This is a genomic window from Streptomyces sp. NPDC090994 (assembly GCF_044768905.1).
Classification (GTDB): domain Bacteria; phylum Actinomycetota; class Actinomycetes; order Streptomycetales; family Streptomycetaceae; genus Streptomyces.
The window spans coordinates 127,493-184,486 of the sequence record NZ_JBIVWS010000001.1 but is presented as its reverse complement, the minus strand read 5'-3'; the positions used below and the strand labels follow the sequence as shown (position 1 = coordinate 184,486).

At 68.9% G+C, this 56,994-nt stretch carries 50 protein-coding genes, 2 tRNA genes and 1 pseudogene (2 of these 53 only partly in view); 34 read left to right on the top strand and 19 right to left on the bottom strand.

Annotation, left to right across the window (positions count from 1 at the left end; translation table 11 throughout):
- Positions 1-242 carry the 5' portion of a mycoredoxin gene (locus ACIQR3_RS00880; RefSeq protein WP_004983675.1) on the bottom strand. It extends 1 nt beyond the left edge of the window, so only the first 242 of its 243 coding nucleotides appear in the window; its start codon is at positions 240-242; the stop codon is cut by the window's left edge — 2 of its three bases fall inside, at positions 1-2.
- Between the two features lie 265 nt (positions 243-507).
- Between ACIQR3_RS00880 and ACIQR3_RS00875 the strand changes: the two genes are divergently transcribed.
- The 4 genes from ACIQR3_RS00875 (at position 508) to ACIQR3_RS00860 (ending at position 4,070) form a co-directional block, all read left to right on the top strand.
- Positions 508-2,721 carry an ATP-dependent DNA helicase UvrD2 gene (locus ACIQR3_RS00875; RefSeq protein WP_403532486.1) on the top strand — a complete coding sequence of 738 codons (2,214 nt, stop codon included), beginning with the start codon at positions 508-510 and terminating at the stop codon, positions 2,719-2,721.
- Between the two features lie 164 nt (positions 2,722-2,885).
- Positions 2,886-3,212, top strand: a complete 327-nt coding sequence (locus ACIQR3_RS00870) for a hypothetical protein (protein ID WP_215173870.1) — start codon at positions 2,886-2,888, stop codon at positions 3,210-3,212.
- A gap of 169 nt (positions 3,213-3,381) precedes the next feature.
- Positions 3,382-3,750 carry a WhiB family transcriptional regulator gene (locus ACIQR3_RS00865; protein ID WP_215173872.1) on the top strand — a complete coding sequence of 123 codons (369 nt, stop codon included), beginning with the start codon at positions 3,382-3,384 and terminating at the stop codon, positions 3,748-3,750.
- Positions 3,747-4,070, top strand: coding sequence for a hypothetical protein (locus ACIQR3_RS00860; RefSeq protein WP_403532483.1), 324 nt, complete (start codon positions 3,747-3,749; stop codon positions 4,068-4,070). The genes ACIQR3_RS00865 and ACIQR3_RS00860 overlap by 4 nt, the downstream gene beginning before the upstream one ends.
- Positions 4,071-4,326: 256 nt before the next feature.
- Here ACIQR3_RS00860 and ACIQR3_RS00855 read toward each other — a convergent pair whose 3' ends face one another.
- Complete coding sequence (locus ACIQR3_RS00855) at positions 4,327-5,685, bottom strand: ABC1 kinase family protein (RefSeq protein ID WP_403532482.1); 1,359 nt, start codon at positions 5,683-5,685, stop codon at positions 4,327-4,329.
- The gene (locus ACIQR3_RS00850; RefSeq protein WP_403533918.1) at positions 5,678-6,904 is read right to left on the bottom strand and encodes a ThiF family adenylyltransferase; all 1,227 of its coding nucleotides are present in this window, start codon (positions 6,902-6,904) and stop codon (positions 5,678-5,680) included. Before ACIQR3_RS00850 ends, ACIQR3_RS00855 begins: the two co-directional genes overlap by 8 nt.
- Before the next feature lie 234 nt (positions 6,905-7,138).
- Here ACIQR3_RS00850 and ACIQR3_RS00845 point away from each other — a divergent pair, with 234 nt between their 5' ends.
- The 4 genes from ACIQR3_RS00845 to ACIQR3_RS00830 all read left to right on the top strand — a co-directional run bounded on the left by ACIQR3_RS00845 (position 7,139) and on the right by ACIQR3_RS00830 (position 10,975).
- Positions 7,139-7,738, top strand: a complete 600-nt coding sequence (locus tag ACIQR3_RS00845; RefSeq protein ID WP_403532480.1) for a M48 family metallopeptidase — start codon at positions 7,139-7,141, stop codon at positions 7,736-7,738.
- Between the two features lie 107 nt (positions 7,739-7,845).
- Positions 7,846-9,507 (top strand): TerD family protein, encoded by a 1,662-nt coding sequence (locus ACIQR3_RS00840; RefSeq protein WP_403532478.1) that lies wholly within the window; start codon positions 7,846-7,848, stop codon positions 9,505-9,507.
- Positions 9,508-9,520: 13 nt separating this feature from the next.
- A complete protein-coding gene (locus tag ACIQR3_RS00835; RefSeq protein WP_215168197.1) occupies positions 9,521-10,201 on the top strand; it encodes an AIM24 family protein in 681 nt (226 codons plus the stop codon).
- 18 nt (positions 10,202-10,219) lie between these two features.
- Positions 10,220-10,975: an AIM24 family protein gene (locus tag ACIQR3_RS00830; protein ID WP_403532476.1), complete on the top strand. Its 756-nt coding sequence runs from the start codon at positions 10,220-10,222 to the stop codon at positions 10,973-10,975.
- 114 nt (positions 10,976-11,089) lie between these two features.
- Here the strand turns inward: ACIQR3_RS00830 and ACIQR3_RS00825 are convergent, their stop codons facing one another.
- Entirely contained in the window at positions 11,090-11,617 is a 528-nt protein-coding gene (locus ACIQR3_RS00825) for an NUDIX hydrolase (RefSeq protein WP_403532474.1), read from the bottom strand.
- Positions 11,614-13,053 (bottom strand): zinc-dependent metalloprotease, encoded by a 1,440-nt coding sequence (locus tag ACIQR3_RS00820; RefSeq protein ID WP_403532472.1) that lies wholly within the window; start codon positions 13,051-13,053, stop codon positions 11,614-11,616. The genes ACIQR3_RS00825 and ACIQR3_RS00820 overlap by 4 nt, the downstream gene beginning before the upstream one ends.
- Before the next feature lie 193 nt (positions 13,054-13,246).
- Here ACIQR3_RS00820 and ACIQR3_RS00815 point away from each other — a divergent pair, with 193 nt between their 5' ends.
- The 4 genes from ACIQR3_RS00815 to ACIQR3_RS00800 all read left to right on the top strand — a co-directional run bounded on the left by ACIQR3_RS00815 (position 13,247) and on the right by ACIQR3_RS00800 (position 16,399).
- A complete protein-coding gene (locus tag ACIQR3_RS00815; RefSeq protein WP_215168201.1) occupies positions 13,247-14,368 on the top strand; it encodes an SDR family oxidoreductase in 1,122 nt (373 codons plus the stop codon).
- 100 nt (positions 14,369-14,468) lie between these two features.
- Entirely contained in the window at positions 14,469-14,930 is a 462-nt protein-coding gene (locus ACIQR3_RS00810) for a molybdenum cofactor biosynthesis protein MoaE (protein ID WP_403532470.1), read from the top strand.
- A gap of 159 nt (positions 14,931-15,089) precedes the next feature.
- Positions 15,090-15,254, top strand: coding sequence for a hypothetical protein (locus ACIQR3_RS00805; RefSeq protein WP_403532468.1), 165 nt, complete (start codon positions 15,090-15,092; stop codon positions 15,252-15,254).
- A gap of 50 nt (positions 15,255-15,304) precedes the next feature.
- Positions 15,305-16,399: a PDZ domain-containing protein gene (locus tag ACIQR3_RS00800; RefSeq protein ID WP_403532466.1), complete on the top strand. Its 1,095-nt coding sequence runs from the start codon at positions 15,305-15,307 to the stop codon at positions 16,397-16,399.
- Positions 16,400-16,402: 3 nt separating this feature from the next.
- Here the strand turns inward: ACIQR3_RS00800 and ACIQR3_RS00795 are convergent, their stop codons facing one another.
- A complete protein-coding gene (locus tag ACIQR3_RS00795; protein ID WP_403532464.1) occupies positions 16,403-16,945 on the bottom strand; it encodes a PPA1309 family protein in 543 nt (180 codons plus the stop codon).
- 167 nt (positions 16,946-17,112) lie between these two features.
- Between ACIQR3_RS00795 and ACIQR3_RS00790 the strand changes: the two genes are divergently transcribed.
- The 4 genes from ACIQR3_RS00790 to ACIQR3_RS00775 all read left to right on the top strand — a co-directional run bounded on the left by ACIQR3_RS00790 (position 17,113) and on the right by ACIQR3_RS00775 (position 22,565).
- Positions 17,113-20,079, top strand: a complete 2,967-nt coding sequence (locus ACIQR3_RS00790; protein ID WP_403533915.1) for a UPF0182 family protein — start codon at positions 17,113-17,115, stop codon at positions 20,077-20,079.
- 53 nt (positions 20,080-20,132) lie between these two features.
- Positions 20,133-20,206, top strand: a tRNA-Met gene (locus ACIQR3_RS00785).
- A gap of 245 nt (positions 20,207-20,451) precedes the next feature.
- Positions 20,452-22,260 (top strand): tetratricopeptide repeat protein, encoded by a 1,809-nt coding sequence (locus ACIQR3_RS00780; protein WP_403532462.1) that lies wholly within the window; start codon positions 20,452-20,454, stop codon positions 22,258-22,260.
- A 231-nt stretch (positions 22,261-22,491) separates the two neighbouring features.
- Positions 22,492-22,565: transfer RNA gene (locus ACIQR3_RS00775), tRNA-Met, on the top strand.
- A gap of 120 nt (positions 22,566-22,685) precedes the next feature.
- On the opposite strand, the gene ACIQR3_RS00770 is transcribed toward ACIQR3_RS00775, so the two are convergent.
- Positions 22,686-23,102 (bottom strand): Fur family transcriptional regulator, encoded by a 417-nt coding sequence (locus ACIQR3_RS00770; RefSeq protein WP_403532461.1) that lies wholly within the window; start codon positions 23,100-23,102, stop codon positions 22,686-22,688.
- Between the two features lie 143 nt (positions 23,103-23,245).
- Between ACIQR3_RS00770 and ACIQR3_RS00765 the strand changes: the two genes are divergently transcribed.
- Positions 23,246-24,697 carry a catalase gene (locus tag ACIQR3_RS00765; RefSeq protein ID WP_403532459.1) on the top strand — a complete coding sequence of 484 codons (1,452 nt, stop codon included), beginning with the start codon at positions 23,246-23,248 and terminating at the stop codon, positions 24,695-24,697.
- Between the two features lie 68 nt (positions 24,698-24,765).
- On the opposite strand, the gene ACIQR3_RS00760 is transcribed toward ACIQR3_RS00765, so the two are convergent.
- Together ACIQR3_RS00760 and hisN are read right to left on the bottom strand one after the other, a co-directional pair.
- Positions 24,766-25,152 carry a cyclic nucleotide-binding/CBS domain-containing protein gene (locus ACIQR3_RS00760; RefSeq protein WP_403532457.1) on the bottom strand — a complete coding sequence of 129 codons (387 nt, stop codon included), beginning with the start codon at positions 25,150-25,152 and terminating at the stop codon, positions 24,766-24,768.
- 159 nt (positions 25,153-25,311) lie between these two features.
- A complete protein-coding gene (hisN, locus tag ACIQR3_RS00755) occupies positions 25,312-26,112 on the bottom strand; it encodes a histidinol-phosphatase (protein WP_215168210.1) in 801 nt (266 codons plus the stop codon).
- Between the two features lie 159 nt (positions 26,113-26,271).
- On the opposite strand from hisN, the gene ACIQR3_RS00750 reads away from it, so the two are divergent.
- The gene (locus tag ACIQR3_RS00750) at positions 26,272-26,886 is read left to right on the top strand and encodes a TetR/AcrR family transcriptional regulator (protein WP_403532454.1); all 615 of its coding nucleotides are present in this window, start codon (positions 26,272-26,274) and stop codon (positions 26,884-26,886) included.
- 21 nt (positions 26,887-26,907) lie between these two features.
- Here ACIQR3_RS00750 and ACIQR3_RS00745 read toward each other — a convergent pair whose 3' ends face one another.
- From ACIQR3_RS00745 to ACIQR3_RS00730, 4 genes are all read right to left on the bottom strand, one after another.
- Positions 26,908-27,231, bottom strand: coding sequence for a multidrug efflux SMR transporter (locus ACIQR3_RS00745; RefSeq protein WP_215168212.1), 324 nt, complete (start codon positions 27,229-27,231; stop codon positions 26,908-26,910).
- Positions 27,232-27,359: 128 nt separating this feature from the next.
- Positions 27,360-28,370 carry a ribosome small subunit-dependent GTPase A gene (rsgA, locus tag ACIQR3_RS00740; RefSeq protein ID WP_403532452.1) on the bottom strand — a complete coding sequence of 337 codons (1,011 nt, stop codon included), beginning with the start codon at positions 28,368-28,370 and terminating at the stop codon, positions 27,360-27,362.
- A 17-nt stretch (positions 28,371-28,387) separates the two neighbouring features.
- The gene (gene aroA, locus ACIQR3_RS00735) at positions 28,388-29,704 is read right to left on the bottom strand and encodes a 3-phosphoshikimate 1-carboxyvinyltransferase (protein WP_215168214.1); all 1,317 of its coding nucleotides are present in this window, start codon (positions 29,702-29,704) and stop codon (positions 28,388-28,390) included.
- 134 nt (positions 29,705-29,838) lie between these two features.
- Positions 29,839-30,552: a M50 family metallopeptidase gene (locus tag ACIQR3_RS00730; protein ID WP_403532450.1), complete on the bottom strand. Its 714-nt coding sequence runs from the start codon at positions 30,550-30,552 to the stop codon at positions 29,839-29,841.
- Positions 30,553-31,524: 972 nt separating this feature from the next.
- Here ACIQR3_RS00730 and ACIQR3_RS00725 point away from each other — a divergent pair.
- Positions 31,525-32,706, top strand: coding sequence for a tyrosine-type recombinase/integrase (locus ACIQR3_RS00725; protein ID WP_384693777.1), 1,182 nt, complete (start codon positions 31,525-31,527; stop codon positions 32,704-32,706).
- Positions 32,707-32,995: 289 nt separating this feature from the next.
- Here ACIQR3_RS00725 and ACIQR3_RS00720 read toward each other — a convergent pair whose 3' ends face one another.
- The gene (locus ACIQR3_RS00720) at positions 32,996-33,268 is read right to left on the bottom strand and encodes a hypothetical protein (protein WP_217129542.1); all 273 of its coding nucleotides are present in this window, start codon (positions 33,266-33,268) and stop codon (positions 32,996-32,998) included.
- A 384-nt stretch (positions 33,269-33,652) separates the two neighbouring features.
- On the opposite strand from ACIQR3_RS00720, the gene ACIQR3_RS00715 reads away from it, so the two are divergent.
- Both ACIQR3_RS00715 and ACIQR3_RS00710 read left to right on the top strand, forming a co-directional pair.
- Positions 33,653-35,092 (top strand): DNA phosphorothioation-associated putative methyltransferase, encoded by a 1,440-nt coding sequence (locus ACIQR3_RS00715; protein ID WP_403532448.1) that lies wholly within the window; start codon positions 33,653-33,655, stop codon positions 35,090-35,092.
- 59 nt (positions 35,093-35,151) lie between these two features.
- Complete coding sequence (locus ACIQR3_RS00710) at positions 35,152-36,003, top strand: hypothetical protein (RefSeq protein WP_403532446.1); 852 nt, start codon at positions 35,152-35,154, stop codon at positions 36,001-36,003.
- Between the two features lie 116 nt (positions 36,004-36,119).
- On the opposite strand, the gene ACIQR3_RS00705 is transcribed toward ACIQR3_RS00710, so the two are convergent.
- The 5 genes from ACIQR3_RS00705 to ACIQR3_RS00685 form a co-directional block, all read right to left on the bottom strand.
- Positions 36,120-36,920: a phosphoadenosine phosphosulfate reductase gene (locus ACIQR3_RS00705; RefSeq protein WP_161298584.1), complete on the bottom strand. Its 801-nt coding sequence runs from the start codon at positions 36,918-36,920 to the stop codon at positions 36,120-36,122.
- A 197-nt stretch (positions 36,921-37,117) separates the two neighbouring features.
- Entirely contained in the window at positions 37,118-37,765 is a 648-nt protein-coding gene (locus ACIQR3_RS00700) for a hypothetical protein (protein ID WP_161298571.1), read from the bottom strand.
- A gap of 74 nt (positions 37,766-37,839) precedes the next feature.
- Positions 37,840-38,736 carry a phospholipase D family protein gene (locus ACIQR3_RS00695; RefSeq protein WP_161298570.1) on the bottom strand — a complete coding sequence of 299 codons (897 nt, stop codon included), beginning with the start codon at positions 38,734-38,736 and terminating at the stop codon, positions 37,840-37,842.
- Positions 38,733-40,616, bottom strand: a complete 1,884-nt coding sequence (locus tag ACIQR3_RS00690; protein ID WP_403532444.1) for an ATP-binding protein — start codon at positions 40,614-40,616, stop codon at positions 38,733-38,735. The genes ACIQR3_RS00695 and ACIQR3_RS00690 overlap by 4 nt, the downstream gene beginning before the upstream one ends.
- Positions 40,613-42,241, bottom strand: a complete 1,629-nt coding sequence (locus ACIQR3_RS00685; RefSeq protein WP_403532442.1) for a DEAD/DEAH box helicase — start codon at positions 42,239-42,241, stop codon at positions 40,613-40,615. Before ACIQR3_RS00685 ends, ACIQR3_RS00690 begins: the two co-directional genes overlap by 4 nt.
- Before the next feature lie 438 nt (positions 42,242-42,679).
- Here ACIQR3_RS00685 and ACIQR3_RS00680 point away from each other — a divergent pair, with 438 nt between their 5' ends.
- The 13 genes and pseudogenes from ACIQR3_RS00680 to ACIQR3_RS00620 form a co-directional block, all read left to right on the top strand.
- A complete protein-coding gene (locus ACIQR3_RS00680) occupies positions 42,680-43,888 on the top strand; it encodes a cysteine desulfurase family protein (protein WP_346346888.1) in 1,209 nt (402 codons plus the stop codon).
- Between the two features lie 45 nt (positions 43,889-43,933).
- A complete protein-coding gene (locus ACIQR3_RS00675) occupies positions 43,934-45,052 on the top strand; it encodes a DUF4007 family protein (protein ID WP_161298567.1) in 1,119 nt (372 codons plus the stop codon).
- Positions 45,049-48,648: an ATP-binding protein gene (locus ACIQR3_RS00670; RefSeq protein ID WP_403532439.1), complete on the top strand. Its 3,600-nt coding sequence runs from the start codon at positions 45,049-45,051 to the stop codon at positions 48,646-48,648. Before ACIQR3_RS00675 ends, ACIQR3_RS00670 begins: the two co-directional genes overlap by 4 nt.
- A complete protein-coding gene (locus ACIQR3_RS00665; protein ID WP_403532437.1) occupies positions 48,645-49,478 on the top strand; it encodes a phosphoadenosine phosphosulfate reductase family protein in 834 nt (277 codons plus the stop codon). The genes ACIQR3_RS00670 and ACIQR3_RS00665 overlap by 4 nt, the downstream gene beginning before the upstream one ends.
- A 433-nt stretch (positions 49,479-49,911) precedes the next feature.
- On the top strand, positions 49,912-50,715 hold the full coding sequence (locus ACIQR3_RS00660) for a hypothetical protein (RefSeq protein ID WP_403532435.1): 804 nt from the start codon (positions 49,912-49,914) through the stop codon (positions 50,713-50,715).
- 3 nt (positions 50,716-50,718) lie between these two features.
- Positions 50,719-52,716 (top strand): DNA sulfur modification protein DndB, encoded by a 1,998-nt coding sequence (locus ACIQR3_RS00655; RefSeq protein ID WP_403532433.1) that lies wholly within the window; start codon positions 50,719-50,721, stop codon positions 52,714-52,716.
- A 202-nt stretch (positions 52,717-52,918) separates the two neighbouring features.
- Positions 52,919-53,026 (top strand): annotated as a pseudogene (locus ACIQR3_RS00650) (transposase); the annotation flags it as partial.
- Positions 53,010-53,789, top strand: coding sequence for a DUF1775 domain-containing protein (locus ACIQR3_RS00645; protein WP_403532431.1), 780 nt, complete (start codon positions 53,010-53,012; stop codon positions 53,787-53,789). The pseudogene ACIQR3_RS00650 and the gene ACIQR3_RS00645, both read left to right, overlap by 17 nt.
- 48 nt (positions 53,790-53,837) lie before the next feature.
- Positions 53,838-54,656, top strand: coding sequence for an SOS response-associated peptidase (locus ACIQR3_RS00640; protein WP_403532429.1), 819 nt, complete (start codon positions 53,838-53,840; stop codon positions 54,654-54,656).
- Positions 54,657-54,681: 25 nt separating this feature from the next.
- The gene (locus ACIQR3_RS00635; protein WP_403532427.1) at positions 54,682-55,317 is read left to right on the top strand and encodes an alpha/beta family hydrolase; all 636 of its coding nucleotides are present in this window, start codon (positions 54,682-54,684) and stop codon (positions 55,315-55,317) included.
- A 257-nt stretch (positions 55,318-55,574) separates the two neighbouring features.
- Complete coding sequence (gene sigR, locus ACIQR3_RS00630) at positions 55,575-56,261, top strand: RNA polymerase sigma factor SigR (RefSeq protein ID WP_215168234.1); 687 nt, start codon at positions 55,575-55,577, stop codon at positions 56,259-56,261.
- Entirely contained in the window at positions 56,258-56,569 is a 312-nt protein-coding gene (rsrA, locus tag ACIQR3_RS00625; RefSeq protein ID WP_215168218.1) for a mycothiol system anti-sigma-R factor, read from the top strand. Before sigR ends, rsrA begins: the two co-directional genes overlap by 4 nt.
- 210 nt (positions 56,570-56,779) lie before the next feature.
- A protein-coding gene (locus ACIQR3_RS00620; protein ID WP_403532425.1) for a tetratricopeptide repeat protein crosses the window boundary here: on the top strand, positions 56,780-56,994 show its beginning. The gene runs 766 nt beyond the window's last position; 215 of the gene's 981 nt are visible here — the first part of the coding sequence; the start codon lies at positions 56,780-56,782; its stop codon lies beyond the right edge, outside the window.

The window sequence follows — 56,994 nt, the reverse complement described above, 5'->3', positions numbered from 1 at the left end:
TACGCGCCGATCTTCTGCTTCACCTGCGCCAGCGACGGGTTGGTGAGCGTCGAGCCGTCGGGGAAGAGCACGGTCGGAACCGTCTGGTTCCCGCCGTTCGCCTTTTCCACGAACGCGGCCGACTCCGGGTCCTGCTCGATGTTGATCTCGGTGTACGCGATGCCCTCACGGTCCATCTGGCTCTTCAGCCGGCGGCAGTAGCCGCACCACGTGGTGCTGTACATCGTCACAGTGCCCGGCATGTCTCTCGTGCTCCTTCAACGGCTCGGGGGTGCGTTCACTCGCACTGCGGCAACGCCCACGACGGCGTCCCCATTCCCGTACGAGGTCCTGTACGAGCTTCCCCTACGAGACCCACCTGACGAGACGAGACGGAGAACGAGACGGAGAACGAGCCGAAGCCCGCATCAGGGAGCCCGCATCAGGAAGCCCGCATTAGTACGACTGCGAGGCCCCGCCTGTGGACAACCGGCGCTCCCGTCCCGCCCGACCTGGCAGCATGGCTGTGTGACAGCAGCAACGCACTCCACCCTCTTCCCGCAGGTACCGGACTCGGCCGACGCGGTGCTCGACGGACTCGATCCCGAGCAGCGCGAAGTGGCCACCTCCCTGCGCGGCCCGGTGTGCGTACTGGCGGGCGCGGGCACCGGCAAGACCCGGGCGATCACCCACCGCATCGCCTACGGGGTGCGGGCCGGCATCCTGCAGCCCAGCACCGTGCTCGCCGTCACCTTCACCAACCGTGCCGCAGGGGAGATGCGCGGCCGGCTGCGTCAGCTCGGCGCCGCCGGCGTCCAGGCCCGTACCTTCCACTCGGCGGCACTGCGCCAGCTCCAGTACTTCTGGCCGAAAGCGATCGGCGGTTCCCTGCCCCGGATCGTCGACCGCAAGATCCAGCTCGTCGCCGACGCCGCCGCGGCCTGCCGTATCCGCCTCGACCGGGGCGAGCTGCGGGACGTCACCGCCGAGATCGAGTGGTCCAAGGTCACCCAGACCGTTCCGGACGACTACGCCCTCTCGGCGGCCAAGGCCGGCCGTGAGACGCCCCGCGACCCCGCTGAGATCGCCCGTCTCTACGTGGCCTACGAGGAGCTCAAGCGCGGGCGCGGGGTGATCGACTTCGAGGATGTGCTGCTGCTGACGGTGGGGATCCTCCAAGACCGGCAGGACGTGGCCCAGCAGGTCCGCGCCCAGTACCAGCACTTCGTGGTCGATGAGTACCAGGACGTCAGCCCCCTTCAGCAGCGGCTGCTGGACCTGTGGCTCGGCGACCGCGACGACCTGTGCGTGGTCGGTGACGCCAGCCAGACGATCTACTCGTTCACAGGAGCAACCCCCGACCACCTGCTCGACTTCCGGATCCGCCACCCCGGAGCCACGGTCGTCAAGCTGGTCCGTGACTACCGCTCCACGCCCCAGGTCGTCCACCTTGCCAACGGCCTGCTCGCCCAGGCCCGGGGCCGCGCAGCCGACCACCGCCTGGAGCTGCTCTCCCAGCGCCCGGCCGGCCCCGAGCCCGTGTACACCGAGTACGCCGACGAGCCCGCCGAGGCCGAGGGCGCCGCCCGCCGCATCCGCGAACTGATCGACTCGGGCGTCCGGCCCGCCGAGATCGCCGTGCTGTTCCGCACCAATTCCCAGTCGGAGATCTACGAGCAGGCCCTCGCCGACGCCGGCGTGCCCTACCAGCTGCGCGGCGCGGAACGGTTCTTCGACCGCCCCGAGGTGCGCAAGGCGGGCGCGGCACTGCGCGCCGCGGCCCGCTTCGGCGGCAACGACGCCCTCCTCGACGACACCGTCGACCTGCCGTCCCAGGTCCGTGCCGTGCTGTCGGGGGAAGGCTGGACGTCCGAGCCCCCGGCCGGATCGGGCGCGGTCCGCGAGCGCTGGGAGTCGCTGGCCGCCCTGGTGAACCTCGCCCAGGACTTCGCGGCGGCCAGGCCCGGCGCTTCCCTCGGCGACCTCGTCGCCGAACTCGACGAACGGGCGGGTGCCCAGCACGCCCCCACCGTGCAGGGCGTCACCCTCGCCTCCCTGCACTCGGCCAAGGGCCTGGAATGGGACGTCGTCTTCCTGGTCGGCCTGGCCGAGGGGATGATGCCGATCACCTATGCGAAGACCGACGAACAGATAGAGGAGGAGCGCCGCCTCCTCTATGTAGGCGTCACCCGCGCGCGTGAACGCCTGCACCTCTCCTGGGCGCTGGCCCGCTCGCCCGGCGGCCGGGCCGGCCGCCGTCCCAGCCGGTTCCTCGACGGACTGCGCCCGGGTTCGGCCGGTGCGGGCGGTCGGGTGGCGGCCGCCGGTGGCGCCGGGGGAGTGGAGCACGGCCTCGCGAGCCTCACGAGCCGCTCCGCGTTCACCCCGGCTCCGCGGCGCACCCGGCGCGGCCCGGCCCGCTGCCGGGTCTGCGGGCGCACCCTCACCGACGCCGGTGAAATGAAACTGATGCGCTGCGAGGACTGCCCCTCCGACATGGACGAGGGCGTCTACGAGCGGTTGCGCAGCTGGCGAGCGGTGCAGGCGGGGCTGAGCGGACAGCCCGCCTTCTGCGTCTTCACCGACAAGACGCTGATGGCGATCGCCGAGTCCGTCCCGGAGGACGAACGGGAGCTGGCCCGGATCCCGGGCGTCGGAGCCCGCAAGCTCACCCGCTACGGAGCCGATGTCCTGGCCATCTGCGCCGGTCAGGACGTCGACGCAGCGGGCGGCGACGATTGATCCCAACTCGTCGAAAAAATAGTTTGCGCATGCCCCAGCAATCCCCATAGGTTCTTGGACACGGGAGCAGCGGCCTTCCCGAAGGCCCTGAATCCGTGTTGTACTTGCATATCCGTGGACCGGTTCGCACCGATCCCCCGAGACGCCGAGAGGAGGCGAGTCCAGTGATCAGCATCAACATCAGCAACGTCAGCTCTGTCAGCAAACTGACCGATCGCCCGACCGTCTCCTCGTCCATGCTCGGCGCCTCCAACCCGGGCACCGGTCTGTCCGGCATTCGTGCCGTCCGTCCGGCGTCCCCCCTCGCTCTCTCGGGCCTGCCCGTCCGTGAGCGCGATGAGCGACCGACCAAGGCACTGGAAGCGGCAGTAGTGGCACAGGCGCACGCCTATGCCTTTGCGGCGGCCGGTGCCGGATTCCGGAAGCAGACGACGCAGCACCACCTGATGTGGGCCTTCCGTGGGCCAGAACCCTGGAGTGATCCAGCCTGATTCGATCAGGCCGGCGCCTTCAGGGCCGCGGAACCCCACCCGGGATCCGCGGCCCTTCTGTTTGTCCCGAACGGGGACGACAGAGCGAAGGGCCTCGGGACAACCAGAGAACCCGGTACCAAGCCGCCCCGGCCGACCGGCCGGACCGATCAGACGAGGAAGACGAACCGTGCAACTCGAAGCGCACGCCCCGTCCGTACCACCTTCCGGCACCATCCCCGAGCCCGGCTCCACGGAGGACCCGACCTTGACCCCGCTCACCGCGCTCACCGCGCTCGACGACGCCATCGAGAACCTCGGCGTGCCCGTCCCCTGCCGTTCCTACGACCCGGAGGTCTTCTTCGCCGAGTCGCCGGCGGACGTCGAGTACGCCAAGTCCCTCTGCCGCACCTGCCCGCTGGTCGAGGCCTGCCTTGCCGGCGCCAAGGAGCGGCGTGAGCCCTGGGGCGTCTGGGGTGGCGAACTGTTCGTCCAGGGTGTCGTCGTCGCCCGGAAGCGGCCCCGTGGCCGCCCGCGCAAGAACCCGGTCACGGCATGAACACCGTAGGCACGATCGACCGTCCCCTCACGTACGACCCCACGAAGCAGGCCCCGATGAAGCCGTCCACCCACGAGCCCGCAGGCTCCGCACCCGAAGACCTCACCACCAGTGGTGCGAACGACTCGCGCCAGAACAGGACCCGAGAGATGCAACTCATCCCAGAAGCCCTGGCTCGTGCGCATATGCAAGAGCGACTGCGGGAGGCCGAGCGGGACCGCCGGGCCGTGCGCCTGGTGACCGCCCGCCGGATGCAGCGCAGGGCGGAGCGCGCCTCGATGCGTGCCCGGCGTGCGCTCGCCATGGCCGTGATGCAGTAACCGATCCCACCCGAAGCGATGGTCTCCCCGGCCGGGGAGGCGAAGCTCTCCTCGCGGGGGCCGGTCCGTCCGAACGGACCGGCCCCCGTAGCGCGTCATCCCCCCGGCTGCGTCATCCCCGCGTCCGCGTCTGCGTCTGCGTCCGCGTCTGCCTTTGCCTCTGCATCTGCGCTCGGCCCCGGCCCCCGCCCCGGCCCCGGCCCCCGCCCCGGCCCCGGCCCCGGCCTCGGCCCCCGCCCCGGCCCCGGCCCTGGTCCTAAGCTTCCGCCGCCGACTCCTCTGCCGGCGCCGCGAACCCCGGCAGCCACGCCTCCAGCTCCTCGCGGAGCCGCACCGTCGCACCCAGCTGGCACAGCACACCGATCGTGCTCAGCGTCACCCGGTGGATCAGGAGATACGCCGGCGGCAGGTTGAGCTGCTTGCCCAGCTGGTACGCGGGGGAGCGGATGTCACCGATGCGGGCGGCCTGGCTGCGCATCCAGCCACGGGTGAACGTGAACTCATCGACCTGGGCCGGTTCGATGATCGGCAGGAGATAGTCGAGGACCGCGTCGGGGTCCAGCTCCACCGTCTCCTTGACGAAGCCTTCCGCGCGCAGCTCCTCGTAGACGGCCTCGGCCGCGCCGTCGAGGGTCATGCGCAGGCAGGTGCCGATGGTGACCGGGAGACCGCCCGGGAGACGGTCGACCGTGCCGAAGTCCAGCACTCCCAGCCGCCAGTCGTCCTCTCCGTCCGGGCCGCCGGGCAGCAGCCGGAAGTTGCCCGGGTGCGGGTCGGCGTGCAGGAGGCCGGTGCGGGCCGGGCCGGCGAACAGGAAGTGGGCCAGGAGCTGGCCGGCCCGGTCGCGCTGCTCAGGGGTGCCGTCCGTGATGACCTCGGACAGCGGGACCCCGTCGATCCACTCGGTGATCAGGACCTGCTCGCACTGATGGACCACGCCCGGCACCAGGACGTCCGGGTCGTCCGCGAACTCCTCGGCGTGTGCCCGCTGGGCCTGTGCTTCCAGACCGTAGTCGAGTTCCTCCGAGACCCGGTCCTTCAGTTCCATGATCAACGGCTTGATGTCCAGGCCGGGGATGAGCGGGCCCAGCAGGCGGGCGAAGCGGCCGAGCTGGTTCAGGTCCGACAGGAGGGCCTCGCCGGCCCCCGGGTACTGGACCTTGACCGCCACCTCGCGCCCGTCGTGCCACACCCCCCGGTGCACCTGGCCGATGGAGGCCGCTGCGGAGGGCTTGTCCTCGAACTCCAGGAACAGCTCCTGCCAGTCCTCGCCGAGCCGCTCGCCGAGCACGGTGTGCACCGTGCGCGTCGGCATCGGCGGGGCCGCCTCCTGCAACTTCGTCAGGGCCGCCCGGTAGGGACCGGCGATCTCCTCGGGCAGGGCCGACTCGAAGACGGAGAGGGCCTGGCCGAACTTCATGGCCCCGCCCTTCAGCTCCCCGAGCACCTTGAAGAGCTGCTCGGCGGTGCGCTGCTGCAACTGCTGGCCGACCAGCTCCGCGGACTCGCCCACGATCCGCTTGCCGAGCCCCCAGGTCGCCCGCCCGGCGAAGCCGAGCGGGAGCGCGGCTAGCTTGGCGGTCCGGGTGACCGCCTTCCGGGGAAGATCAGACATGCGCCCTCCAAGTCCCAGCCGACCGCGCCGCCCGCGCTCCGCGTCGTACTCGTGCTGACGGCCGTTGCTCCGCCATTGTCTCGCGCCGCTCCCTCTCCTCGGAGGGGTGTTCCCGCTCACCTTTCTCCTCGCCCGTGCCTGCCGCCGCGCAGGGACACGCGGGATGGGCCGGGACCGGCCGCGTGTGCCAGTGCAGACCGGGCAGCGCGGCCTCCCAGCGGGCGCCGGCGCTGGAGGGGACGTGGCCGTCGAGGAACGCGAGGGCGTGCGCGGCGGCCAGTCCGGCGACCGTGGTGGCCAGGGCGAGATCGCAGGGCCGTACCCGGCGCTGGGAACCCGAACGCCACTGGGTGATCAGCCGGGGCCAGGCAGGGTCCTGGTCGGTGCGGCTCTCGTGGAGGCAGCCCGCGCAGCCCGTCTCGCCGGGCAGTACGAAGGGGCCGACGACTCCCGTGCCTTCCACCACGCCGGCGTAGAGATGAGGCGTGCCGGAGGCCATGAGGGGTTCGGCGGCGGACGCCTGGGGCGCGTGCACGGCGATGTCGTCGCGCGAGGCGATGATCACCAGGGCGAAGCCCGGGCCGCCGTCCTCGGGCTGCGCTGTGCGGCCGCGGCGCGGTGCGCGGTCGGGAGCGGCCCGGCGGACGGCACGGCGGGCCGCCTCGTCCCGGCGGTCGCCGACCGCCTCGGCGGGCTGCCCGCCGGGGGCGACGTCCCACGGCTCGACGTGACCGCCGTCGCGCACGTCGACCTCGCCGACCCCCGCACCCGACAGCAGCGACGCCAGGACGGCGCCCACCCGGCCCGCGCCTCTGACCTGCACACGCTGGGCGCGGCGGGCAGCCAGCCGGCCGATGGCGTCGCCCGGCCCGGAGGTGGTCAGGGAGAGGGAGGCCAGGTCCGGGCGGAGCCGGTCGAGGGCCTGCTTGTTCTGGCGGAGGGCGTCGGCGGCGGGTCCGCCGCCACGGGAGTCGTCGAGGAGCCCGGCCCGCGCCAGCCGCTTCACCAGCAGGTCGACATGGCCGTCGGGCAGGTCCATCCGGTGTGCCTCCTCGCGCAGCAGCGGCAGTCCTCGCGTGCCGTTGAGCAGTTCGAGGAAACTGCCCGTCGCGGTGTCCACCGGCCCCAGCGTGAGCGCGTGCGCCGGGGTCATCCCGAACTGCACGGTGTTGAGGTCGCGCCAGCCGCGCCGCAGCGCGGGTTTCACCATCGGATGCATGCCAGGCCCCCGTACGTTCCGGTACTCCCCGTGTGCCGGCTCGGTGGTCACGACCGGGCCGGCGAGTGCCAGCATGCCCGGTCCCGTCACGGGGTGCCGAAAGTTGTCCACAGGCAGCGGGTATTCGTCGTACTGGTCATACGAGATGCGAGCGTGGTCGAGGACGCGAGGGCCGGCCGCATCGGACTGTCCCGGAACCGGGACTTCCCCGTGTGCAGCGGGTAACGTCGGGGCGTGTCCTCCGCCGACCCACTGCACCGCGCCGGAACGCCACACCGCCTGCCGACGACTCCGCCGCCCAGCGGCTCAGGAGCGCGCGCGATCGAGGTCCGCAGAAGCAGCCGTCGCCGCAGGACGGTCTCCGCGTACCGCGAGGGCGACCGCACCGTCGTGCTGATCCCCGCCCGGATGTCCGAGGCGGAGGAGCAGCGCTGGGTGAACGTGATGCTCGACAAACTGGAGGCCCAGGAGAGCAAGCGCGTCCTCGGCGACACGGAGCTGGCGGAGCGCGCCCAGCGGCTGTCCGCCCAGTACTTCGAGTCACGCGCGCGTCCCAGCTCGGTCCGCTGGGTCACCAACCAGAACACGCGCTGGGGCTCGTGCACCCCGGCGGAGGGCAGCATCCGGCTCTCGCACCGCCTCCAGGGCATGCCCGAGTACGTCGTCGACTACGTCCTCCTCCACGAGCTGGCGCACCTGCTCGTCCCCGGGCACGGCCCCCGCTTCTGGCGCCTGCTGGAGGCGTACCCCCGCACCGAGCGGGCCCGGGGGTACCTCGAAGGGGTGGTCGCCGCCGACCGGCTTCCGCACGTGCCCGGCGCGCGGGGTCGCTGAAACCCCCCGGCGTCTGCACCGGGTCCGTACCGACTTCGGGCCGTGTCAGGCTTTGCCGTTAGCCTGGCGCGACGCACTTGTATTCGGGATGGGGGACGGTCGTACGCATGGCCAGGGAATTCCAACGCGGCCACAAGGCCAGGATCAGTGATCTCACCGCGGGCACGGATCTGTACGTAGGTGTGCAGATCTCCGGGCCCGGGCTGACCTTCGACATCAGTTGCTTCGGGCTGGACGCCGACGAACGGCTCTCGGACGACCGGTACTTCGTCTTCTTCAACCAGCCGAAGTCCCCTGAGGAGGCCATTCAGCTCCTGGGCGCGCAGGCGGGCGACACGGAGTCCTTCCGGGTCACGCTGGACCGGATCCCGCCGCAGATCCAGAAGCTGTCCTTCACGGCGACACTCGACGGCGCCGGGCAGATGTCGCAGATCGGTCCCGGATACATCCGGATCGTCGCGGGCGGCGAGGAGGTGGCCCGCTACCCGTTCGACGGCTCGGAGTTCTCCACCGAGCGGGCCGTGATGCTCGGCGACTTCTACCTGAAGGACGTATGGCGGTTCGCGGCCGTCGGACAGGGCTTCGACGGCGGTCTGGACGCGCTGCTGCGGAACTTCGGCGGTGAGGTGGCCGAGGAGGAGACGCCCGAGCCGCAGCAGCCGGCCGCCGGTGCCGGTGCGGTTCCGGGGTTCGCCCCGCCTGCCGCGCCCGCCCCGGCCCCGGAGCCCCCGGCCTTCGGGGTGCCCACCGCACCGGCCCCTGCCTCAGCCCCGGCTCCCGCCGCCCAGCCCGCCGCCCAGCACTTCGCGCCTCCGCCCGTACCGACGCCGCCCCCGGTGCCCGAGCCCACCCTCGCGGCTCCCGCGCCGACCCCGCCGTACGGCCGACCGGACCAGACCGCCCCGCTGCCCCCGGGCTACACCCAGCCGCAGGCCCCGCAGGCCCCGCAGGCCCCGCCCCCGCCGCCCGGGTACGGTCAGCAGGCCCCCTACGGCGCTCCGGGCGCCCCTCAAGGCGTACCGCCGCAGGGCGGCATGCAGCCGCCTCCGGGCGTGCCGCCCCAGGGCGTCCCCCAGACCCAGGGCATCCCCCAGAACCCGTCCCAGCCCGCCGGTGTGGCCGCCGCGCTGCAGAAGTTCCGGGAGACGCCCACCGGTCAGCGCTGGACGCAGCAGAACGAGAAGCTCGTCCGGGTCGACCTCGGCCTCGGCGACCAGCCCGTGCTGGCCCGGCAGGGCAGCATGGTGCTCTACCAGGGCAAGGTCGACTTCAGCTACAAGGGCGCCGGATTCGCCGGCCGCGTCGTCGGCAACGCCACCGGCCAGGAGATGCAGCTGATGCGCTGCACCGGCAAGGGGCAGGTCTTCTTCGCCGACCAGTCCACGATGCTGCACCCCATCGAGCTCCAGGGCGACGCGGTCTGCGTCTCCGCCGAGAACGTCCTGGCGTTCGACGAGGGCCTGCAGTACGAGATCCGCCGCATCGAGGGCCACGGCATCCCGGGCGGCGCGCTGTTCACGATGCAGTTCCAGGGCACCGGCACGATCGTCGTCAAGACGCACGGCACGCCCGTGGTCCTGCCGGTCACGCCCACCACGTTCGCCGACTGCAACGCGGTCGTCGCCTGGTCGGCCGCCGCCCAGGTCATCGTCTCCAGCCAGGTGCGGATGCGGCGCAACAGCTACCCCGGCGACACCGGCGAGAGCGTGAACCTCCAGTTCCGGGGAGCGCCCGGCAACTTCATCGTCGTCCAGCCGTACGAGATCTGAGGGAGAGCCCGACATGGACCAGCCGCTCGCGGGCTACGCCCCCGCCCCGGTCACCGCCCGTATGGAGAACCACGGCGACCACATGCTGAAGGTCGCCGTGCAGACCGGTAACGACCTCTTCGCGCGCGTGGGCTCGATGGTCGCCTACGAGGGATTCGTGCAGTACGAGCCCAACCCGCCCGCGGTCCGCCAGATCGCCAAGGACTGGATGACCGGCGAGGGCGCGCCCCTGATGAAGTGCTCCGGCGACGGCCTGCTCTACCTCGCCGACTACGGCGCGGATGTCGTCGTCATCAACCTCGACGGTGAGGGGATCTCCGTCAACGCCACCAACCTGCTGGCCTTCGACGCCCATCTCACCTGGGGCGTGGAGCGGGTCAAGGGGCTGGCGAAGTTCGCCGGCCAGGGGCTGTGGAACACCAGGATCTCCGGACAGGGGTGGGTGGCGCTCACCTCGCGGGGCAAGCCGATCGTCGTCGACTGCGGTGGCGGCGAGGACGAGACCTACGTCGACCCGGACGCGCTCGTCGCCTGGTCGCCGAACCTGAAGGTGAAGGGCAAGCGCAGCTTCAAGGCGGGGTCGCTGATCGGCCGCGGCAGCGGCGAGGCCTACCAGATGGCCTTCTCCGGTCAGGGCATCGTCGTCGTCCAGCCCAGTGAGGACAGCACCGACCGCCTCCGGGTCCGGGGCTGAGGGGGGATCAGAAACACCATGCAGAGCCCGCTTTTCGCCTACAACGACCAGCAGACCCAGGAACGCTGGAGCCTGCAGAACCCGCAGATGCTCCGCGTCGCCCTGGAGGGACACGACGACCTCCTCGCCCGCAAGGGCACGATGGTCGCCTACCAGGGGCTCGTCGAGTTCGACGCGGAGTTCCAGAGCCGCGGCCAGACACGCGCGCGTGCGCACACGGGCGAGGGACTGGACCTGATGCGCTGCCACGGACAGGGCACGGTCTACTTCGCCAACCTCGCCCAGCGGATCCACGTGATGGACGTCGAGCCGGAAGGGCTCACCGTCGACAGCTCCTACGTGCTGGCGATGGACTCCTCACTGCACCACGAGGTCATCGCCGTGGACAGCCTGTACGGCATCTCCGGCTCGGGGAAGTACCAGCTCAACATCACCGGGCGCGGCCGGGTCGCGCTGATGACCTCCGGCACCCCGCTGCTGATGCGGGTGACGCCCGACACGTACGTCAACTGCGACGCCGACGCGATCGTGGCCTGGTCCACGGGGCTGCGGGTGCAGATGCAGGCCCAGACGCACTCCTCGGGGGTGTTCCGGCGCCGCGGCAACACCGGTGAGGGCTGGGAGCTGAGCTTCATGGGCGACGGCTTCGCCCTCGTACAGCCCAGTGAGCTGCTGCCGCCGCAGAACGCGGCGATCGGGTCGGGCCTGGGCGCGCAGTACGGCGTGGGCCAGCAGGGGGCGCGCGGTCAGAACCAGGGCAACGTCTGGAGCTGAACCCGGGCGCAGGCGTAAGGGGCGATCACCATGGGTGCTCGCCCCTTGCCTGTACGCCGTGCAGAGCACCCGGAGTACCCGGAGTACACCGGGCCCTCAGAGCACCGGGAGCTCTCAGAGCCTCGCCCTGGTGGCCGCCACCAGCCGGACGACCGACTCGTCCGCCACCTCCGCGACCTCGTCGTAGCCGAACCAGCGCAGGTCCAGGGACTCGTCGCTGATCGCCTCGACCGCGTCCGGCGGGGCCACGGCCGCGTACTGGACGTCCAGGTGCCAGGCGCACGGCGTGTGGTGGCGGTCCAGCCGCACCGGGCCGCCGGGCAGCAGGGCGAGGCCGGCGATGCCGGACTCCTCGGTGCCCTCGCGCAGCGCGGACGCGGCGAGCGTGGCGTCCTCGGGCTCGCAGTGGCCGCCCATCTGCAGCCACATCCGCAGCTTGCGGTGCAGGGTCAGCAGGACCCGGCCCCGGGACGGGTCGACCACCAGGGCGCTCGCCGTGATGTGCCCGTCCGCGCAGGACTTCCACAGGCCGTCCGGGTGGGCCGCCAGATGGTCCAGATACCGCCCGCGCAGCTCGTCCTGGGCCTCGTCCTGGCCCTCGTACCCCTTGAGCACGAGGACCGCGTCGTCGTGAAGGCTCACTCCGCTCCGTCGCCCTCGTCCCGCTGGTCCCGCTGGTTCCGCTTCTTCAGGTCCGGCTTGTCGGCGGCCTCGCCGAGCATCTTGTCCAGCTCGGAGAAGTCCAGCTGCTCGCGGTGGACGAAGCCGTCCGGGTCGTCCAGGTCGGTGGCGGTCGGCAGCATGTCCGGGTGGGCCCACAGGCCGTCCCGGCCGTCGACACCGCGCGCGTCCGTCAGCGACGCCCACAGCCGGGAGGCGTCCCGCAGCCGGCGGGGGCGCAGCTCCAGGCCGATCAGCGTGGCGAAGGTCTGCTCCGCCGGGCCGCCGGAGGCACGGCGGCGGCGCAGCGTCTCGCGCAGCGCGTCGGCGGACGACAGCCGCGGCTTGGCGGCCGCGTGCACCACCGCGTCCACCCAGCCCTCGACGAGCGCCAGGGCCGTCTCCAGCCGGGCCAGGGCCGCCTTCTGCTCCGGGGTGTCCTCCGGCTGGAACATGCCCTGCTGGAGAGCCTCCTGCAGCTGCTCCGGGTTCTGCGGGTCGAACTGGCCGACCACGTCCTCCAGCTTCGCCGTGTCGACCTTGATGCCGCGCGCGTAGCCGTCGACCGCGCCGAACAGGTGCGAGCGCAGCCACGGGACGTGCGCGAAGAGACGCTGGTGGGCGGCCTCGCGCAGGGCGATGTACAGCCGCACCTCCTCCTGGGGCACGCCAAGGTCCTTGCCGAACCGCTCGACGTTGGCCGGCAGCAGGGCGGCCTTGCCGGCCGGGCCCAGCGGCAGGCCGATGTCGGACGAGCCGACGACCTCACCGGCGAGCACACCGACGGCCTGCCCGATCTGCGTGCCGAACATGGCGCCGCCCATGGAGCGCATCATGCCGATCAGCGGGCCGGCCATGGCCTGCATCTCCTCCGGCAGGACGTCGCCCATGGCGTTGCCGACGCGCTCGGCGACCGGGTCGACCAGCTCCTTCCAGGCGGGCAGGGTCGCCTCGACCCACTCCGCGCGGCTCCAGGCCACCGCGGTGCCCGCGCCGGAGGGCAGGGCGGTGGCGTCGTCGAGCCACAGGTCCGCCAGCCGCACGGCCTCCTGGACGGCACTGCGCTCGGCGGGGCCGACGCTGGCGTCCTTGGTGCCGTCCGGGGCGCCCTGGGCGACCGTCTGGCGGGCGATCTGCTTGGCCATGTCCCAGTTCACCGGGCCGCCCTCGTAGGAGAGCATCTGGCCCAGCTGCTGGAAGGCGGCGCCCAGGTCGTTGGGGTTCATGGAACCGAACATGGCCGCGAACGGGTTGTCGGCGCCGGGGCCACCGAGGCCTCCGGCCCCGGGCAGGCCGCCGAAACCGAACGGGTTGGCCGGTCCCTGACCACCACCGCTCTGCTGGTCCTTCTTCTTGCCCTTGTCGCCGTCGTCCGGCTCCTCCGGCGGAAGGCCGAATCCGAATGGGGTGTCACTCACGGGGTTCCTCGGCTGGTAAGGCCGCCGGTTCTCTCCGGCGGCACGGCTGCCCGACATTCACCACCCAGCGTAGACACCCGGGGCGGATCGGGCCTCGGTGCTTCGCCGACTGACGGCCTGCGGCAGGATGGATGCCACCTGGTACGTACGCGTCACGCGCGTCCGTACTGAAGACAACCGCTGGAGACGCCCGGTGAGTTCCCCAGATCCGCAGGTTCGCGCAGCGCGAAACCAGTCAACCAGTCCCGCCGGCCCCGTGGCCCGGGGCCCCGTCGTCGCGGTGACCGGCGCCGCGTCCGGGACCGGCGCGCTGCTCACCGCGCGGCTCGCCGCGTCCGACGAGGTCAAGCGGGTCGTGGCGATCGACGAGCGGCGCGGCGAGTGCGCCGAGGCGCACTGGCACGTCCTGGACGTGCGGGACCCGGCCATCGCCGACAAGCTGCGCGGCGCGGACGTCGTGGTGCACCTCGCACTCGACCTCGACCTGGAGACCGACGCCGCCGCCCGGACGGCCTACAACGTCCGGGGGACGCAGACCGTCCTGACCGCCGCCGCGGCGGCCGGTGTGCACCGCGTGGTGCTGTGCACGTCCGCGATGGTCTACGGCGCGCTGCCGGACAACGAGCTGCCGCTGTCGGAGGACGCGGAGCTGCGCGCCACCGCCGAGGCCACCGGCGTCGGCGACCTGCTGGAGATCGAGCGCCTCGCCCGCCGCGCGCCCCGCGCGCACCCCGGCCTGAACGTCACCGTCGTGCGCCCCGCCGTTCTGGTCGGCGGCACCGACACCGCGCTGACCAGGTACTTCGAGTCGCCCCGGCTGCTCGTGGTGGCCGGGTCGCGGCCCGCCTGGCAGTTCTGCCACGTCGACGACCTGTGCGGGGCGCTGGAGTACGCCGCCCTGGAGAAGGTCGACGGCGAGCTGGCCGTCGGCTGCGACGGCTGGCTGGAGCAGGAGGAGGTCGAGGAGCTGAGCGGCATCCGGCGCATGGAACTGCCCTCCGCGGTCGCCCTGGGCGCCGCGGCCCGGCTGCACCGCATCGGGCTCACCCCCTCTCCGGCCGGGGACCTCGCCTACACGATGTACCCGTGGGTGGTGAGCGGGAGCCGGCTGCACGACGCGGGGTGGCGGCCGAAGTACACGAACGAGGAGGTCCTCGCCGAGCTGCTGGACGAGGTGTCCGGGCGGCACACCGTCGCCGGCCGGCGGCTCGGCCGCAAGGACGCCACGGCGGCGGGCGCCGCGGGCGCGACGGTGGCCCTGCTGGGCGCCGCGGCGGTGGTACGGCGGGCCCGCAAGGCCCGGCGGCGGATCTGAGCCACGCGCGGATGCTCGTAGGACCCTCCGGACCGGTACGCGCGCCTACCGGCCGGCAGCACGGTTCCCCGTTGTCAGTGCCGTGCGGCACGATGGACCCATGGCAGCCATGAACGATCACCCCGGCGAGCAGGCCGCGCCCGACCCCGTGAAGCTGATCGCGATCCGGGACACCCCGCTCTCCGTGGACGAGGTCTTCCGGGCCGTCGGGGACACCTCGGCCGGCGGGACCGCCCTGTTCGTGGGCACCGTGCGCGACCACGACGGGGGAGCGGACGTCGACCGGCTCGGCTACTCCTGCCACCCCAGTGCCGAGGCCGAGATGCGGCGGATCGCCGAGAAGGTCGTCGCCGAGTACCCGGTGCGCGCCCTGGCCGCCGTGCACCGCGTGGGCGACCTCCAGGTCGGTGACCTCGCCGTCGTCGTGGCCGTCTCCTGCCCGCACCGGGGCGAGGCGTTCGACGCGTGCCGCAAGCTCATCGACGACCTCAAGCACGAGGTGCCCATCTGGAAGCACCAGACGTTCGCCGACGGTACGGAGGAGTGGGTGGGCGCCTGCTGATCCGCCTGCTGAGCTGCCTGCTGATCTGCCTGCTGAGCCGCCCGCCGGGGCGCCCGGCCCCCGTCCGGTTGCGTAACCGCACCCCCGGCACGACCGTTGACATTGCGGATGGTTAATCTGCTGATCAGTCAGTCGCGTACATGGGGTCGGGAGGTCGGCATGGCTGCGCTCGCCTGGTTGCTCATTCCGCTGGTGGCCGCGATCGTCGCGGGTCTGTGGGGAAGCTGGGCCAACCGGACCCGCAAGGTACGCAGCGACGGCCCCGAACTCGACGGTTACGCGCGCTTTCGCGAGGCCATGGAGAAGCAGCACACCCGCACCTAGGGTGTTTCCCCTGACGGTGCGCTGACAGGACCGTCCCGTACTGTCGTTCCATGCCACGCCGCACCGCGACGATGCTCGCCTCGACCCTGATGCTGATCGCACTCCTGTGCGCGGGGGTGTTCATCCCCGTGCCGTACTCGGAGATGTCCCCGGGGCCGACGGTGAACACGCTGGGCGACCACGACGGCGAGCCGGTGCTGCAGATCTCCGGGCACAAGACGTACGAGGCGAGCGGGCACCTCAACATGACGACCGTCCGCGTCACCAGCGCCGACTACAAGATGAACCTCGTCGAGGCCGTCTACGGGTGGCTCGCCCACGACAACAAGGTCGTGCCGCACGACACGCTCTACCCGGACGGCAAGACCGAGGAGGAGTCCACCCAGGAGAACGCCGAGGAGTTCAGCCAGTCCCAGGAGAGCGCCAAGGTCGCGGCGCTCAAGGAACTGGACATCCCGGTGCGGTCCTGGGTGGTGGTCTCCACCGTCGTCAAGGACTCCCCGGCCGAGGGCGAGCTGCACGCCGGAGACGTGATCAAGTCGGTCGACGGTACGACGGTGAAGCAGCCCGCCGATGTCGCCGAACTGGTGACCAAGCACAAGCCCGGTGAGGACGTCGTCTTCACGGTGGTGCCCGCCAAGGAGCAGGCCGCCGCCGAGAAGGAGAACCGGACGGCGACCACCACCGAGAAGGTCACCATCACCACCACCGCCTCCGACGACACCGGCGAGAAGCGCGCCATCGTCGGCATCTCGGCGGGGACCGACCACACCTTCCCGTTCAGCATCGACATCAAGCTCGCGGACGTCGGCGGCCCCAGCGCCGGCCTGATGTTCGCGCTCGGCATCTACGACAAGCTGACGCCCGGCGACCTCACCGGCGGCGAGTTCGTCGCGGGCACCGGAACCATCGACGACGACGGCACGGTCGGCCCGATCGGCGGCATCGAGATGAAGACCGTCGGCGCCCGCGACAAGGGCGCCCGGTACTTCCTGACGCCCGCCGACAACTGCGCCGCCGCGGCCGAGGACACCCCCGACGGACTCACCCTGGTCAAGGTGAAGACCATCGACGACGCCCTGGACGCGCTGAAGGACATCCGCTCGGGGGACACGGACGCCCTGCCCTCCTGCACCGCCGGCTAGCGCCTACTCGGCGAACGTCGCCGCCAGTGCCTCGGCCAGCCCCGGCACCAGGTCGGACCCGGTGAGCACCTCCGTCGGCGTGTCCTTCTCGCGCAGCCTGAGGGCCGACTCGCGGGCCCCGTCGCGCAGCACGGCCACCGTCATCCGGACCTCCTGCCGGTCCGGGTGGTCCGCCACCCACTTGGTCAGCTCTGCCTCGCCCAGCCCCTCGGGCACCTGCGCCTCGGCGGACGGAGGCAGCATCAGCCGTTCCACCGAGAGCGCGCAGCCGGCCACCGCGTCCGGCCAGGCGATGGTGCCCAGGAACTCGTCCAGCGGCCGGTCCGTTGGTACTTCGTCCTGCTCGATCGGGGTGAGGCCGGCCGACTCGCCTTCGTCCCCGAGACCGAGCCGGTCCGCGAGCGTGGGCTGTTCGGCCTGGAGCCGTGCGGTGTCTACGAGTGCGAAGAGGCGGGCGGGCTGGTCCCAGCCGAGACCGGCGACGTACTCGTCGATCTCGAGAACGGACCGGGTCAGCGGGCTGGCCGCCATGGGGGTGTTGGACATGGTCACAATCCTGCCTCGTTCGGGGCCGGAATCGGGAACCGAGTAAACGATGAGTAAGTTGCATAAGTGTGGGCCCACGGGCACGGGGGCGCACGAGGGGCCCGCGAACCCGAGGGCCTGACGGACCTACAACAGCGAACTTCGAGGTGCTCACCTTGGCTTTCCAGATGCCGGACCGCGGCGGAGGAGGCCCGACAGGGCCACGGATGAGAGTGGGACGCCCCTCCCGGCGTGTCCGGACCCTGCTGCTGACGCTGGGCGTCCTGGCCGTACTGGCCATGGCGTTCACCATGTTCGCGGGCTTCTGGACGGACTGGCTGTGGTACCGGTCGGTCGACTACTCGTCGGTGTTCACCACCACCCTGTGGACGAAGATCGGGCTCTTCTTCGTCTTCGGCCTGCTGATGGCGCTCGCCGTCGGGTTCAACATCTGGCTCGCCCACCGCATGCGCCCGCCGCTGAGCGCCATGTCGATGGAGCAGCAGAACCTCGACCGCTACCGGATGGGCATCGCGCCCTACAAGAAGTGGCTGCTGTTCGGCATCACCGCCCTGGTGGGCCTGATCGCCGGCGCCTCGGCGGCCGGCCAGTGGCGCACCTGGCTGATGTGGGTCAACGGCGTGCCGTTCGGCCAGAAGGACCCCCAGTTCAAGCTGGACGTCGCCTTCTACGCCTTCGACCTGCCCTGGTACCGGTTCCTGCTCGGCTTCGGCTTCGCCGCCGTGATCATCTCCGTGATCGCCGCCGCGCTCACCCACTACCTGTACGGCGGGCTGCGCGTCACCAGCCCGGGTGCCCGCGCCACGGGAGCGGCCACCGGCCACCTCTCCGTGCTGCTCGGCACCTTCGTCGCCCTGAAGGCGGTCGCGTACTGGCTGGACCGGTACGGGCTGGCGGTGAAGTCCAGCGACTTCAAGGCCACGGACAACTGGACGGGCCTGAGGTACGTCGACGCCAACGCCTACCTGCCGGCCAAGACGATCCTGTTCTGCATCGCCGTCATCTGCGCCCTGCTGTTCTTCGCCACCCTCTGGCGGCGCACCTGGCAGCTCCCCGTCATCGGCTTCGGCCTGATGGTGCTCTCCGCGATCCTGATCGGCGGCCTCTACCCGGCGATCGTGCAGAAGTTCCAGGTCCAGCCGAACGAGCAGGCCAAGGAGGCGCCGTACGTCGAGAAGAACCTCAAGGCCACCCGGGACGCCTACGGCATCGACGGCACCCAGGTCACCGAGTACGACGGCAAGAGCGACACCGAGGACCTGACCCAGCTGCGCGACGACGTCTCCGACGCCGCCAGCATCCGGATCATGGACCCGAACATCGTCTCGCCGACGTTCCAGCAGCTCCAGCAGATGCGGAAGTACTACGCCTTCCCGACCAACCTGGACGTCGACCGCTACAGCACCGAGGACGGCGCCGACCAGGACACGGTGATCGGCCTGCGCGAGCTGAACCTCGCCGGCGTGGACAAGCAGAACTGGATCAACAACCACTTCCGCTACACCCACGGCTTCGGCGTGGTCGCCGCCAAGGGCACCGAGGTCGACTCCGAGGGCCGCCCGGTCTTCACCGAGTCCAACCTGCCCTCCAAGGGCGACCTCGGCACGTACGAACAGCGGATCTACTACGGCGAGAAGACCAGCACCTACTCCATCGTCGGCGGTCCCCAGAAGGAGATCGACTACTCCGACGACAGCGGTGAGAAGACCACCAGCTACAAGGGCGACGGCGGGGTCAATCTCTCCAACCCGGTCAACCGGGCCGCGTACGCGGTGGCGTTCAACGAGCCGCAGATCCTGTACTCGGGCGCGATCGGCGACGGTTCGCGCATCCTGTACAACCGCACGCCCAAGGACCGCGTCGAGGCCGTCGCGCCCTGGCTGACCATCGACGGCGACGCCTACCCGGCGGTGGTGGACGGCCGTATCCAGTGGATCGTGGACGCCTACACGACCACCAACGGCTATCCGTACGCCTCCCGCACCACGCTCGGCGACACCACGGCCGACTCGCTGACCGCGGCCAACGACAACCGCGCGGTGGTCGCCCAGCAGAACCAGGTCAACTACATCCGCAACTCGGTGAAGGCGACCGTCGACGCGTACACCGGCGACGTCAAGCTCTACCAGTGGGACACCCAGGACCCGGTCCTGAAGACCTGGATGAAGGCGTTCCCGGACACGGTGCAGCCCAAGGCGGAGATCTCCGACGCCCTGATGGCCCATCTGCGCTACCCGCAGGACCTGTTCAAGGTCCAGCGCGAGCTGCTCAGCCGCTACCACGTCGACGACGCGGAGACGTTCCTCAGCGGCAGCGAGGTGTGGCAGGTGCCGGAGGACCCGACCAACAAGTCGGGCGACGCGGTGCCGCCGTACTACCTGAGCATGAAGATGCCCGACCAGGACCAGCAGGCGTTCTCGCTGACGACCACGTTCACGCCCAACGGGCGGGACAACCTCAGCGCGTTCATGGCGGTCGACGCCGAGGCCGGCACCAGCGGTTACGGCAAGATCAGAATCCTGAAACTGCCGACGAGCACGACCGTCGACGGTCCCAAACAGGTGCAGAGCCAGTTCAACTCCGAACAGGACATCGCCGAGTCCATCAGGCTGCTCAGAGGCGGCGACTCCGAAGTGGAGTACGGCAACCTGCTGACGGTGCCGCTGGACGGCGGACTGCTCTACGTGGAGCCGGTCTACGTACGCGGCGGCGGCCTCAAGTACCCGCTGCTGCGCAAGGTGCTGGTGACCTACGGAGGCCAGACCGCCTTCGAGGACACCCTGGAGGAGGCGCTCGACAAGGTCTTCGGTGAGGGAGGCACGACGACCGAGCCGCCGGACGAGGGCGATGACAGCACCGATCCGCCGCCGACGTCGAGCGACCCCACGGTCCAGGAGGCGCTGAACGACGCCCAGGAAGCCTTCGAGGCCGGTCAGAAGGCCCTGAAGGAGAACGACTGGACGGCGTACGGCGAGGCCCAGAAGGACCTGGAGGACGCGCTGACCCGGGCCGAGGATGCCCAGGCCGAGGCCGACAAGAGCGGCAGCGGAAGCGGCGGTGGCAAGAACGGGGACGAGGACAAGACCAGTCCGTCCCCGACCGCGAGCGACACCGCTTCCGCGGACAGCGGCTGACCGGCCGCTGGTCGGGCTCCCTCCCGCGCCGTGATAGGTTGAGAACACAACGGCGCGGGGTGGAGCAGCTCGGTAGCTCGCTGGGCTCATAACCCAGAGGTCGCAGGTTCAAATCCTGTCCCCGCTACTGACGACGAAGGCCCGGATCCCATCAGGGATCCGGGCCTTCGTCATGTGCGGACGCAGGTGGACGCAGATCGACACAGGCGGACGCGGGTGACGGTCCCGGTGACGGCCGTGTCTGCGGCGGGAGTTGAGCGATATGTGTTTGACTTGTCTCTCTGTGGGCATGTCGACAAAACGCTGAAGTGACCTCACTGACTGCGGTATACCGGGTGTACGCAGGTTGCAGGTGGTGCGACGATGGACGTTATGGGGGACATGGCAACTCTGTTCGAGACGGGGCGATTTGCGCAGTCTTCCGGTCCCGATGGGGTCCGGGACGAGACCGTTGAGGCCGCCGACGAGGCGGCCGAAGAAGTGCGCCGGCGGTTCGCCGCCGAGGCCGGCGATGTCGAAGCGATGAGCGTTCTGGGGTCCATGCTGCTGCGCCGCGGTGATCTCGACGGGGCCGAGCCGCACCTGCGGGCCGCCACCGCGGCCGGTGACCGCGCCGCCGCCAACAACCTGGGCGTCCTGCTGCACCAGCGCGGGTACGCCGACGAGGCCGCCGGGTGGTGGCGGATCGCCGCCGTCGCCGGATCCGCCGCGGCGGCGCACGCGCTGGGCCGCCACTTCCGCGAGCGCGGCGACGAGCCCGCCGCGGAGTACTGGCTGCGCCAGTCCGCCGAACAGGGGCACGTCCTCGGCGCCTACGCCCTCGCCGACCTGCTGGAACACCGCGGCGACACCGCGACCGAGCGCTGGATGCGGGTGGCCGCCGAGCGGGGGCACCGGGAGGCCGCGTACCGGCTGGCCCGGACGCTGGACCGGCGGAGCACCGAGGGGCCCGGGGGCGAGGACGCCGAGCGGGCGGCCGAGGAGGCCGAGCAGTGGTACCGGCAGGCGGCGGCCCGCGGGCACCGGCGGGCCGCGCTGCACCTCGGAACGATCCTGGAGCGGCGGGGCGAGCTGAAGGAGGCCGGGCGCTGGTACCTGACCGCCGCCAAGGACGGAGAGGCGCGCGCCGCCTGCGCGCTGGGCTTCCTGCTGCGCGACGCCGGGGACACCGAGAGCGCCGCCGTGTGGTGGCTGCGGGCCGCCCAGGAGGGCGACGGCAACGCGGCCAACGCGCTGGGCGCGCTGCACGCCGAGCGGGGCGAGCCGCAGACCGCCGAGCGCTGGTACCGGGCGGCGCTGGACGCGGGCGACGACAACGGCGCGTACAACCTCGGGCTGCTCTGCGCCGAGCAGGGCCGCACCCAGCAGGCCGAGCAGTGGTACCGGCGTGCGGCCTACGCCGGACACCGGGAGGCCGCCAACGCGCTGGCCATTCTGCTGCTCCAGGGCGGCGACCGGACCGGGGCCGAGCCCTGGTTCTCCAAGGCCGCCGAGGCCGGCAGCGTCGACGCCGCCTTCAACCTCGGCATCCTGTACGCCGGACGCGGGGCGGACCAGGAGGCGCTGCGCTGGTACGAGCGGGCCGCCTCCGCCGGGCACGCCGAGGCCGCGCTCCAGGTCGGGATGGCCCGGCTGCGGGACGGGGACGAGCAGGAGGCCGAGCGGCACCTGCGGTGCGCGGCCGGGGGCGGCAGCGCGGAGGCCGCGTACCGGCTGGCCACGCTGCTCGACGCGCGCCGGCCGCCGGAGCCCGCGCACGAACTGGGCGAGCCGGCGCACGAGAAGACCGAGTGCGAGGAGTGGTACGAGCGGGCGGCCGGCCAGGGCCACCGCCGGGCCCAGGTCCGGGTCGGGATGCTGGCCGCGGCGCGCGGCGACGTCGCGGAGGCCGCCCGCTGGTACCGGGCGGCGGCCGAGGCGGGCTCCCGCAACGGCGCCTTCAACCTCGGGCTGCTGCTGGCCCGCGAGGGCAGCGAGCCGGAGGCGGCCCTGTGGTGGACCCGGGCGGCCGACGCGGGCCACGGCCGGGCGGCGCTGCGTCTCGCCCTGGTCTACGCCCGCCGCGGGGAACTCTCCGAGGGCCAGCGCTGGGCCGACCGCGCGGTCACCCTGGGCCCCCGCGAGGTCGCCCAGCGGGCGGCACGGCTGCGGGACGCGCTGCGGGAGGAGCTGTCGGCGTGAGGCCGGGGGCCTGTGGTGTGCGTGAGCAGTGGGACGTAGGGGTGAGGGACGGGGCGCGGGGCGTGAGGCGGGTGCGCGGTGAGGCGCGGGGCGTGAGGCGGGTGCGCGGTGAGGCGCGGGGCGTGAGGCAGGCGCGCGGTGAGACGTCAGGCGCGGGCCTGTACGCCGTCCGCGTCCACGCCACCCGATTTGCTTCCGTCCGCGACCTTGACGTAACGTTGCATTCATCGCCGCGGGGTGGAGCAGCTCGGTAGCTCGCTGGGCTCATAACCCAGAGGTCGCAGGTTCAAATCCTGTCCCCGCTACTGGTGGTCGAGGGCCGGAATCCGAAAGGGTTCCGGCCCTCGGCGCGTTCCCCGCCCCAGACCGGGCGTACGGACGTGAAAAACCCCGGCACCCCACAGGTGCCGGGGGAAAGCGGACGGTCAGGCCGCCGCGCAGTTGGGGCAGATGCCGCGGTAGGTCACCTCGACGTCCGACACCGTGAAGCCGAAGCGCTCCGAGTCGGGGAGGTCGGCCAGCGGGTTGCCCGCCGGGTGGACGTCGCGTATGGCGCCGCACTGGGCGCAGACCAGGTGGTGGTGGGGCTGGTGGGCGTTCGGGTCGTAGCGCTTGGCGCGTTTGTCCGTCGCGACTTCCAGCACCTCGCCGAGCGTGACCAGCTCGCCCAGGGTGTTGTACACGGTGGCCCTGGAGATCTCCGGGAGCTTCGCGACGGCACGGGCGTGCACCTCGTCGGCCGTCAGGTGGACGTGCTCGCCGTCCAGGACCTCGGCCACCACGCGCCGCTGGGCGGTCATACGCCATCCGCGTCCGCGCAGCCGTTCCAGTAGGTCACTCATGCGAACCAGCCTAACAGCCAGGGGGACAAGATCCCGAACCAGTGTGACTTTGGAGTCTTACTTGACTTAGACATTGTCCATTGTAGGATCGGCAACGGCTTCGGCCAAGGGACAGGAACAGCAAGAATGGCCAGGAGGCCCACGTGACTCAGGGACCGCTTACTACGGAGGCCGGCGCTCCGGTCGCCGACAACCAGAACAGCGAGACGGCCGGTGTCGGTGGCCCGGTGCTCGTCCAGGACCAGCTCCTTCTGGAGAAGCTGGCCCACTTCAACCGCGAGCGCATCCCGGAGCGTGTCGTGCACGCCCGTGGCGCCGGTGCCTACGGCACCTTCAAGGTCACCGCGGACGTCACCAAGTACACCCGTGCCGCCTTCCTCTCCGAGGTCGGCAAGGAGACGGAGGTCTTCCTCCGCTTCTCCACCGTGGCCGGCAACCTGGGTGCGGCGGACGCGGTGCGCGACCCGCGCGGCTTCGCGGTGAAGTTCTACACCGAAGAGGGCAACTACGACCTCGTCGGCAACAACACCCCGGTCTTCTTCATCCGGGACGCGATCAAGTTCCCCGACTTCATCCACACCCAGAAGCGCGACCCGTACACGGGCTCGCAGGAGGCGGACAACGTCTTCGACTTCTGGGGTCTGAGCCCGGAGAGCACCCACCAGGTGACCTGGCTGTTCGGCGACCGCGGCATCCCCGCCTCGTACCGCCACATGGACGGCTTCGGTTCGCACACCTACCAGTGGAACAACGAGGCCGGCGAGGCCTTCTGGGTCAAGTACCACTTCAAGACGGACCAGGGCATCAAGAACCTGACCGCCGAGGAGGCCGAGGTCCTCGCGGGCAAGGACCCCGACTCGCACCAGCGCGACCTGCGCGAGGCGATCGAGCGCGGTGACTTCCCGTCCTGGACCGTCGGCGTGCAGATCATGCCGGTGGCCGAGGCGGCGACCTACCGCTTCAACCCGTTCGACCTGACCAAGGTGTGGCCGCACGCGGACTACCCGATCGTCTGGTTCGGCAAGATGGAGCTCAACCGCAACCCGGAGAACATCTTCGCCGAGGTCGAGCAGTCGATCTTCTCCCCGGCGCACTTCGTGCCCGGCATCGGTCCGTCCCCGGACAAGATGCTCCAGGGCCGCCTCTTCGCCTACGGCGACGCCCACCGCTACCGCGTCGGCATCAACGCCGACCACCTGCCGGTGAACCGCCCGCACGCCACCGAGGCGCGCACCCACTCCCGTGACGGCTACCTGTACGACGGCCGCCACAAGGGCGCGAAGAACTACGAGCCGAACAGCTTCGGCGGCCCGTTCCAGACGGGCCGCGCGCTGTGGCAGGGCGTGCAGGTCACCGGTGTCACCGGCGAGACCGTGACCCCGGTGCACGCCGAGGACAACGACTTCGTCCAGGCGGGCAACCTGTACCGCCTGATGTCGGAGGACGAGAAGGAGCGCCTGGTCAAGAACCTGGCGAACGCCATCTCCGGGGTCACGCGCGACGACATCGCCGAGCGCGCGATCAACAACTTCCGTCAGGCGGACGAGGACTTCGGCAAGCGGCTGGAGGCCGCGGTCCAGGCCCTGCGCGGCTGACAGCACTGGACCGCTTGTCGTAGCGGCGGGCCGGAACCCCTGCGGGGGGTCCGGCCCGTTTCGTCGTCTCAGGCGGGTACGCGGGCCGGTGTCCAGCAGCGGATGATGTCGCGGACCGAGACGATGCCGGCCGGCTCGCCGCGGTCCAGGACGATGAGGTGGCGGAGGCCGCCGCGCGTCATCGCCAGTGCCGCCTCCTCCAGCGTCCAGGACGGCGCGGCGAACACGACGTCGCCGGTGGTGTGGGCGTGGGTGCGCTCGGCGTCCGGGTCCTGGCCCCGGCCGACGGAGTTGAGGATGTCGCGCTCGGTGAGGATGCCGATGCCCTCGGCGTGGGGGTCGTGGACGACGGCCGCGCCCACGCGCCGGGCGGCCATCAGGGCGGCGGCCTGGCGCAGCGTGTGGTCGGGGCCGATGGTGAGGACGACCGTGCTCATGGCGTCGCGGACGAGCATGGGCGGAGCCACCTCCTGGTGAGCCACTCCTCGTGCACCCATGAGACAGTTCATGGATTCACAAGTTCACAATGGGGGGACCCTCAGAGTGGCAGGTAAAGCGAAGGCAAACAAGGGTGCGGTCCCTCTCCTGCTGCCGCCCCAGCTTCCGCCCCTCGGTCAGTGCCGGCCCTCCAAGTGGCGCAGCAGCTCGTCGTGGAGCAGTCCGTTGGACGCCGCCGCGTTGCCGCTGTGCGGCCCCGGGCGGCCGTCGAGGCCGGTGAAGGTGCCGCCGGCCTCGGTGACGACGATCGCGGGGGCGGCCATGTCCCACAGGGACAGCTCCGGCTCCGCGCACAGGTCGACCGCCCCTTCCGCGACCATCATGTACGGCCAGAAGTCCCCGTACGCGCGCGTGCGCCACACCTTGCGGGTCAGGTCCAGGAAGCCGTCGAGGCGGCCCTGCTCCTCCCAGCCGCTGAGCGAGGAGTACGCGAAGGAGGCGTCGGAGAGCCCGGACACCTTGGAGACGTGCAGCCGGGTGGCCGAGGTCAGGCTGCGGCCGGTGAAGGCGCCGTGGTCCTTCACCGCCCACCAGCGGCGGCCCAGGGCGGGCGCGGAGACGACGCCGACGACGGGCTGGTAGCCGCCCTCACCCGCCTCCATCAGGGAGATCAGCGTGGCCCAGACCGGGACGCCGCGGACGTAGTTCTTGGTGCCGTCGATCGGGTCGATCACCCAGCGGCGGGGACCGGTGCCCTCCACGCCGTACTCCTCGCCGAGCACCGCGTCCCGCGGGCGGGCCCGCTGGAGGTGGCCGCGCAGCAGCTCCTCGGCGGCCTTGTCCGCCTCGCTGACCGGCGTCATGTCCGGCTTGGTCTCGACCTTGAGGTCGAGGGCCTTGAAGCGGTCCATGGTCGTCGCGTCGGCGGCGTCCGCGAGGACGTGGGCCAGGCGGAGGTCGTCCAGGTAGTCGGGCATGCGGCAACCGTATCGGCCGGGGGCCGGAACGGGCCAACAGGGCCGCCGGTCCACCGGGTGCGCCCGGGGCGTCCCGAGGACGGGTGCGCGGACCCTTGACAGTGCCCGGGGCCGCGTCGAACCTGTGCCGCAGAGCCGCTCGCTCCTGGGGAGGCGACGATGCCCGCAGCGCGGGAGTCCCTGCTCGACGCCGCCGGCGCGGCGCTGGCCCGCCGGCCCTGGTCCGCGGTGCGCATGGTGGACGTGGCCGCCTCGGCCGGGGTGTCCCGGCAGACGCTGTACAACGAGTTCGGCGGCAAGGAGGGGCTCGCGCGGGCGCTGGTGCGCAGGGAGGCGGACGGCTTCCTGGCCGGGGTGGACCGTGCCCTCGCCTGCCCCGGCGGCCCCGACGCGCGGCTCACCGCCGCCGCCGAGTGGACCACCGCGGCCGCCCGCCGCAACGCGCTGGTACGGGCCCTGCTCACCGGCTGCTGGGAGGCGCGGCTGCCGTCGCCGGCGCCGGCTGCGGTGGCCTCCACCGCCCCGGCCCCGGCCCAGCGCCGGGCGGACGGGCCGCTGCCCTCGCCCGGTGACCTCGTGGCGCTGGTGCGCGACCGCGCGGCGGCGACCCTGGCCGGGAGCACCCCCGCGAAGGCTCGGACGGACGCCGCCGACCTGTCCCGGGTCTGCGAACTCGTCGTCCGGCTCGCCCTGTCCTGCGTCACCGCGCCGCCGGCCGAGGGCCAGGTGGCCGACCTCGTACGGATGGCGCTGCCGCGGCGGTTGACGGTGTGACGGCCCGCCGGGAGCAGAGGGTCAGTGCGAGGAACCCGACAGCTGGAGTCCGATGACGCCGAGGATGACCAGGCTGATCGAGACGATCTTCAGGGTCGACACCAGGTCGCCGAGGAAGACCATGCCGTAGATCGCGGTGCCCGCCGCGCCGATGCCGGTCCACACGGCGTAGGCGGGGCCGACGTCGAGCTTCTTCAGGGAGAGGGTCAGCAGGCCGAAGCTGCCCAGCGCGAAGGCGGCGAAGGCGATGGTCGGCCACAGTCGTGTGAAGCCGTGGGACAGCTTCAGACACACGGCGAACCCGGTCTCCAGCAACCCGGCCACTATGACCAGCAGCCACGCCATGTGTCGTCCTCCACTAGTCCCCGTCGTCCCGTGGTCCCAGGTACCGTGACCGCTTTGTCCGTGCTTGGTTCCGGCTTGGGTGCGATTATGCACTTACCTGCACCACGCCCCCGCAAACAACGCGAAGGTCAGTCGCCTTCCTTCCGCTCCCGCGTGGCGAGCAGCCGGCGCAGCGAGTACAGCCGCGCCGGGTCCGCGTGGCCCTCGGCCACCCAGGCGTCCAGGGCGCAGTCGGGCTCGTCGTGACTGCACGCGCGCGGGCAGCCCTCCGTCCCCGGCTCCAGGTCCGGGAAGGCGTGGATCACGCGCGACGGGTCGACGTGGTTCAGCCCGAACGACCGTACGCCCGGGGTATCGACGACCCAGCTGTCGGGGGCCGCGAGCGGCAGCGCCAGTGCCGAGGTGGTGGTGTGCCGGCCGCGTCCGGTCACCGCGTTCACATGGCCCGTGGAGCGCCGCCGGTCGTCCGGTACCAGCGCGTTGACCAGCGTGGTCTTGCCGACGCCGGAGTGGCCGACGAACGCGGTGATCTTGCCGGTGAGATGGTCGCGGACCCGGTCGGCGGCGTCGCCGGCGGCCAGTTCCTCGCGGCTGGTGACCACGTAGGGGATGTCCAGGGCGCCGTACAGCTCCAGCAGGTCGTCCGGCGGGGCCAGGTCCGACTTGGTCAGCACCAGGAGCGGGGTGAGACCGCCGTCGAACGCCGCGACCAGGCAGCGGTCGATGAGGCGGGGGCGGGGCTCGGGGTCGGCGAGGGCGGTGACGATGGCGAGCTGGTCGGCGTTGGCGACCACCACCCGCTCGAAGGGGTCGTCGTCGTCCGCGGTGCGGCGCAGCACCGAGGTGCGCTCCTCGATGCGGACGATGCGGGCCAGGGTGTCCTTGGCTCCGGACATGTCGCCGACCAGGGCGACCCGGTCGCCGACGACCGCCGCCTTGCGGCCCAGTTCACGGGCCTTCATCGCCATGACCGTGCGGCCCTCGACGAGGCAGGTCAGCCGCCCCCGGTCGACGGTGAGGACCATGCCCTCGGCGGCGTCCTCGTGCTTGGGGCGGATGTTGGTCCTGGGCCGGGTGTTGCGTCGGCCCGGCCGGGTGCGGATGTCGTCCTCGTCGGTGTGCTTGCCGTAACGGCGCATGGCTTGTCCCGCGTCCCTTACGCCCCGAGCATCCCGGTCCACAGGTCGGGGAAGTCCGGCAGGGTCTTCGCCGTCGTCGCCACGTTCTCGATCACCACGTCCTTCACCGCCAGGCCGAGGATCGCGCCGGCGGTGGCCATGCGGTGGTCCTCGTAGGTGTGGAAGGTCCCGCCGTGCAGCGGGCGCGGGCGGATGTGCAGGCCGTCGGCGGTCTCGGTGACGTCGCCGCCCAGCTCGTTGATCTCCTTGGTGAGCGCGGCCAGCCGGTCCGTCTCGTGCAGGCGCAGGTGGGCGACGCCGCGCAGGGTCGAGGGGGAGTCGGCGAGGGCGGCGACGGCCGCGATGCCCGGGGTCAGCTCGCCGACCTCGGAGAGGTCCACGTCGATGCCGTGCACGGCACCCGATCCGGTGAAGACCAGGCCGTAGTCGGTCAGTTCGCAGGAACCGCCCATCTCGGTGAAGATCTCCCGCAGCCGGTCGCCGGGCTGGGTGGTACGGGCCGGCCAGTCCGGGATCGTGACCTTGCCGCCGGTCACCAGCGCCGCCGCGAGGAACGGCTGGGCGTTGGACAGGTCGGGCTCGACGGTCAGGTCCCGGCCGAGCAGCGCGCCCGGCGTCACCCGCCACACGTTCGGCTCGCCGCCCGACTCGGGGGTGTCGACCTGGGCGCCGACCGAGCGCAGCATGTCGACGGTCATCCGGATGTGCGGCATCGAGGGCAGCGCGGAGCCCGTGTGCCGGACCTCGACGCCCTGGTTGAACCGGGGGCCGGAGAGCAGCAGGGCGCTGACGAACTGCGACGACGAGGAGGCGTCGATCGCCACCGGGCCGCCCTCCAGGGCACCGCTGCCGTGCACGGTCAGCGGCAGCGCGCCGCGGCCGTCGTCGTCGATGCGGGCGCCGAGGGCGCGCAGCGCGTCGATCACGCCGTGCAGCGGACGCTCGTAGGACCGCGGGTCGCCGTCGAAGCGGACCGGGCCGTCGGCGAGGGTGGCGACGGGAGGCAGGAACCGCATGACCGTGCCGGCGTTGCCGACGTCGACGGTGGCCGGGCCGCGCAGGCCCGCCGGGATGACCCGCCAGAACTCGCCGGTGCCGTCCGGTCCGACGCCCTCCTCGATGCCCACGCCCAGCTCGCGCAGCGCGCCCGCCATCAGCAGGGTGTCCCGGGAGCGCAGCGGGCGGCGCAGCCAGCCGGGCTCGGAGGCGAGGGCGGCGAGCACCAGGGCGCGGTTGGTGACCGATTTGGACCCGGGCACGTGGACGGTCGCGTCGACGGCTCCGCTCGCGTGCGGGGCGGGCCAGAGGGCGGTGTGCGCGGGGTTCAGCGTCATGGGGCCCACTTTAGTGGCTGAGAGCGATCGGAGATCTTGATCAAAAGTGGCGAAACCAGACCGAAACACCGTCATGGTACGTGCCATGCATATATGCATCCGGTCTCACCGCGTCAGGCACGTCAGGCACCGTCTCACAGCTCCAGCAGCCAGCGGCCCCCGCCGAGCAGCGAGCACAGCGACACCATATGGAACAGGAAGAACCACACCCCGGCCGGGGCGTGCGTGAGCCGGGCCAGCTGGTCCGCGTCCGAGTCCCCGGCGCCGCCCCGGGACCGCTTCGCCTGGAGTTCGAATGCCGGGCGCACCCCGCCGAGCAGCAGGAACCACACCACCGCGTACGCGAACGCCGCCTGCACCTGTGGACCGGCCAGCCACGACACCACGACGAACAGACCGCCGGTGAGGACCACGGTCAGCGCCCCGTAGGCGTTGCGGATCATCACCAGCAGGGCCAGCAGCAGCGCGGTCGCCAGCCACAGCAGCAGCGTGACGCGCCCCGCGCCCAGCAGCGCGGCGCCGCCCAGGCCCAGCAGCGGGGGAGCGGTGTAGCCGGACGCCGCGGTGAGGATCATGCCGAGCCCGGTCGGCTTGCCGCGGCTGACGGTGAGGCCGCTGGTGTCCGAGTGCAGGCGGATGCCGGTGAGCTGCCGGCCGGTGAGCAGCGCCACCAGCCCGTGCCCGCCCTCGTGCGCGATGGTGATGGCGTTGCGCGCTATCCGCCACGGCCGGTGCGGCACGACGACCACCAGCGCGGCGACCAGGGTGGCGATCACCACCCACAGGTCGGGGTCGGGCTGGGTACCGGTGATCTCGTCCCAGAGCGAGGTGGCTGTGGTGCTGTCCATGTGCGGTGAGGGCCCCTCCGGTCCGGCGGAATCTGGCAGTGTTGCACGTATGTGCGGACGGTATCTGAGACGCTGACGTAGCAGCGATCGTTCCTGACGGCAAACATGCAGGTCACGGCCTTAAAGCCCCGGATCGCTCCGGGGCTCTTGCTTTACCCGTGCTGACTGGGTGCTGACCTGGAGACACCTGTGATCACCCCGGGAAACCTGTCCTGTGCTGGGTCGGTGCTGGTTACCTCATGCTGTCCCGGTTCGGGCGTCGCGTTGTCGTGGGGTCGATCACTGCGTCTGTGCAGCGGACCGTCGTCGCGGACGTATCGCGCCACGCCGCTGGTGTCGGGAGAGCGTGTCCCACTCTGTGAGCGCGAGGGTCGTGGGAATGCTGGCGCGCCCTTGTGGGGTAGACGTGGCTGCTCGCACCGGGCCGTCTCCTTCGATGCTTGCTCGGCCTCGGTGCCCTGGTCATGCAGAGAATTTCTCTGATCTCCCGTGTGTAACGCGCTTTAAAGTGTTCTTCTCCGACGTTCGCTGGAAAGGGGGAATCGGAGTTGAATGTCTTGCCTGGCTGGCAGACGCTGTTGCACGGTTCGGTTACGGGGGTTGGTGGAATATCGGGGGCTGGGTGTGCAGGGGGAATATCACCCTCTGGCTGTGGCCGAGATGGCGGAGCGTGCGCCTGAGGGTGAGTGAGGCCACGGTGCAGAACAGGTGCCAGGTACGGCGCTTGCTGGCGCAGAGAGCCGCTCGGCGGTTGTGTTTCAGGCAGCGATGAGACGACATGTCTCGAATTCCGGTGCGAGTGGAACCGGGGAGGGGGCTTGAGTGGCGAGTGTCTTTCAGAAATGCAAGCGGGATGTCCGGGATCGGAACTATCCCTGCGAGCGTTCAAGATGCGGTCATGGGTGGACGGTGCGGTATCGGGAGCCGGGCGGCAGGCGGGGTCGGCAACGGGAGAAGTCGTTTCCGCGAAGGGTGGGTCCGGACGGCGCGGACGCTTTCGCCGTCAATGTTGAGAACCATAAGAAGGCGGGTGCCGTCGCGGAGGTGGATCCTGCGCGCGGATTTTTGGCCTTGCAGGTCTGGGCGCAGGAGTGGCTCGACGGGCGGGCCATCGGTGAGTCGACACGCCGCAACTATGAGGGGTTCGTTCGCAACCATCTCGTGCCGCGTCTAGGCCGGAGGACACTGGCCGGACTGACGCGGCGCGATTTTGAGAAGTTCGCCAAGGACATCCATGGTTCCGGTACGGGGCTGGCGGCCTCCACGGTCAAGGTCCGCATGATGATGGTGGCCGCCATGCTGGAGGCGGCCGTCGTCGACAAACGCATCCCGGACAATCCGGCACGGGGCGTGCGGATGCCCCGAGCGGCTGCGCCGGCAGTGGATGGGGACGAGATCCCGACGCCGGGTGAGGTCGATCTGATCGCCGCGCACATCGCGCCGCAGTATCGGCTCACCATCTACCTCCAGTCGGGTACCGGCCAACGTCCCAGCGAAGCCCTGGCCTTTTCCGTCGAGAGTCGGCGGCCCGGCTTCGTCAGGATCCGCTGGCAGGTCAGTGCTCAGGCCCACCGGGCGGATTGCCGTGCGGTATTCGTGCCCCTGAAGTACCGGAGTGAGGGCGAGTACAGGGACGTTCCGACCGCCCCTTTCGTCGATCAGGAGATCGACGCTCACCTGTCGAGGTGGGAACCGGTGCCGGTGGTCTTCACGGGGCGCAGGGGGAAACGGCGGCGGCTTGATGTCTTCTTCGCCCCGCGTCCGCGCGGCAAGGGCGCGATGCCTACTGCCTGTACCTATGGCTACCACTTCAAGAAGGCATGCCGGTCGGCCGGGCTGGTTGATGCGGACGGTGAGGCGAAGTACACGCCTGGCAGTTTGAGGCATTTCTTCGCCTCGACCGCGCTGGCCCACGGGGTCCCGATCCACGAGGTCTCGCGCTGGATGGGCCATCGATCGGTCAAAACCACGATCGACATTTACGGACACCTTGTGCCTCGCGCCTGGCATCGCTGCCGGGCGACCCTGCAGGACGCCATGCGGCCCGGGCCCCTCGGCGCAGCGGGGCAGTCACCCGACGGAACAGCCGGCTGTCTGCCCGCAAGCCGTACAGGCGCTGACACCCTCGACGCTGCCTTGTCCCGGTCCGGCTGATTCTGCGCTGACCCGATGGCCGGTGGGATGCGTTTCGCAGGCGGGCGGTTGTGATGAACGTGCGGCGTTGGTCCAATCGGTGAGACTGGCCAGAGGGGTTGTCGGCGGCGGCTGAAACGCTTTGGGCCGTCGCCGAGACAGCGAGCGCGTCCAGTGAAGCGCTTAGCGCGGACCACCATGCATCTGGGAGACGAGGGTCTTCGATCACAAGAGCGGCTTGCCCGACCGGCGCGGCGTTGACCAGTTCCATCTCATCCGCTCGCCAGATCACTCGTTCACTCGGCTCGCATCATGCGAACCCTGCGTGCCACGAAGGCATGGCGACCCCGCTGAGGTCGGCAGCGATTTCGGGTCTATTCCACCCTTGGGCGCCGATCCGGCCGAACCCCCGCAGTTCGGTGCGGACCCAGGTATCCCGGTCCGTTCGTGCCCCCATGGTCCGGCGCTTGCGCACCACCGTTTCCCGGTCGAGACGCACCTGCAGCGACCGCTCCACACGGTCCAGCAGTCCGCTGAGCGATTCCCGGCGTAGATCAGCAGCACGAGGTACAGGCAGCGTCATGTGCGGGACCGTAGCAAGCACGCGGGGCCGGATCTCAAAATCGATCCCGCCGGCCTCGTCGACTTAATTACCGGGCTACTTGCCGACGGCGTGCCCAAGTGCCCCATCACCTTGAGCTGAAGCGATCGGCATACCTCTTCGGAGAATCCGGGCTACCGTGCCTGGAAGCCGCGCCTTCCTATCCGCTTGAGGCGTGGCCCGGGCGAACTCTTCGGCGTCCGTCGTCACCTGGACGACCCGCCACGCCTGCAATCGTGGCGAAGAGCAGCGTCACCCGAGGTCAGCTGGGGAGTGTGACTCCCCGTAAGCCGGTCACCGGATCGAGTGTCAGTTAAGGTTCGGTGCTGTCGCATGCTGGCCTGTCCGTGGAATCTGGGGACGCCGATGACACAGCAGCTGTGGAGCAGCCAGAGGCATCAGACCGCGATCGGCCGAATCGGCCTCTCGCTGCCGGCCCGTCGCGCCGTTGGCGACCTTCAGCTGGAACCCGACACGGGAGTGCTGGACTACGGGTGTGGACGTGGCGGCGATGTGCGGGCATTGCAGAACCTCGGCTTCGATGTCGAGGGGTGGGACCCGGTGCACTTTCCGGACGGGCGGCGTGAGTCGGCCGAGGTGGTCCTTCTGACCTATGTTCTGAACGTCATTGAGAATCCCGCCGAACGACGCGAGACGCTCCTACGGGCCTGGGACCTCGCCAAGTCGGTACTCGTGGTGTCCGCGCGATTGAGGTGGGAGCGCAACCAGATCAACGGCACCGAGTACGGCGACGGCATCCTCACCCAACGCCGCACCTTCCAGCACCTCTACGCCGCCGGCGAGCTGCGCGACTACGTCGAGGAAGCCACCGGTGTCCGCTGCGTGTCGGCGGCGCCCGGCATCGTTTACGCATTCAAGGACGATGCGGCCCGCCTGAGTTACCTAGCCCGCCAGGTCGCCCCCGAAGGGGGATGGCTGGCGTCCGAGGACACCGCCTCGGCGATCACCTCGGTCGTCGATCATCTCGAACAACGCGGCAGGATGCCTCAGCTGGAGGAAATGCCGCAGCCCATCATCAGCCTCCTCGGCCACCTGCGTCCCGCTGAGCTCAAACGCCTTGCCGAGCAGGAAGCCGACCCCGTGAAGGTCGAGCGGAGCGCCGAGCGTGGAGCCCTCGACACTCTGTTGTTCCTCGCGTTGGAGCTGTTTCATGGCCGAGGCCCGGTAACCAGTCTGCCCCTGCCGGTTCAACTGGACATCCGTGCCTTCTTCCCTTCGTACACCGAGGCGTGCCAGCGAGCGGATCGGCTGCTGTTCAAGCTGCGTGACGACGCATACGTCCGTCGGGCGATGAACGGATCGATCGCCGGCAAGTTCACTGCAACCGCCCTGTACGTGCACCGTCGTGCGCTTCACCGGATCCCGGCCGTGCTGCGACTGTACGAGCAGTGCGCGAGTATCGCTGCCGGCCGCCCTGGCGAGTGGTCCGTCGTCAAGCTCCGCCATCAGGGCCGAGGGGTCAGCTGGCTCGATTACCCCGAGTTCGACACGGATCCCCACCCGCGGATCGCGGCCTCGTACGCCGTCGACCTGACCCTCAAGTCCTCTTTCACTTCGTACGCAGATTCCACCAACCGTCCTCTGTTGCACCGTAAGCACGAATTCCTTGCTGAGGACGATCCCGACGCACCCAAGTACCGGAGGCTCACGGAGGCCGAGGTGCGCGCTGGCCTCTACGAGAGTCCGCACCTGATCGGCACGGAAGAGGGATGGAAGCGCGAACTCGTACGCTGCGAGCGGGAGTTGCGAGGCCACCGGCTTGTACGCCGCACCACCAGCACCTGAGCGTCGCACCGGCTTTCGGCACCGGAGCGATTGTCAGTGCCGTGTGCCACGCTCCACGCATGACCACTACCCGGATGGAGGGCCCCTGCCTGCCCTCGTACCGCACGCTGTCCACCCTCGCGCTGTCCGAGCCCGAGGACCACGTTCGTGAACTCACCGACTGGGTGGAGCACGCCTCCGCCGTCACGGCAGCCCCTGGGGCGCAGAACAGCTGGGACACGGCCTACAAGTGGCTGCGCCTCGCCCAGGGCCTGCGCACGGTGACGTTCGACATGTCCTACGACGACGGCGGCATGTGCTCGGCGGGCCTTGACTTCGATGCCGTCTGGACCGAGATGATGGAGGAGTGGCAGCAGCACCAGGTGCGCCTTGGCTACCTGCGCGCAGCGCTTGAAGGATGCGTCCGGCTGCTGCACCCGGACACCCCGGAGCTTGGACTGGCCGTCGAGGCCGCGGAACGGCGGCTGCACCACCACGGCGACGCATGGCCTGTGCACGCTCGCGCGGTCGCCGACCATCTGCGGACGCACATCCCGGACGAGATGCCAGGCGTCGGCACACCGGTGGCGGCAGCGGTGACCCAAGCGATTGCCCTGCACGAGATGGCCGTTCACGGTCGTGCTGCCGTCCCCGAGCCGGGCAGCGACGCGGACGCGAAGGTCTTTCCCACCGGGCACGCCGAGGTCTGCGCGGTGAAGGAAGCCTCCACGGTTCTGCTGCTGGGGATACAGATGCTGATGGCGGCAGCGGTGCAGGAGGACCGCGTCGCCGTCTTCGACGACAAGTACCTTCTCGACGGCATGTGGATTCCCGACTCCTCCGGCGGCAGCCGTTGGGTGGATGAAGAGATGCCCTACGGCGAGTACCTCTCAGTCCTCCACCTTCAGCCCGGCGAGCCGCCCGAGCTCTGATTTCCGCCACCAGCAGTGCCCTGCGGTGGCCATGTCGGCACCCCAGGGCTCACAAACGATGGGTGGGGCCCGAAGCATGGCTTCGGGCCCCACCCATCGCGGCTGCCTGGCACGTATCAGGTCATGCACCAGCCGGAGTCGCACGCCCCCTCATCCTCATCGACGTCACTTTCCCCCGGGTTCTGATCCGGGATGGCCTGGGTGAGCGGGATGCCGTACCTCGTGAGATACACGGCATCCCGCCCGAGTGTGGCCCGCCGATGGTTAATCGTCTCCTCCAGCCGGACCGACTGGGCGAACAACTCGGGCTCGTGCCGACGCTGGTGGCGCCAGGCGTCGACGGTGCGGAAGGGGCAGAAGAAGCAGGAGCTCTTGGGCGGTACCGGCAGGCCGGCCCCGGCGATGATGCGCTCGCAGTCGTCCCGGCGCAGCCCGAGGTCGAGGAGGGGGTACTCGATGACCTCGTGAGGTTCCCTCCGCCGACGGTTGGCGCGATGGATTTCGTCGACCGATATGCCGATACCGACCGCCGCCGGGGCCTCTGCGGTGGCGCCGTGCTCCCGAAGCCACCGCCCGACCACCTTGATCTTGAAGTCGGCGGTGCAGTTGCGGCGGCCAGGAGCGCCGTTGGCCATGCGGACGGGGATGGGGATCGACCGGGTGTCCGGCCGGTTCAGCCGCTGCATGAGCGTTTCCGTGGCCCCGTCGCGTCGGCGCCGCTTGAGTTCGTGGATGTCCAGTCCCGCACGTGCGGCGTACGGGATGGCGATCTCACGGACGTAGGCAAGGGTCGCGGGGTGCTCGCTGTCGTCGCCAACGTTGGCGAACAGGAAGGCGCGGAAATCGATCTCTTTGCGAGCTGCCAGCACGAGCAGGGCGGTGCTCTGGACACCGCCTCCGTAGGAAACGACCTTCATCCGAGGACGGTTGGGCTCACGGGTAGCGGCCGGGGAGATGGAGTCGGTGGGATCGGCGTGATGGGCTCCGGGGCTCTGCTGCAAGATCGACATATGAGAGACAGTATGGATACAGTGATCAAGAAGCAAGTGTTTCTCTCACTGCTGTCGGCGAACGCGGAGGTTGGTCACTGCTGCTGGCGTCCAAAGACCGGGGGCTAGGGCTGGGGCTTGATGGTGACGGAGTATCCCTGAGCCAGGACGGACGTCAGGAACTCGGCTGCGGCGCCATGGTCAGCGCTTGCGAACGTCTGAGCAGCAGGCGGTGGCTGTCGAGGTGGGCGCGCCGTCGGGGCCTTGAGTCTTCGACCACGAGGCTTCTGAGGAGCGCGCTGTCCTGCACGCAGTGCAGCGACTTCGGCAGCGACGATGGGTCGCTGCCGCTGTCGTGCGTCGTCCAGGATCGTCTCAAGGAGCCACAGCGGAGAACCGGAGAGGAGGAGATCGGCCTCGGCGATCCGCTGCCGGTTGCGCCACCGAGAGATGGCCTGCGCGTCCCGTCCCAGAACACGTGCTGCCTCCTGGATACCGACGACGACCGGGAGGTGCTCCTTGTCCTCCGGGTCGTAGCCGAGCGGGATACCAGCCTTATGCCGGGCGAGCCGTTCCCGGTCGACTTTGCGGTCGCCTTCGCCGTCAAGTCGCATGACCGTGCTCAGCAGCCAGTATGGATTGCCCGACGCGATCAGATCGGGCTCGTCGAGCTTGCCCTCCGTCCGCCACCGTTGGGACGTCTGCGGCTCCACGTGGAAGAGGAAGGCAATCTCGGCGTGCCCGAGGAGGAACGGGACGCGTACCTGTGCCATGAAACGGCCTTCCCCATCACCCTGTGCCCGTGTTCGTCGGCGACGTGCTGGCAGGCCACGCCGTGGCTGTGATCTTAGGCGTGCTCGATGCCGGGGCGCAGCTCCCATGAGCCCACCTCGGTGTAATAGCGGCCGAAGTGCTGTAGCCAGGCCGCGAGGGTCTCCGTCGTCCTGCGCGCCTGGTCCTCGGGGTCTCCTGTCCGTTCCACGATGGCCTTCTGGAGCTCGATGTTGCTGAGGCGCTCGCCGACGAGCAGCTTGTGGAGTTCTGGGATGGCGTGCAGCCGAGCTTCGACCGCCGCATTGAAGTCGTGCTCCGCCAAACCTGCCGGGACATCGAGCATGGCAAGGTCCTGGATGATGCCGGCCTCAACCGGCGAGGTGAATCGCGTTCGCCCGCTGTACAGCGCGAACACGTTCTCCGGGCGCCTCGTCTCCGGGTACCAGAGGGGGGCGGGTTCACCCTCGGCCGGAGGCGGGATGCGTTCCTCCTTCAGAAGTTCTGCCTGCTGCCGGACAAGGGCGGCCACCACGGGTGTTGCAGCTGTCGAGCGGGACTCGATCTGGCTGAGAACGCGCTGCACTTCGGGATGGGTGAGGGGTACATCCAGCAAGAGCTCCACGTTGGCGTTGGGGACTCGGCCGGTGGCCTTGCCGGTCAGGTTCGCGGATCCGACCAGGCATCGGTCGTCGGCGACGTAGATCTTGGCATGCAGCGACGGGCAGAGAGTGATCTTGACGCGTTCGTCCCGTTCCGCCGCCTCGATGATCTCGGGGTCGGAGACTCCGGCGGCTACTTCCGCCGGAGTCCAGCGCGTGACGCATTCGATCTTCTCCACCGAGGCCGGCACCGAGGCGAGGGTCTCCTCGAAGACGGTCTTCTTGATGAAGGGCGCCACAAGGGCGACTCGCGTCGTGGCACCCTTCATCAGGTCGGCTATCTGCTGCCAGACGTGGTCCGGCTGCGTCACTCGTCATCGCTCCCGTCTTCGATGAAGTCGCGGGCGTAGCGGCCCCAGTCGCGCCGGGCGTCCGAGATCCTGGCGCGGTCCCGCTTGTTGGGGATCTCGTCCTCCATGCGGGCCCAGGAGAAGACGAGGAGTTTGAAGGTGTCGGAGGCGCGGGCGAGACGTTGGCGGAGTTCGGTCTCGCTCGCGTCTTCGGGCACGTCTTCAAGGACGGTCATCAGCTCGCTGTGCAGCGGGTGTTCGGTGTTGAAGATCACCTGCAGCATGCCGGCCATGAGGTCGATGTTGAAGAACGCCGTGGAGTCCTGCGGGCTGGAGATCCAGCGAACACGCCAGTCTTTCTCCAGTGCCTCGTCGACCATGGACTGGGCGGTGTGCTCGTCGAGGTGATGCCGCTCGGTGAGCGCCGCGAACTGCTCCTGGCGCTTGTCCTTCTCGGTGGCCTCCTCTGCCAGGCGGTCGGTCGTTCCCGTATGACCGTCCTCCTGTCGGCGCTTCACCGCGTCCGTGGCCTTGGACGTGACGACGTCGTCGTGGCGCTTCTTGCCTCCCCGGTTGCCCAGCGTCTGCTGCCTCAGCTTCCGCCGCATTGCGGGCAGGAGGTTCTTCTCCAGGTAGACCGCGAGATCGATCAACGGAAGGCGCGGGTCGCCGAACTCGGCGATGCGGTCCTTGAACGCCTTGGGCGTCTCGTCCCCCTCGGCCTCGGCCGTCCAGTCGAAGTGGGCGAGAGACGAGAAGACCGTGGCGGTCTGCTTGTTGTTCGTGACGCCGAAGATGTCGTCGAGCTCCGGGGGGAATTCCACCTCGACGCCCCACCAGCGCTCGACGGGGTCGTACCCGATGGCCCACTTGGAATCGAGGTCAAGTTCGCGCCCCTGCCGGACCAGGGAAATCCCGATGTTCCGACGAGCATGCTGACCCCACGGCTGGAAACCGGGGTTCCCGTTGGGGTTCGCGTTGTCGGGCCACGGGTGACCTTCGACATCGGCGCGGCGGGCCTCGGGCCGGGCGATGGATGCCCGCACCTTCACGTTGTGCTTCGTCCCATCGACCGTGATCGGGAAGTAGGCGACCCCGGGTTCCTTCTCGTTGCCCATGTCGAAGGGCTCGAACATGGGCTTGTTCCCGAATGGGGGCGGCGTCCCCGTTGAGTCCATGAGGTACAGGGGGTCGTTGGGCTCGGCGAAGTACGCTCCGTTGTCTCCTTCGAGGACCTTTGCTTCGCGGACCGGCGCCATCTTGATCTCCACCCTGCCGTCGTGGAGGTAGTGCCGGTACACACGGCCGATCAGCTCGGCAGTGTTGCGCAGGGTGGCGCCGGCGCCGTGCCATTTGACCCGGTCAAGGTTTGACCAGACCACGAGGGTGCCGGTGGTTCCCAGCGGTGCCTCGCTGAGGTCGCTCCAGTACTCTGGCACGGGGTGGTGTACGGGACTGGGGACGTCGTCGAGTCCGCCGTTGATCTCCTCAAGATCGAGGTAGGTGTACATGGCGTTCGGGGCCCCATTGGTCCATGACCAGACCTCGACCTTGGTGCACTGGGACATGCTGGAGTTGGGCAGACCCATGCCAAAGCGTCCGATGCGGTTGCGGTCACCCCCGAGGCCGTCGCCGTACTTCAAGGCGCGCCGCAGGCGTTCGGCGTCCATCCCCCTGCCGTTGTCAAGGACAGCTATGGTGTCCACCCGGTGCCTCGTCTGCGTGGCGCCCTGCACTGGGCTCTCGCAGGCGAAGACCTGAACCAGAGTGGCTTCCGCGTCGATGCTGTTGTCGATCAGCTCGGCTAGCGCGTAGGCGGTGTTCTTGTAGCCGCTGTCGCGCATGGCCTTGACGGTCAGCGAAGGGCTGACGATCCGGTATTTGCTTCCCTCGCCGGTCACGCGGTCTCCCATACGTCTTCCCAATTGGTGAATGCCTCGGCCACGTCTCCGAACCCGGGCAGCTCCGGGTCGACGACGGTGACGATCTCGCAGGTGGTGGTTCCGCCGGCCTTGGGGCCGCGGATGACGCGGCCGACCATCTGGCTGTACAGGACCAGCGACTTGGTCGGTCGGGCGATGATGGCAGCACTGGCCGCCGGGGCATCGAAGCCTGTGGTCAGGACCCCGAAGTTGCACAGAATCATGGGGCGTCGGCCGGCGCCCTTGAAGCGTCTGATGGCGTCGTTCCGGTGCCGGGGAGAGGACTCGCCGGTGACGAAGTCGGCATCGAGGCCGAGCGCCGACAGGACGGCGGCGATCAGGCGGCAGTGGTCAACGGAGGCCGCGAATACCAGGATCCTGCGGTGCTGGCGTTCCAGTAGCTCCAGCACGGTCTGGACGACCTTGAGGTTCCACTGCTCGTCGCGGGCCAGCGACGCGATGATGTCCGACGGGATGTCGAAGGACTTCGCGAGCAGTTGCTGATCGCGCGCGGACAGATGCAGGCCGGCTTCGGAGGCGACGGTCTTCATGATGGGCTTGGCCAGGTAGCCCTGTTCGATGAGGGCGGTTACCGGGTTGCTGTATCCGTCGATCTGCAGCATGACCTTCTGGCGGGCGAAGAAGTCCGACAGTCGCTCATCTTGCGTGACGTCCGCCCAGGTTCGGCCGGGGGTGGCCGTCAGGCCCAGCAAGCTGGCATCGGGGCGGATGGTGAGGGCGTCCACCACTCGCTGGTAGGTCGGCGCGATGATCTGATGAGCCTCGTCGAAGACGGTGAGGGTGCTGCGCGATGCGAGTTTGCGGAGAAGCTCCGGATCGCTCTTGTCCGCGGAGACGGCCTTCTCCAGCCCCAGGATGACAAGGCCGTCTGTCAGCGCCTGCACATCGGTGGGCGCCTCGCCCCACATCCGGACGACCGTAATCGGACGGTCGCCGAGCTTGGACCACGCGCGCTCGAACTCCGCAGCCGCCTGTTCCAGCAGTTCCTGCCCACGCGCCAGCCAGACCACGAGGGTGGGCTCGTGCTGCCGCAGATGGTCGGCGATCAGGTTCATTCCGGTGCGGGTCTTGCCCACGCCTGTCGGCAGGTGAAGGACAACCCGCCGCGGTCCGTCGTACAGCAACTCTTTCACGCGTGCGGCTGCGCGCCGTTGGTGGGGGAACAGCCCGTACTCGGGTTCGGCGTCTTGCCGAAAAAGCGGGGGCAGCGCAGGCGCCCTGTCGACGCTGAAGCCGAAGAACTCCAGCAGTTGCCGCTGCTGCTCACTCGCCCACTTCAGACCGTTCAGGTAGAGAAGGGCATCGGTGCCCGCGCCGTCCGCTCCAAGACGTTGGGCAAGCTCTGTCTGCTTGTCGGCGGGCAGGAGCCGCAGCAGCTCCTCGCGGTCCGTGTGATCGGACACGAGCTTCTCGGCGTCCACCGTCACGGCGGCGACTGCTCGGAGCCGCTCATCGCTGGCGCTTCCGCCGTCGATGAGGTCGAGCAGAGCGCACATGTGCGTGCCGAGCCGCTCGCGGATGTACGGCAACGGAGCGCTGTCCAGCACGGCTTGGAAGGACAGGCCGGGCGACCACGCTGTCATCGATTCACCACCCCTGCGGAACAGGGGAGATTTCCCCTCGATGTCTGAATGGCCGTCAACACGCGGAGCCCCCGCCTCAGTTCTGTGCATGCAGAGCAGCCCGCAACTCTGAGTCGCCTCAGGGTTACAGTGCCTGATCACCATAAACCCACGCACTGACACTCGGGTCTCAGCGACTGATATTGGCAGCTCAGAGGTGTTGATGCGGGTGCGGCAGGCTCCGCCGAGGTTCTCGTACGGCCTCTGCGTCGATGCCCTTTCCCGATATGGGTTGCAGGCACCCAAGCAATAGGGAACATTAGTTCGAGTTGCAGTTTGCGTTCCGGGCTGAGTGTCGGTTTCGCTGACTGATCGATCTCGATCGCTACGATCGCGACTCACTCCTGGTGGTGCCCCCGGTGCACACGTCCGGGTTCCACCAGGAGTAGATTGTGTGCGGTGCTGAGCGAGACGAGGTGGGGCATGAGGGGTGAGTCCGAGGGGACGGTTTCGGCGTATTTCGACTACAATGCGACGGCCCCGATCCGGCCCGAAGCGTTGGCGGCAGTGTTGGAGGCCCTGCAGGCCGTCGGTAACGCGTCGAGTGTGCATCATCCCGGCCGGGAGGCCGCCCATCGTGTGGAGACTGCTCGTCGGCACCTTGCTGACCTGCTCGTTTGCTCGCCCGGGGAGATCATCTTCACGTCAGGGGCAACCGAGGCGAATAATCTGGCCCTGCGCGCGGCTCACCGCGGCGGGGCCCGGATCGTGACGAGCGGTGCGGAGCACCCCGCAGTGCTGGAGACCGCCCGGGATCTGACCCAATACGAGCCGGGATCACTGACTGTCCTGCCGATGCGGGCAGACGGCCTGGTGGAAACCGGGGCCCTGGAGGAAGAGCTTGACCGGGGCGGTGTGAGTCTCGTCTCCCTGATGGCGGCCAACAATGAAACCGGGGTCCTCACCGACCTTGTTCCGGTCGTCAAGGCGGCGCATGCCGCAGGTGCGCTGGTTCACACGGATGCCACGCAGATGATCGGCCGGCTGCCCCTGGACCTATCCGAAGTGGACGTTGACCTTCTGTCGCTGTCGGCCCACAAGTTTGGCGGCCCTCAAGGTGTTGGCGCACTGTTCGTACGACGTGGTACACCGCTGCCGTTCAGGCCGCTGATCACCGGTGGTGGGCAGGAGAAGGGGTGGAGGGCCGGCACGCTCAATGTGCCCGGGATCGCCGGTGCCGGAGCTGCCGCTGCGGCCGTCAGCCGTGACCTTGTCGATGACGTCGCCCGCGTGACCCAACTGCGCGATCAGCTTGAGCACATGGTGACCACGACTGTGGACGGATGCCGCATCAACGGACAACAAGCCCCCCGCTTGCCCGGCGTGACGAGCATCACCTTCGCAGGCGCCCCCGCTGACGCAGTCATGGCCGCCATGCCGCACATAGCCGCATCCGACGGAAGCGCCTGCGCCTCGGGAGCCCCAACTCCCAGCCACGTCTTGCTCGCCATGGGGTTGAGCCGGGAGGAAGCGGAGTGCACTGTGCGCTTCTCCCTCGGCTACGCCACAACCGCAGATGAGACCGCCGCAGCTGCCGAGGCGGTGGTCCGCGCGGTCCACCAGGTGCGCGCCGCCTTGGCAGCGACAGCCGGAGCCGCTGCTCACTGACTTCAGCAGTTCCCTTTATCTCTTCGTGTATTGAGAGGCCCTCGTATGGCAGACAGTAGGCTCGCGGAAGCCGCACATTCCAGCTTCGCGCGCCATGAGACCTTCGCCCCCCGCTTCGGCTGGCTGCATAAGGCGTACCTGCAGGTCAAGGACAATCCGGCAGCCTTCCTTGCCGAAGATGCCCCGGTCCTGCTCGGCGTGGGTAAGAACATGGTCCATGCCATGCGGTACTGGTCAAAGGCGTTCAAGCTCACCCGCGAGCACGCCGACCCGGCCGGTAAGACCAAGGCCCAGTACGCTTCCCCCACTTGGGAAGCACGGTGGCTGCTCGACGAGCATGGCGCCGATCCCTACCTTGAGGAACCTGGCAGCCTGTGGCTGTTGCACTGGTGGCTCGTGTCGTCGCGGCCGGGCGCCAAATGCTGGGCCCCCGCTTGGTACACGGCGTTTCACCTTGCCCCGTTCTCTCGCTTCACCATCGCGGATATGACGCAGGTCGTGACGCGGCATGTCAACTTCTCCTTCAATGATGGACCGGTTGAGGCGTCCATCACCCGGGATGTCGAGTGCCTGACCAAGATGTATGCGCGCACGCCGGTCGAACAGAGCGGTTCCCGCGCCACCTATGAAGACCTCCTGGCCTGCCCTTTCCGTGAGCTGGACTTGCTGACCTCCGTGGGCACTCGGGGAAAGCAGGAGTGGCAGTTCACCACTGGCACGCGCACCTCTCTCCCGGCTCACGTTCTGGTCTACGCCTGCCTCGACTACGCCGCCCGCGACAACCAGGGTTCCGGCTCCATCTCCCTGGCGCGGCTTGCCAACGAGCCCGGAGCGCCCGGCCGGGCCTTCCGGGTCCGGGAGCCTGAGATCGTCGCCGCCCTGGACAAGGTCGCCGCGGGTCGCCCGGAACTCAACCGGGTGGACGCCGTCGGCCAGCGGACCATGTCCTTCTCGGGCGATCCGATGGCGCTCGCCTGGGACATCCTCGACGAGCAGTACGACCACGTCACCCGGCGCCCCGGCTTTCCCACCCGGGCCGAATGGAGCGCGCAGTACCCGCAGTTGGCCGAAGCAGAGGAGGCCGAGAAGGCCGAGAAAGCTGAGAAGGCTGAACGCAAGCCCCAGGACCACCAGCAGCAGTTCACGACTCAGGAGAACGCGTGACCACCGCAGCTCCCACGCGGACCTCTCGCACCCCGCAGGACGAGGTAACCCCTCAGTTCCCGGCCGGTATCGAACTGGTCGGCTCCCAGATGCGCTCGACCAACCTCGAACGCGACGTCGAGGACGAACTGCACCAACCGTATGTCGGCGCGCGGGCAGTCGACGTACTGGAGCGCCTCACCAACGCTGTCAGCGACCTGCGGCGTCCCCGCGCCTGGTCCTTCACCGGACCCTACGGCTCAGGGAAGTCCACGCTGGCCAACCTGATCGACGCGCTTCTCGGCCGCGATGAGGACCGCCGCGACGAGGCTCACCAGATCCTCGCGGACACCAGCCCAGCCCTCTCCGAACGTCTCGCCACGGCCCGGGCCGAGCGCACCGGAACCGGGTTCCTCGGGGCCGTGGCCACCGCGCGGCGGGAACCGCTGGTCGCCACCGTGACCCGTGCGCTGAACACCGCGGCAAAGCGCCGCTGGGGCAAGCGCATCCCGAAGAACATCGCCGCAGCACTCGCCGCCTGCGAAGACCCGACGACGACCGGGACGAAGACGAAGCAGGTCATGGCCGCCATCAAGGCCCTGACCGACAATCAGCAGCCGCTCCTGCTGATCATCGACGAGTTCGGCAAGACCCTGGAACACCTCGCCGGACACAACGAATTCTCCGGCGCCGAGAACGATCTCTTCCTCCTGCAGGAGCTCGCCGAGCACAGCGCCGGGCCCAACGGCATGCCCGTCTTCCTGGTCACCCTGCAGCACCTGTCGTTCATGGACTACGCGTCACGGTCCAGTGAGCTCAAGATCCGCGAATGGGCAAAGATCCAGGGCCGCTTCGAAGACGTCACCTTCGTCCCGCACCACGGCGACTCCCTACAGCTCCTGCGCCGGCGTCTGGACCACTCCGCGGTCGACGCAGCGGGTCAGGACCTCATCCGCGCCTCGGCCCAGGCATCAGCCCTCGCGTGGAAGAACCACGGCCTGAACGTTCTTACCGAGCTGGCCAGCGACGACTTCGCCGACCTCTACCCGCTGCACCCTCTGACGGCGATCGCTGCGCCGATCCTGGCGGCGCAAATCGGCCAGCACGACCGCAGCCTGTCGGGCTTCCTCAACAGCGGAGAGCCCAACACCGTCCGCGACTCGCTGGCCGCACACTCCCGGCCGGATGCCGAACGTGCCAGCACCGTGCAGCTGCCACAGCTGTATGACTACTTCCTCAACTCCGGCCGGACCTCGCTGCTCGCGGCTTCCAACGCAGGCCGTTGGATCGAAGTCGACGCACGCATCAAGGAAGCCAACGGGCTGCCCGAGGCCGACCAGTGGCTGCTGAAGACCATCGGCGTGCTTAACCTCATCGACGCCGACGGCGCGCTCAGCGCCACCAGCGACGTGATCCACCTCGCGCTCCACGACCCCACCGACCTGGACGATGCAGGCGCCTTCGCCCGCCTTGAGGAGCAGCTCGCCGACCTCGTCCGCCGGGGCTTCCTTGTCCACCGGGAATTCAGCGGTGAATACCGCGTCTGGCAGGGCACAGACTTCGATATCGACGCCCGTCTGAAGGAGATCATCAGTCACCTCGACGATGCCTCTGTCGTCCAGCGCCTTGGCGCACACCTCCCCAGTGCGGTGGTTGCCGGCCGCCACAGTCAGGTCACCGGGATGATGCGGGTGTTCCTCACTGCCGTCAGCGGCCCCGAGACCCGCGAAATCCCGGCGCCGGACGAGCTGAAGGACCCGGCCGACGGCCTCCTCGTCTTCCACCTCGGCTCCCGGGACCAGCTGCCCACGGTCGACTCGACGCTGCCGGTGATCCTCGGAACAACCGCCCACCCCGACGTGGTGCTCAGCTCCGCCACGCACCTCATCGCCCTGAGAGAGCTGCTCGAGGACAAGGAACTCGATCACGTCGCCCGGCGGGAGGTCACCGACCGCGCCGTCCAGGCGGAGGCCGAACTGCGGGAGGTCATCCAGGCGGCCTTCTATCCGCCGACTCAGGACGCCACCTGGGACCTGTGGAACGCCGGACTGGCCCCTGGAACGGCCGCCGACAGCTCAAGTCTGCCGGCCCGAAGCCTCAGCGGCCTGGTCTCCTTCGCCTGCGAAAACGTCTACCGGCACACCCCGCACATCCGCAACGAGATGCTCGGACGGCACTCACTCACCAGCAACGCCGCCCGTGCCCGAAGCGATGTGCTGGACGCGATGCTCACCCGCTCTGGCGAGCAGTACCTGGGCTTCGACTCGACGGCCGGCAGATACGGCCCGGAACGAGCCATCTACAGCGGCGCGCTGGCCTACCTTGGCCTGCACCGGGCCAACAGCACCATCCAGGCCGAGAAATCCCCCAACAGCCTGCTGCCGTACGGCTTCTCCGCTCCGGGCGAGGGCCACGAGCATGCTCAGCCTGTCTGGGAGGCGCTGCAGAAGGCACTGGACGCGGCAACCCGGCGTACCAGCCTTGATCACATCATCCGGGTCCTGATGAGCCCGCCCTACGGGGTGAAGGCCGGTGTCTGGCCGCTGCTGGTCGTCACCGCCCTGGTGATCCGCCGACACGATGTAGCCCTCTTCGAAGAAGGCTCCTACCTGCCCCGGCTGACGCCGGACGTCGTCGACCGCATCCTCGCCGCCCCCGTCCGCTTCGAGGTGAAATACACGCCGGTCGGGCAGGGCCAGCGCGCCAGCGTGATCAAGAAGCTCCTGGTGTCTTTGAAGGTCGAACCACCACGCTCACAGGCGCTGCGCAACCCCGATCTGCTGTCCGTGGCCAGGGCGCTGCTCGAACGCGTCATGGTCTTGAACAGCTACGCCCGCAAGACCAAGCGCATCTCTCCGGATGCACTCGCCGTGCGCAACACCCTGGAAGACTCTCAGGATCCGGACGATCTGCTCTTCCGGGCTCTGCCCAAGGCGCTGGGTCTCGCCCCCTTCGAAGCCGGTAGCCGCGCGAACGCGGAGGCGGCCACGGAGTATGTCAACAGGCTGACCGCAGCGGCAGACGAGATCACCGGAATCGACCGCACATTGCGAGAAGAGGTGGTCGCGGTGCTTGCCGAGGAGTTCCGTCTGCCCGCGACTCTTCCCGAGCTGCGGTCGACGCTCGCCGCACGGCTGAGTGGCTTCGCCACGGTGTCACTGAACCCGGAGCTGCGAGGCTTCGTCGACTTCGCGCTCAGCGAGAGCCTCGCTGACGAGGACTGGCTCGACCCAATCGTCGTCCGCCTCAGCAACAAGGCACTCGGAGACTGGGATGACCGGGACGCAGGCATGTTCCCCCGCCTTGCACGCGAGATGTCCGCATCCCTCGACCGCGTTGCACACCTCTACCAGGACAGCGGCGAGTCCCGCGAGCAGGAAGTAAATCTGGAGACTCGGCTGTTGACCTTGACGGACAAGACAGGAGCGGAACGGCGGACGCTGATCTACGTGCCGGAACAGTCCCGAGGCCAGGCCGACCAGCTTGCGGCCGACGTACTGCAGCAGGCTGAGCAGGCCCTCGGACCCGACGGCGCACGGATCCTGCTCGCCGCTCTTGCGCAACGCGTTGCCGATGGACCCGCTGCCACAGCAACTGAAACGAAGGAGGGGGCATGACGGATCCAGTCACCCAGGAGAAGGTTCGCCACGTCCTGGGTATCTCAGGCGGCAAGGACTCGTCGGCGCTTGCCATCTACATGCGGGATCGCGTGCCGGAGATGGAGTACTTCTTCTGCGACACCGGTGCTGAACTCCCGGAGACGTACGAGTACCTCAACCGGCTAGAAGCGGCCCTCGGCAAGCCCATCGAGCGACTCAACGCCGACCGGGACTTCGATCACTGGATGGAGGTCTACCAGGGCACCCTGCCCAGCCCGCAGATGCGCTGGTGCACCAAAAATCTGAAGATCAAGCCCCTGGAGGAGTGGGTCGGCGAGGACAAGGTCATCTCCTATGTGGCCATCCGGGCCGACGAAAACCGCCTCGGCTACGTCAGCACCAAGCCGAACATCGAGGCGGTCTTCCCCTTCCGCGAGGACGGCATCGACAAGGACGGCGTGATGCGCATCCTCGACGAGGCTGGCATCGGCCTGCCCGGCTACTACGAGTGGCGCACGCGTTCGGGCTGCTACTTCTGCTTCTTCCAGCGCAAGCACGAGTGGGTCGGCCTCAAGGAGCGCCACCCCGACCTTTACGACAAGGCCGTCGAATACGAGGAGAAGGTCCGCTACCGGCACACCGCCATGAAAGGCCGCAACTACACCTGGTCACAGGGCGAGTCGCTCCCGGAGCTCATAGAGCGCAAGGACGAGATCGAGGCTAAGCACCAGGCCGCCCTTGACCGCGCGGCCAAGCGCATCAAGCCCAACCGGCCCCTCCTGGAAGTACTTTCGGACGCGCTTGACTCCGACGACGACGAGGCAGGCTGCTCCGTCTGCCACCTCTGAGACGTACATACAAGTGACTGGCCCGGCACGGTACACCGAGCCGGGCCAGTGCGTTTTCCGGGTAGTTTGCGCCCGAAACGCGCGCCTGTGCCCCGGGGCTGCGAGAGGCCAGTCAGACGGCTGCGGAACCAGTAGCAGGACCACTGCTCGTCTGGCTGTCGCTCTGCGCGATGAGGCAGCTTGTGGGCGCCAGTCGGGCTGGAGGGAGGCAGGCACCGAAGCGCCGAACTGGGCGGGGCGAACGTCAACGGCCAGCCCATGTGGATCCCGGAGCCGGTGTCCGGGAGTCTTTGGCAGTCATCCCTTTGCCGACCTTCATCCGCCACCAAGTCGGCAAGTTCCCACTCAAGTTGAAGAGGCCTACTGCTAGGGTATGGGCTCAACTTCCGGCAGAGCGAGCGGATCCGCGCGTCCGTGCACCATGGGGGGATGGGTGTTCACTGCGTTTGAAACGCGCGTGCTGAACGTTCGCGAGTACTTGGCGATGGGACGGGAACGTTCCGAGCTGATACCAAGAGTGCCCGGCATCTATATATGGACACTTGACTTCACTGATATCGGAAAGACGGCACTCGAGCGCGAACCGGAAGACGTAATTTCTCTCGTTCAGACGCGAATCAGTGCGCCCCGTGGCGAGCCGCTCGAAGTTGGAATGGTTGGACGATATAGAAATGTCCTGATTCAGGATGCTCCGCCTGGGCTTACACGTGCGTCAGTTGTCCGGGTGGAAGAGATGATAAAGGCTCGAAACCTGCATCTTGAATGGGCTTTCTTGTGTGCCACTCTGTTTCAGAGGCCGCTGTACGTGGGTAAGGCCGTCAATTTGTCGGTGCGCCTAAAGGCGCATATGAAGCCGGACTCGCATCTCAGTGGCGAGCTTGAGCGTCTGGGGCTGACTGTCAATGACTGTGCGGTGCTCATGCTCCCTGTTACGTCCCCCGACAATATCGCGGACCTTGTGGCGGCTGAAGAAGAACGTGCTCGCGCCTTGCGGGCGGCCGGCGCGGCGGAACCGACGGCAAGAAATATGCTCAGCGCAGGAGAGTATGGCGGCGCAGACGAGGACGATGGCGGGGGTAACGATTTGGACGCCGAAGACGATGACACTCTCTTCTCGGACTCCGAACTTGACGCCGCGGCAGCCCCTGAGTTGAGGCAAGCAGATCAGCTGGTGCGTTTTGCTGAGTCGCTGACCATTCGTGCCGCCCACCCTTTGTTGAATATGAAGATGGACTAGCTCATGAGCCTTTCATCACTAAGCCGTCGTCGTCCAGCCTATACCGACCAGTACTCTTACGTCCGAGGCGAATACGCCATCGGTGATGAGAAAGTCCCCTATTTCTCTATCTCGATGACCATCAGGGAAGCAGATCAGTACCTGCGCCTGGCCCGGGAGCTAGCGTTTAGTGACGACGAGCCCGTAAACCTCGAGGAACTGTTTCAGCGAACGGTAGACGAGGACCGTGCTGCCGGCCCGATCGCTACTTACTTGAGGCAATCCGGCTCGCTCAAATTTTTCAACGCCTTCACCGTCGTTCTCTTGCCGGTCGATCCAGATAAGGCTGACACGGTCGCTGAAAGCTACGTTGAAGACTCGGCCGCCCCGGCTGAAACTCCAGATGGTGATCTGGAACGTACGCCGATCGGTCCCGTCCAAATCGACAGCTTGCCCGGAACGGATATCGGGTTCATCCGGTGGAGTACTAAGCGTGCTCGTGCCGTGATTCTCGATGGCCAACACCGCTTCCTAGCCTTGAAAAAGATCCTCGACTCACCGCAGACCAATCTGCTCAAGCCGGATACCACGAAGATTCCTGTACTACTCTTGGTTCTTGACGAGAGAGCTGGATTCGTTCCTGCTCGAGATCAGGACAGGCTACTCCATGCCTGCAGGAGCATTTTTGTCGCCCTAAATAAGCACGCCGTGGCGGTCTCAAAGACGCGCACATATCTGCTTGATGATCAGGACATCGTGTCCGTAAGTATGCGTCGTCTTTTGACGTCGGAAGTCGGAGACGGTCGCAACGGTCAAGATTCGATTGATCGAATCCCGCTGGCGCTCGTCGATTGGCATTCGGATCAGGCAAAATTCGATCGGGGCCTGCATCTTACAAGTGTCCTCGGATTGCATGAGACCATCCGGCAGATATATCCGAATCGTTGCGACGAGACGGACTATGAGGGCCTACGTGAATATATCACCAAGGTAAGTGCGCTCATCGGCCCGGTAGGTGATTCACGCTGGTCGGAGCTCGCCCTGCGCAATAGGCTGAGTAAGTATGAAGACGACGCATTGCCGTTCATATTTTCTGCCGAAGAAGTCTCTGCAGTTGCGGATGCCTTCGCGAGTGGTGTCGGACAGGCGATCGTGCGCCCCCTCCTACAGTTGGAGCCCTACAAAAAGCTGAGGGAGGACTATCAGGCGGAAGGGCTAATCGGCGGCCCTCTGGAGCTCTGGCTTGGCTTCGATAAGTACGGAAAGCAGGCTTTTCAGACTCGCACCGGGAATGATCCGAGTGATCTTGCCCGCGGCATCGCCGAGAATGTGAAATCTGGCGATAACGCATTTGCCGTGATCTTTCAGCGCGGCATCCTTCTCTCGGCGGTCAGGTTTGATATCGCCCGGTCTGAATTTGCGGGCGAGTGGGAATGTTCATCGGATAGGTTCGCAGTCCTTGAACGCTGGATCGAACGAATGAACGCGCGGGTTGCTCCCTATCTCGCCAACCCTGACTTCTGGCTTGGAACCGGAATTAAGGGCGACCGAAATGTCAACTACACTAAGGTTGGTGCCAACGGCGTCAAGGGCTTGGTTTCTCTTTCGGTCATGTGCCCGATTGTCGAGCTGAGAGAGAATGCGGCGGTGCTCGCCGATGGGGGTATCCCTTCAGAGGCCCTGACAACCTCTGAACAGCTGGCCTGGAAGATGATCTCAGATCCAGATAGTCCTTACTTGCGAGACGATCGAGTGATGGTGGACGCCGCAGAATCAAGTCTTCAGTTTGCGGCGTATCGCTGGCTTGCACAACAATTCGAAACAATCGGTCGTGGTCGGGCGCCGGGCGTTGTGGCTGGCGTTACCCGACAGGCATGTATCGAATATCGAAATGCTGCGAAAGCGTATGTCCAGAGCGAACTTCGCGCATCGGGCGTGCCAGCGGACGATGACGTCGTACTGCAAGGGGTTCTAGTCCTCGGCGCCCGCCGCCTGGCCCAGATCGCGCAGGTATCTGTCTGAGCTTGACTCTGTCGGTGATCTTGATGGGCTCGGGCTGACGAGCGTGTTCAGTGGGCAGCCTCGTGACGGTGGTGCAGGTCAACCCAGTGGTGAGGTGCGCAACCCGAACGCAACGACGGCGATGTGGGTGCGGGACCGCTTGGACGGACTGTGGCACGACGACGACTTTGCCGACTAGTACCCGCGCGACGGGCGCCCGGGCCTCTCACCCGCCCAACTGGCCACGGTGAGCGTGTTGCAGTTCCTCCTGAGCCTGTCCGACCGCGCTGCCGCGGAGGCCGTGCGGTGCCGCATTGACTTCAGGTACTAGCTCTGCCTCGAGCTGGACGATCCCGGCTTCCACAGGACGGTTGGACCGCCCAGGTCACCACCACCAAGCTCAAGACGGCCGTCAAGACCGACGCCGTCTCCGAGATCACCTCAGCGGCGGAAAGATCGCCCCGGGGCAGTACGAGGACTTCAACGTCGCCTTCGGCCAGCTGCCCGACGACACGGGCCAGCTGACCTTCAAGACCCTGCAGACGTACTCAGACGGCAAGATCGTCCGCTGGATCGAGGCCCAGGGCGGCCAGGAGCTGGAGAACCCGGCACCCGTGCTCAGGCTCACCGCCAAGGGCGCGAGGAGGGCGGGGGCTCTTCGACTGCCTCGGCGGCGAGTACGAAGGGCTTCGACAGCGCCGGGTCGACCGCCTCGGCCAGCGAATCGACCGACCGTGGCCCCGACATCGCCAGGCTGGTCGCGGCGTTGGGCCTGGCAGCCGCCGGCATTGCCGTTGTGCGCAGCCGTTCCGCCGGATCCCGGGCGGAGTAGCGCACCTGCCCTGCCGCCGGTGGCTGCCGGCAGGGCGCCGTTCCATTTCTCCTTCCCCCGAATCAAGGCCACGGAGCCATGGCGCAAGGGCTCAGTTGCCCTGCACATCACAATGAACCTGTCCGCCGCCGTGGGTGAGCATGCGGTCCGTTACGGTTGGTCGTCTCACGACCTGCGACACTGGTACGCCACGACCTCGCCAGCAATGGCCTGCCGCTGGCGGTCAAGGCGATGGATATGGCGCTCACCAGCACCGTGCTGACTTGGTGCTGACTAAAGCACGTTTTCGCAGGTCAGATGGAGTGTCCATATGTGCGGACGGTATGCGGCGAGTCGTGGACCCGAGGATCTCGCAGGAGTCTTTGAGATCGAGAAGTGGGAGCCGGAGGAGACCAATCTGGAGCCCGATTACAACGTGGCCCCTACAAAAGAGGTCTACGCCGTCCTCGACCGCCCCCTCAAAGACGCCGCCGACCCCCGGCCGGTTCGCCAGCTGCGGAAGCTGCGGTGGGGGCTGGTCCCCTCTTGGTCCAAGACGCCCGAGGGCGCGGCCCGGATGATCAACGCCCGCGCGGAGACCGTGCACGAGAAGCCGTCCTTCCGCCGCGCCTTCGCCACCCGCCGCTGCGTCCTGCCCGCCGACGGCTACTACGAGTGGGTCACCGGCAAGCAGGAACGGGACCTGGAGGTCGAGGGCAAGAAGAAGCGGCCCCGCAAGCAGCCCTACTTCGTGACCCCGGCCGACGGATCGGTCTTCGCGATGGCCGGGCTCTACGAGTTCTGGCGGGACCGCACACTGCCGGACGACCACCCGTCGGCCTGGTGGGTGACCTGCTCGGTGATCACCACGGAGGCCGAGACGGCCCCGCTGGCCGTCGCGCCCGCCGAGGGCCCGCACGCGCTCGCCGAGATCCACCCCCGGATGCCGCTGATGCTGACCCCGGACCGCTGGGACGCCTGGCTCGACCCGGCCCGCACCGACCCCGACGACCTGCGCGCGCTGCTCGCCCCGCCGCCCGAGGGCCTGATGCGCGCCTACCCGGTCACCACCGCCGTCAGCAACGTCCGCAACAACGGACCGGAGCTGCTGAAGGAACTGGAGGGACCGGAGGAGGGCACACTCTTCTGATGTGACTCCTGATGTGACTCCTGATGTGACGGTTACGGAAGAGACCACCGAGACGGAAGCGGGAACCGCCCGCATCACCTGGCACCCCGCGCGCGACGCCCGGCTGGTCCTCGCCCTGGGCCACGGCGCCGGCGGCGGCATCGAGGCCCGCGACCTGGCGGCCCTCGCCGCCGCCCTCCCCGCGCACGGCGTCACCGTCGCCCTCGTCGAGCAGCCCTGGCGGGTGGCCGGCAAGAAGCTGGCGCCCGCGCCGAAGACCCTGGACACCGGCTGGCGGGGCCTGTGGCCCGCGCTGACCCGCCCCGGCCCGCCGGTGGTCGCCGGGGGCCGCAGCGCCGGCGCCCGCGTCGCCTGCCGCACCGCCGCCGAACTGGGCGCCCGCGCGGTCCTCGCGCTCGGCTTCCCGCTGCACCCGCCGGGCAAGCCGGAGAAGTCCCGCGCCGGCGAACTGCTCGGCGCCGGGGTGCCCGTCCTCGTCGTCCAGGGCGGCAACGACCCGTTCGGCAGGCCGGCGGAGTTCCCGGACGGCCCGTACGCACTGACCGAGGTTCCCTACGGCGATCACGGCTTCGCGGTCCCCAAACGGGCCCCGCTCACCCAGGACGAGGCACTCGCGGTGATCACGGACGCGGCCGTGAAGTGGACCGGCTCACTGGAGTGAACTCCAGGGAATGACCGGCGGCCGGCGGCTGTTGTGAGGGTCGTACGTGCTGGTGCCCCAGCACCGCAGCCGTAGGAGAGGAAGTCCGCCGCATGGGTTCGACCTTCTGCCCCGCCCGTGGCAGCCGCCCCGACCTGGAGTGGTCCGTGCTGCACGCGGCGAAGACCGCCCCCGTCCGGGCGGCGGGCGGACCGGGAAGTCGTCTATCCTCCGATTCGAGCGGGACCGGATTCGGTTCCGTGACGGCATTGGAGGAGGTGGGTCCGGTCACCGGTACCGACGCAGGGACCGACAACGGCCAGGCGGAGCAGCCCGAGGGCCGGGGTGGTGCGAGCACGGAGACGACCGCCGAGCGCAGCGCGCGCTTCGAGCGGGACGCGCTCGAGTTCCTCGACCAGATGTACTCGGCCGCGCTGCGCATGACGCGCAACCCGGCCGACGCGGAGGACCTGGTGCAGGAGACGTACGCCAAGGCGTACGCGTCCTTCCACCAGTTCCGCGAGGGCACCAATCTCAAGGCATGGCTCTACCGGATCCTCACCAACACCTTCATCAACTCGTACCGCAAGAAGCAGCGCGAACCTCAGCGCAGCGCGGCCGAGGAGATCGAGGACTGGCAGCTCGCCCGCGCCGAGTCGCACATGTCGACCGGTCTGCGCTCCGCCGAGTCGCAGGCGCTCGACCACCTGCCCGACTCGGACGTGAAGTCGGCGCTCCAGGCGATCCCCGAGGAATTCCGCATCGCCGTGTATCTGGCGGATGTCGAGGGCTTTGCCTACAAGGAGATCGCGGACATCATGGGGACACCCATCGGGACCGTGATGTCACGGCTGCACCGGGGGCGCCGTCAGCTGCGCGGCATGCTGGAGGACTACGCCCGTGACCGCGGACTGGTCCCGGCCGGCGCCGGAGAGTCGAACGAAGCGAAAGGCTCGGGGTCATGAGCTGCGGAGAGCCGCACGAGACGGATTGCAGCGAAATCCTCGATCATCTCTACGAGTTCCTCGACAAGGAGATGCCGGACACGGAGTGCACCAAGTTCGAGACGCACTTCGAGGAATGCTCGCCGTGCCTGGAGAAGTACGGCCTGGAGCAGGCCGTGAAGAAGCTGGTCAAGCGGTGCTGCGGGCAGGACGACGTCCCCGGCGACCTGCGCTCCAAGGTCATGGGCCGGATCGAGCTGATCCGGTCCGGGGAGTCCGTCCCCGAGCACGACGTGGCGGTCGCACGGCCCCAGGAGCAGGAAACCTGACCGACGCAGGCGTCACTCGATCGAGTTAAGCGGCGGGACATGGCGAGGTCGCTCGCCGTGTCCCGCCGCGGTCTTACCTCCCGCGCGGCTGGGTAACCCATGGGTAATGAGCGCCTCTCCAGCCGTACGTGGTTTGATGCGCAGGAGAGGGTGTCCGGGGGGCGGAAAAGGCACAGCCAGCCCACAGAACGGAACTGGCAGGCGGGAATCGTGAGGATCTTCGGCAAGGGACGGCACCGGCCCTCCGCCTCCTGGCGGCAGGCCACCGACCGCGCGTTCACCCTGATCGGTGACGGCAGGTACGAGGACGCGGGGGCGCTGCTGACGCGGGCCGCCGACCTGGAGCCGTGGCTGTCGGAGTCGTGGTTCAACCTCGCCCTGCTGCACAAGTTCCGGCACGACTGGGAGCAGGCCCGGACGGCCGG

Excerpts from the sequence above, each read along its gene's own strand:
- ACIQR3_RS00840 (WP_403532478.1), top strand. The coding sequence starts at position 7,846 with ATGGCCAGGGAATTCCAACGCGGCCACAAGGCCAGGATCAGTGATCTC.
- ACIQR3_RS00720 (WP_217129542.1), bottom strand. The coding sequence starts at position 33,268 with ATGACGCTGCCTGTACCTCGTGCTGCTGATCTACGCCGGGAATCGCTC.
- ACIQR3_RS00685 (WP_403532442.1), bottom strand. The coding sequence starts at position 42,241 with ATGACAGCGTGGTCGCCCGGCCTGTCCTTCCAAGCCGTGCTGGACAGC.
- ACIQR3_RS00750 (WP_403532454.1), top strand. The coding sequence starts at position 26,272 with ATGCCCGCAGCGCGGGAGTCCCTGCTCGACGCCGCCGGCGCGGCGCTG.
- ACIQR3_RS00835 (WP_215168197.1), top strand. The coding sequence starts at position 9,521 with ATGGACCAGCCGCTCGCGGGCTACGCCCCCGCCCCGGTCACCGCCCGT.
- ACIQR3_RS00745 (WP_215168212.1), bottom strand. The coding sequence starts at position 27,231 with ATGGCGTGGCTGCTGGTCATAGTGGCCGGGTTGCTGGAGACCGGGTTC.
- ACIQR3_RS00730 (WP_403532450.1), bottom strand. The coding sequence starts at position 30,552 with ATGGACAGCACCACAGCCACCTCGCTCTGGGACGAGATCACCGGTACC.
- aroA (WP_215168214.1), bottom strand. The coding sequence starts at position 29,704 with ATGACGCTGAACCCCGCGCACACCGCCCTCTGGCCCGCCCCGCACGCG.
- ACIQR3_RS00760 (WP_403532457.1), bottom strand. The coding sequence starts at position 25,152 with ATGCTCGTCCGCGACGCCATGAGCACGGTCGTCCTCACCATCGGCCCC.
- ACIQR3_RS00855 (WP_403532482.1), bottom strand. The coding sequence starts at position 5,685 with ATGTCTGATCTTCCCCGGAAGGCGGTCACCCGGACCGCCAAGCTAGCC.
- ACIQR3_RS00795 (WP_403532464.1), bottom strand. The coding sequence starts at position 16,945 with ATGTCCAACACCCCCATGGCGGCCAGCCCGCTGACCCGGTCCGTTCTC.
- ACIQR3_RS00710 (WP_403532446.1), top strand. The coding sequence starts at position 35,152 with ATGACCACTACCCGGATGGAGGGCCCCTGCCTGCCCTCGTACCGCACG.
- ACIQR3_RS00780 (WP_403532462.1), top strand. The coding sequence starts at position 20,452 with ATGGGGGACATGGCAACTCTGTTCGAGACGGGGCGATTTGCGCAGTCT.
- ACIQR3_RS00810 (WP_403532470.1), top strand. The coding sequence starts at position 14,469 with ATGGCAGCCATGAACGATCACCCCGGCGAGCAGGCCGCGCCCGACCCC.
- ACIQR3_RS00655 (WP_403532433.1), top strand. The coding sequence starts at position 50,719 with ATGAGCCTTTCATCACTAAGCCGTCGTCGTCCAGCCTATACCGACCAG.
- ACIQR3_RS00860 (WP_403532483.1), top strand. The coding sequence starts at position 3,747 with ATGAACACCGTAGGCACGATCGACCGTCCCCTCACGTACGACCCCACG.
- ACIQR3_RS00640 (WP_403532429.1), top strand. The coding sequence starts at position 53,838 with ATGTGCGGACGGTATGCGGCGAGTCGTGGACCCGAGGATCTCGCAGGA.
- ACIQR3_RS00850 (WP_403533918.1), bottom strand. The coding sequence starts at position 6,904 with ATGCATCCGATGGTGAAACCCGCGCTGCGGCGCGGCTGGCGCGACCTC.
- ACIQR3_RS00800 (WP_403532466.1), top strand. The coding sequence starts at position 15,305 with ATGCCACGCCGCACCGCGACGATGCTCGCCTCGACCCTGATGCTGATC.
- ACIQR3_RS00705 (WP_161298584.1), bottom strand. The coding sequence starts at position 36,920 with ATGAAGGTCGTTTCCTACGGAGGCGGTGTCCAGAGCACCGCCCTGCTC.
- ACIQR3_RS00770 (WP_403532461.1), bottom strand. The coding sequence starts at position 23,102 with ATGAGTGACCTACTGGAACGGCTGCGCGGACGCGGATGGCGTATGACC.
- ACIQR3_RS00665 (WP_403532437.1), top strand. The coding sequence starts at position 48,645 with ATGACGGATCCAGTCACCCAGGAGAAGGTTCGCCACGTCCTGGGTATC.
- ACIQR3_RS00830 (WP_403532476.1), top strand. The coding sequence starts at position 10,220 with ATGCAGAGCCCGCTTTTCGCCTACAACGACCAGCAGACCCAGGAACGC.
- ACIQR3_RS00675 (WP_161298567.1), top strand. The coding sequence starts at position 43,934 with ATGGCAGACAGTAGGCTCGCGGAAGCCGCACATTCCAGCTTCGCGCGC.
- ACIQR3_RS00790 (WP_403533915.1), top strand. The coding sequence starts at position 17,113 with ATGCCGGACCGCGGCGGAGGAGGCCCGACAGGGCCACGGATGAGAGTG.
- ACIQR3_RS00715 (WP_403532448.1), top strand. The coding sequence starts at position 33,653 with ATGACACAGCAGCTGTGGAGCAGCCAGAGGCATCAGACCGCGATCGGC.
- rsrA (WP_215168218.1), top strand. The coding sequence starts at position 56,258 with ATGAGCTGCGGAGAGCCGCACGAGACGGATTGCAGCGAAATCCTCGAT.
- ACIQR3_RS00805 (WP_403532468.1), top strand. The coding sequence starts at position 15,090 with ATGGCTGCGCTCGCCTGGTTGCTCATTCCGCTGGTGGCCGCGATCGTC.
- hisN (WP_215168210.1), bottom strand. The coding sequence starts at position 26,112 with ATGCCCGACTACCTGGACGACCTCCGCCTGGCCCACGTCCTCGCGGAC.
- ACIQR3_RS00700 (WP_161298571.1), bottom strand. The coding sequence starts at position 37,765 with ATGGCACAGGTACGCGTCCCGTTCCTCCTCGGGCACGCCGAGATTGCC.
- rsgA (WP_403532452.1), bottom strand. The coding sequence starts at position 28,370 with ATGCGCCGTTACGGCAAGCACACCGACGAGGACGACATCCGCACCCGG.